54 protein-coding genes, 6 tRNA genes, 1 pseudogene, 2 CRISPR repeat arrays and 1 riboswitch (2 of these 64 only partly in view) are annotated in these 57671 nt (G+C 37.2%); of the genes and pseudogenes, 15 read left to right on the forward strand and 46 right to left on the reverse strand.

Annotation, left to right across the window (positions count from 1 at the left end):
- The 3 genes in view from N4597_RS06020 to N4597_RS06030 are tightly spaced (at most 18 nt apart) and all read right to left on the reverse strand, a layout consistent with a single transcriptional unit that may run on beyond the window.
- Positions 1 to 575, reverse strand: the 5' portion of a protein-coding gene (locus N4597_RS06020) for an ABC transporter permease (RefSeq protein WP_172575902.1). 409 nt of this gene lie to the left of the window's left edge; 575 of the gene's 984 nt are visible here — the first part of the coding sequence; it begins with the start codon at positions 573 to 575; its stop codon lies beyond the left edge, outside the window.
- Positions 576 to 593: 18 nt separating this feature from the next.
- On the reverse strand, positions 594 to 917 hold the full coding sequence (locus N4597_RS06025) for a metal-sulfur cluster assembly factor (protein WP_050612325.1): 324 nt from the start codon (positions 915 to 917) through the stop codon (positions 594 to 596).
- A 9-nt stretch (positions 918 to 926) separates the two neighbouring features.
- Positions 927 to 1670, reverse strand: a complete 744-nt coding sequence (locus N4597_RS06030; RefSeq protein WP_089144176.1) for an alpha/beta fold hydrolase — start codon at positions 1668 to 1670, stop codon at positions 927 to 929.
- Positions 1671 to 1839: 169 nt separating this feature from the next.
- Between N4597_RS06030 and N4597_RS06035 the strand changes: the two genes are divergently transcribed.
- Positions 1840 to 2652 carry a Cof-type HAD-IIB family hydrolase gene (locus N4597_RS06035; protein ID WP_170091301.1) on the forward strand — a complete coding sequence of 271 codons (813 nt, stop codon included), beginning with the start codon at positions 1840 to 1842 and terminating at the stop codon, positions 2650 to 2652.
- A 53-nt stretch (positions 2653 to 2705) separates the two neighbouring features.
- Here the strand turns inward: N4597_RS06035 and galU are convergent, their stop codons facing one another.
- From galU to N4597_RS06065, 6 genes are all read right to left on the reverse strand, one after another.
- The gene (galU, locus tag N4597_RS06040) at positions 2706 to 3578 is read right to left on the reverse strand and encodes a UTP--glucose-1-phosphate uridylyltransferase GalU (protein WP_050612328.1); all 873 of its coding nucleotides are present in this window, start codon (positions 3576 to 3578) and stop codon (positions 2706 to 2708) included.
- A gap of 156 nt (positions 3579 to 3734) precedes the next feature.
- Positions 3735 to 3805: transfer RNA gene (locus N4597_RS06045), tRNA-Trp, on the reverse strand.
- An 11-nt stretch (positions 3806 to 3816) separates the two neighbouring features.
- Positions 3817 to 3889 (reverse strand) — tRNA-Phe (locus N4597_RS06050).
- A gap of 19 nt (positions 3890 to 3908) precedes the next feature.
- Positions 3909 to 3981: transfer RNA gene (locus N4597_RS06055), tRNA-Asp, on the reverse strand.
- A gap of 9 nt (positions 3982 to 3990) precedes the next feature.
- Positions 3991 to 4080, reverse strand: a tRNA-Ser gene (locus N4597_RS06060).
- A 5-nt stretch (positions 4081 to 4085) separates the two neighbouring features.
- Positions 4086 to 4167, reverse strand: a tRNA-Leu gene (locus N4597_RS06065).
- Between the two features lie 86 nt (positions 4168 to 4253).
- Between N4597_RS06065 and N4597_RS06070 the strand changes: the two genes are divergently transcribed.
- Both N4597_RS06070 and N4597_RS06075 read left to right on the forward strand, forming a co-directional pair.
- Complete coding sequence (locus N4597_RS06070) at positions 4254 to 4817, forward strand: NUDIX hydrolase (RefSeq protein WP_260902891.1); 564 nt, start codon at positions 4254 to 4256, stop codon at positions 4815 to 4817.
- A 67-nt stretch (positions 4818 to 4884) separates the two neighbouring features.
- Positions 4885 to 5316: a DUF7679 family protein gene (locus tag N4597_RS06075; RefSeq protein WP_050612330.1), complete on the forward strand. Its 432-nt coding sequence runs from the start codon at positions 4885 to 4887 to the stop codon at positions 5314 to 5316.
- Positions 5317 to 5376: 60 nt separating this feature from the next.
- Here the strand turns inward: N4597_RS06075 and N4597_RS06080 are convergent, their stop codons facing one another.
- Positions 5377 to 8040 (reverse strand): AAA family ATPase, encoded by a 2664-nt coding sequence (locus tag N4597_RS06080; protein ID WP_260902895.1) that lies wholly within the window; start codon positions 8038 to 8040, stop codon positions 5377 to 5379.
- Between the two features lie 154 nt (positions 8041 to 8194).
- Between N4597_RS06080 and N4597_RS06085 the strand changes: the two genes are divergently transcribed.
- The gene (locus tag N4597_RS06085) at positions 8195 to 9673 is read left to right on the forward strand and encodes a nucleotide sugar dehydrogenase (protein WP_172579862.1); all 1479 of its coding nucleotides are present in this window, start codon (positions 8195 to 8197) and stop codon (positions 9671 to 9673) included.
- Between the two features lie 59 nt (positions 9674 to 9732).
- Here N4597_RS06085 and N4597_RS06090 read toward each other — a convergent pair whose 3' ends face one another.
- The 5 genes from N4597_RS06090 to hisS form a co-directional block, all read right to left on the reverse strand.
- Positions 9733 to 10896 (reverse strand): CDP-glycerol glycerophosphotransferase family protein, encoded by a 1164-nt coding sequence (locus tag N4597_RS06090; RefSeq protein ID WP_260902898.1) that lies wholly within the window; start codon positions 10894 to 10896, stop codon positions 9733 to 9735.
- 11 nt (positions 10897 to 10907) lie between these two features.
- Complete coding sequence (locus tag N4597_RS06095) at positions 10908 to 11780, reverse strand: YitT family protein (protein WP_050612333.1); 873 nt, start codon at positions 11778 to 11780, stop codon at positions 10908 to 10910.
- Complete coding sequence (gene msrA / locus N4597_RS06100; protein WP_260902899.1) at positions 11781 to 12305, reverse strand: peptide-methionine (S)-S-oxide reductase MsrA; 525 nt, start codon at positions 12303 to 12305, stop codon at positions 11781 to 11783. It lies immediately after the preceding gene.
- 105 nt (positions 12306 to 12410) lie between these two features.
- Positions 12411 to 14180, reverse strand: a complete 1770-nt coding sequence (aspS, locus tag N4597_RS06105) for an aspartate--tRNA ligase (RefSeq protein WP_094129532.1) — start codon at positions 14178 to 14180, stop codon at positions 12411 to 12413.
- A gap of 3 nt (positions 14181 to 14183) precedes the next feature.
- A complete protein-coding gene (hisS, locus tag N4597_RS06110; protein WP_260902900.1) occupies positions 14184 to 15473 on the reverse strand; it encodes a histidine--tRNA ligase in 1290 nt (429 codons plus the stop codon).
- Positions 15474 to 15924: 451 nt separating this feature from the next.
- Positions 15925 to 16022, forward strand: a riboswitch (purine riboswitch).
- A gap of 43 nt (positions 16023 to 16065) precedes the next feature.
- On the opposite strand from hisS, the gene N4597_RS06115 reads away from it, so the two are divergent.
- The 4 genes from N4597_RS06115 to N4597_RS06130 all read left to right on the forward strand — a co-directional run bounded on the left by N4597_RS06115 (position 16066) and on the right by N4597_RS06130 (position 19412).
- Positions 16066 to 16641, forward strand: a complete 576-nt coding sequence (locus N4597_RS06115) for a xanthine phosphoribosyltransferase (RefSeq protein ID WP_056977599.1) — start codon at positions 16066 to 16068, stop codon at positions 16639 to 16641.
- A gap of 2 nt (positions 16642 to 16643) precedes the next feature.
- Positions 16644 to 17939: a nucleobase:cation symporter-2 family protein gene (locus tag N4597_RS06120; protein WP_156655799.1), complete on the forward strand. Its 1296-nt coding sequence runs from the start codon at positions 16644 to 16646 to the stop codon at positions 17937 to 17939.
- 127 nt (positions 17940 to 18066) lie between these two features.
- The gene (locus N4597_RS06125; protein ID WP_260902908.1) at positions 18067 to 18951 is read left to right on the forward strand and encodes an N-acetylmuramoyl-L-alanine amidase; all 885 of its coding nucleotides are present in this window, start codon (positions 18067 to 18069) and stop codon (positions 18949 to 18951) included.
- A gap of 11 nt (positions 18952 to 18962) precedes the next feature.
- Complete coding sequence (locus N4597_RS06130; protein ID WP_260902909.1) at positions 18963 to 19412, forward strand: hypothetical protein; 450 nt, start codon at positions 18963 to 18965, stop codon at positions 19410 to 19412.
- Between the two features lie 37 nt (positions 19413 to 19449).
- Here N4597_RS06130 and N4597_RS06135 read toward each other — a convergent pair whose 3' ends face one another.
- The 8 genes from N4597_RS06135 to N4597_RS06170 all read right to left on the reverse strand — a co-directional run bounded on the left by N4597_RS06135 (position 19450) and on the right by N4597_RS06170 (position 27569).
- Complete coding sequence (locus N4597_RS06135) at positions 19450 to 20067, reverse strand: HAD-IA family hydrolase (protein WP_260902910.1); 618 nt, start codon at positions 20065 to 20067, stop codon at positions 19450 to 19452.
- Between the two features lie 3 nt (positions 20068 to 20070).
- Positions 20071 to 21015, reverse strand: coding sequence for an alpha/beta hydrolase (locus N4597_RS06140; RefSeq protein WP_050612341.1), 945 nt, complete (start codon positions 21013 to 21015; stop codon positions 20071 to 20073).
- A gap of 12 nt (positions 21016 to 21027) precedes the next feature.
- Positions 21028 to 21465, reverse strand: coding sequence for a D-aminoacyl-tRNA deacylase (gene dtd, locus N4597_RS06145; RefSeq protein WP_260902911.1), 438 nt, complete (start codon positions 21463 to 21465; stop codon positions 21028 to 21030).
- 12 nt (positions 21466 to 21477) lie between these two features.
- Positions 21478 to 23706, reverse strand: coding sequence for a RelA/SpoT family protein (locus N4597_RS06150; RefSeq protein ID WP_094129552.1), 2229 nt, complete (start codon positions 23704 to 23706; stop codon positions 21478 to 21480).
- A gap of 550 nt (positions 23707 to 24256) precedes the next feature.
- Entirely contained in the window at positions 24257 to 24994 is a 738-nt protein-coding gene (locus tag N4597_RS06155) for a 16S rRNA (uracil(1498)-N(3))-methyltransferase (RefSeq protein WP_260902912.1), read from the reverse strand.
- A 2-nt stretch (positions 24995 to 24996) separates the two neighbouring features.
- Positions 24997 to 25881: a 50S ribosomal protein L11 methyltransferase gene (prmA, locus tag N4597_RS06160; RefSeq protein ID WP_260902913.1), complete on the reverse strand. Its 885-nt coding sequence runs from the start codon at positions 25879 to 25881 to the stop codon at positions 24997 to 24999.
- Positions 25882 to 25898: 17 nt separating this feature from the next.
- Positions 25899 to 26378, reverse strand: a complete 480-nt coding sequence (locus tag N4597_RS06165) for a DUF3013 family protein (protein ID WP_172573591.1) — start codon at positions 26376 to 26378, stop codon at positions 25899 to 25901.
- Positions 26379 to 26600: 222 nt separating this feature from the next.
- A complete protein-coding gene (locus tag N4597_RS06170; protein ID WP_260902916.1) occupies positions 26601 to 27569 on the reverse strand; it encodes a DUF3644 domain-containing protein in 969 nt (322 codons plus the stop codon).
- Between the two features lie 196 nt (positions 27570 to 27765).
- Here N4597_RS06170 and N4597_RS06175 point away from each other — a divergent pair, with 196 nt between their 5' ends.
- Positions 27766 to 28725, forward strand: coding sequence for a nucleoside hydrolase (locus tag N4597_RS06175; protein WP_260902917.1), 960 nt, complete (start codon positions 27766 to 27768; stop codon positions 28723 to 28725).
- Positions 28726 to 29219: 494 nt separating this feature from the next.
- Here the strand turns inward: N4597_RS06175 and N4597_RS06180 are convergent, their stop codons facing one another.
- The 7 genes from N4597_RS06180 to N4597_RS06215 all read right to left on the reverse strand — a co-directional run bounded on the left by N4597_RS06180 (position 29220) and on the right by N4597_RS06215 (position 36203).
- Positions 29220 to 29654, reverse strand: a complete 435-nt coding sequence (locus N4597_RS06180) for a DUF6994 family protein (RefSeq protein WP_390892624.1) — start codon at positions 29652 to 29654, stop codon at positions 29220 to 29222.
- 338 nt (positions 29655 to 29992) lie between these two features.
- Positions 29993 to 31390: an RNA-guided endonuclease InsQ/TnpB family protein gene (locus tag N4597_RS06185; RefSeq protein ID WP_260902919.1), complete on the reverse strand. Its 1398-nt coding sequence runs from the start codon at positions 31388 to 31390 to the stop codon at positions 29993 to 29995.
- A gap of 784 nt (positions 31391 to 32174) precedes the next feature.
- Positions 32175 to 32735 carry a hypothetical protein gene (locus N4597_RS06195; RefSeq protein ID WP_260902920.1) on the reverse strand — a complete coding sequence of 187 codons (561 nt, stop codon included), beginning with the start codon at positions 32733 to 32735 and terminating at the stop codon, positions 32175 to 32177.
- Between the two features lie 137 nt (positions 32736 to 32872).
- On the reverse strand, positions 32873 to 33904 hold the full coding sequence (locus N4597_RS06200) for a hypothetical protein (protein WP_260902921.1): 1032 nt from the start codon (positions 33902 to 33904) through the stop codon (positions 32873 to 32875).
- A gap of 144 nt (positions 33905 to 34048) precedes the next feature.
- The gene (locus N4597_RS06205) at positions 34049 to 34261 is read right to left on the reverse strand and encodes a hypothetical protein (protein ID WP_260902922.1); all 213 of its coding nucleotides are present in this window, start codon (positions 34259 to 34261) and stop codon (positions 34049 to 34051) included.
- A 30-nt stretch (positions 34262 to 34291) separates the two neighbouring features.
- Entirely contained in the window at positions 34292 to 34618 is a 327-nt protein-coding gene (gene tmk, locus N4597_RS06210; RefSeq protein ID WP_260902925.1) for a dTMP kinase, read from the reverse strand.
- Positions 34619 to 35336: 718 nt separating this feature from the next.
- A complete protein-coding gene (locus N4597_RS06215; RefSeq protein ID WP_260902928.1) occupies positions 35337 to 36203 on the reverse strand; it encodes a hypothetical protein in 867 nt (288 codons plus the stop codon).
- A gap of 130 nt (positions 36204 to 36333) precedes the next feature.
- Between N4597_RS06215 and N4597_RS06220 the strand changes: the two genes are divergently transcribed.
- Positions 36334 to 37197, forward strand: a complete 864-nt coding sequence (locus N4597_RS06220) for an IS982 family transposase (protein WP_260902930.1) — start codon at positions 36334 to 36336, stop codon at positions 37195 to 37197.
- 415 nt (positions 37198 to 37612) lie between these two features.
- A CRISPR array of direct repeats spans positions 37613 to 38110; the repeat unit is 30 nt; unit sequence ATTTACATTCCTCTTAAGTTAAATAGAATC.
- 441 nt (positions 38111 to 38551) lie between these two features.
- On the opposite strand, the gene N4597_RS06225 is transcribed toward N4597_RS06220, so the two are convergent.
- Both N4597_RS06225 and N4597_RS06230 read right to left on the reverse strand, forming a co-directional pair.
- Positions 38552 to 38638: transfer RNA gene (locus N4597_RS06225), tRNA-Ser, on the reverse strand.
- A gap of 126 nt (positions 38639 to 38764) precedes the next feature.
- The gene (locus N4597_RS06230; RefSeq protein ID WP_089144198.1) at positions 38765 to 39784 is read right to left on the reverse strand and encodes a glycosyltransferase family 2 protein; all 1020 of its coding nucleotides are present in this window, start codon (positions 39782 to 39784) and stop codon (positions 38765 to 38767) included.
- A 162-nt stretch (positions 39785 to 39946) separates the two neighbouring features.
- On the opposite strand from N4597_RS06230, the gene N4597_RS06235 reads away from it, so the two are divergent.
- On the forward strand, positions 39947 to 40450 hold the full coding sequence (locus N4597_RS06235) for a hypothetical protein (protein ID WP_089144199.1): 504 nt from the start codon (positions 39947 to 39949) through the stop codon (positions 40448 to 40450).
- Between the two features lie 906 nt (positions 40451 to 41356).
- Here N4597_RS06235 and N4597_RS06245 read toward each other — a convergent pair.
- The 4 genes from N4597_RS06245 to N4597_RS06260 form a co-directional block, all read right to left on the reverse strand.
- Complete coding sequence (locus tag N4597_RS06245) at positions 41357 to 41524, reverse strand: hypothetical protein (protein WP_260902931.1); 168 nt, start codon at positions 41522 to 41524, stop codon at positions 41357 to 41359.
- 6 nt (positions 41525 to 41530) lie between these two features.
- Positions 41531 to 41785 (reverse strand): hypothetical protein, encoded by a 255-nt coding sequence (locus tag N4597_RS06250; RefSeq protein WP_167588656.1) that lies wholly within the window; start codon positions 41783 to 41785, stop codon positions 41531 to 41533.
- A 344-nt stretch (positions 41786 to 42129) separates the two neighbouring features.
- Positions 42130 to 42306, reverse strand: a complete 177-nt coding sequence (locus tag N4597_RS06255; RefSeq protein ID WP_202022646.1) for a hypothetical protein — start codon at positions 42304 to 42306, stop codon at positions 42130 to 42132.
- Between the two features lie 127 nt (positions 42307 to 42433).
- The gene (locus tag N4597_RS06260) at positions 42434 to 42667 is read right to left on the reverse strand and encodes a hypothetical protein (RefSeq protein WP_260902933.1); all 234 of its coding nucleotides are present in this window, start codon (positions 42665 to 42667) and stop codon (positions 42434 to 42436) included.
- An 868-nt stretch (positions 42668 to 43535) separates the two neighbouring features.
- On the opposite strand from N4597_RS06260, the gene N4597_RS06265 reads away from it, so the two are divergent.
- From N4597_RS06265 to N4597_RS10745, 4 genes and pseudogenes are all read left to right on the forward strand, one after another.
- Positions 43536 to 44450 (forward strand): IS1595 family transposase, encoded by a 915-nt coding sequence (locus tag N4597_RS06265; protein ID WP_260902935.1) that lies wholly within the window; start codon positions 43536 to 43538, stop codon positions 44448 to 44450.
- Positions 44443 to 44850, forward strand: coding sequence for a hypothetical protein (locus N4597_RS06270; RefSeq protein WP_260902938.1), 408 nt, complete (start codon positions 44443 to 44445; stop codon positions 44848 to 44850). Before N4597_RS06265 ends, N4597_RS06270 begins: the two co-directional genes overlap by 8 nt.
- A 190-nt stretch (positions 44851 to 45040) precedes the next feature.
- Positions 45041 to 47554 carry an N-6 DNA methylase gene (locus tag N4597_RS06275; RefSeq protein ID WP_260902940.1) on the forward strand — a complete coding sequence of 838 codons (2514 nt, stop codon included), beginning with the start codon at positions 45041 to 45043 and terminating at the stop codon, positions 47552 to 47554.
- Between the two features lie 126 nt (positions 47555 to 47680).
- A CRISPR array of direct repeats spans positions 47681 to 48381; the repeat unit is 31 nt; unit sequence GGTTTACATTCCTCTTAAGTTAAATAAATTC.
- Between the two features lie 343 nt (positions 48382 to 48724).
- A pseudogene (locus N4597_RS10745) lies at positions 48725 to 48880 on the forward strand (transposase); the annotation flags it as partial.
- A 120-nt stretch (positions 48881 to 49000) separates the two neighbouring features.
- On the opposite strand, the gene N4597_RS06280 reads toward N4597_RS10745, so the two are convergent.
- The 10 genes from N4597_RS06280 to N4597_RS06325 all read right to left on the reverse strand — a co-directional run.
- Positions 49001 to 49201 (reverse strand): hypothetical protein, encoded by a 201-nt coding sequence (locus tag N4597_RS06280; RefSeq protein ID WP_260902942.1) that lies wholly within the window; start codon positions 49199 to 49201, stop codon positions 49001 to 49003.
- 31 nt (positions 49202 to 49232) lie between these two features.
- Positions 49233 to 49697, reverse strand: a complete 465-nt coding sequence (locus N4597_RS06285) for a hypothetical protein (RefSeq protein WP_260902943.1) — start codon at positions 49695 to 49697, stop codon at positions 49233 to 49235.
- 41 nt (positions 49698 to 49738) lie between these two features.
- A complete protein-coding gene (locus tag N4597_RS06290; protein ID WP_056977651.1) occupies positions 49739 to 49936 on the reverse strand; it encodes a hypothetical protein in 198 nt (65 codons plus the stop codon).
- Positions 49937 to 50194: 258 nt separating this feature from the next.
- The gene (locus N4597_RS06295; RefSeq protein WP_260902944.1) at positions 50195 to 50431 is read right to left on the reverse strand and encodes a hypothetical protein; all 237 of its coding nucleotides are present in this window, start codon (positions 50429 to 50431) and stop codon (positions 50195 to 50197) included.
- 356 nt (positions 50432 to 50787) lie between these two features.
- Positions 50788 to 50988 carry a hypothetical protein gene (locus N4597_RS06300; RefSeq protein WP_260902945.1) on the reverse strand — a complete coding sequence of 67 codons (201 nt, stop codon included), beginning with the start codon at positions 50986 to 50988 and terminating at the stop codon, positions 50788 to 50790.
- A gap of 480 nt (positions 50989 to 51468) precedes the next feature.
- Positions 51469 to 52644, reverse strand: coding sequence for a spr1629 family repressor/antitoxin (locus N4597_RS06305; protein ID WP_260902946.1), 1176 nt, complete (start codon positions 52642 to 52644; stop codon positions 51469 to 51471).
- 22 nt (positions 52645 to 52666) lie between these two features.
- Positions 52667 to 52921: a hypothetical protein gene (locus N4597_RS06310; protein WP_260902948.1), complete on the reverse strand. Its 255-nt coding sequence runs from the start codon at positions 52919 to 52921 to the stop codon at positions 52667 to 52669.
- Between the two features lie 31 nt (positions 52922 to 52952).
- A complete protein-coding gene (locus N4597_RS06315) occupies positions 52953 to 53432 on the reverse strand; it encodes a spr1630 family ClpXP-sensitive toxin (protein WP_260902950.1) in 480 nt (159 codons plus the stop codon).
- Between the two features lie 435 nt (positions 53433 to 53867).
- Positions 53868 to 55910: a UvrD-helicase domain-containing protein gene (locus tag N4597_RS06320; protein ID WP_260905238.1), complete on the reverse strand. Its 2043-nt coding sequence runs from the start codon at positions 55908 to 55910 to the stop codon at positions 53868 to 53870.
- On the reverse strand, positions 55885 to 57671 hold the 3' portion of the coding sequence (locus N4597_RS06325; RefSeq protein ID WP_260902951.1) for an AAA family ATPase. It continues 508 nt past the right edge of the window; 1787 of the gene's 2295 nt are visible here — the last part of the coding sequence; its start codon lies off the right edge, out of view; the stop codon is at positions 55885 to 55887. The genes N4597_RS06320 and N4597_RS06325 overlap by 26 nt, the downstream gene beginning before the upstream one ends.

Below are 57671 nucleotides of genomic sequence, written 5' to 3' on the forward strand. Positions count from 1 at the left end.
GTGCGTAAGTCATTTTTAGTGAGGGCTTGCTTAGCATCGACTACTAATTTGTAGTCTGCAGCTTTCATCATCGGGGTTTGCTGTTGGGACTGGGCGATAAAAATCTGCTTATCTAAATCAGACTTATAACTATCACCCATAATTCCAATCACCGGAATGTAAGTCCCGTTTAATTTGATGTAAGCCTGCCCTTGTGGTTTATACAATTTTTTTTGCCAGTCTTTACCAACCACCGCTACGGCTACATCCGACTTAAAATCATCTTCGGAAAAGAAGTTACCCGTAATCATTGGGGGGGTTGCAAATTTCCCCTTCCCATAAAAATAGGTGACCTGTGAATTATCCTTAGCCTGGTAATGTAGCTGTAAATTAGTTAACTTACTTTTAGAAACTGCTTCATTCAGTTGGGCTAGAGACTGACTTGACTTCACTTTTACCTTATAAGCAGCGGCAGATAAATTATGGTTATTTAGCTGAATTACTAAATCCCGCTCTTGAATCTTATAGAAGGTTGCAACCGCTATAAAAGCCAAAAAAGCCACGTAGACAACCACCAATAAATTTTTCTTAACCACTAATCTTTCCTCGCTTAACTAGTGAATTCCCAATGCCATCTTAGCATAGCGAGACATCTTGTCCATTGTCCAAGCAGGCTCCCAAACAAACTTAACCTCAACTTCGGTAATTTCAGGAATCTTTACTAACTGACGTTCAACCATATCCGCTAATAAATCAGTTAGCGGGCAGCCCATTGTTGTCAAAGTCATCTGAATTTCACAGTGACCATCCTCGTCTAGATTAACTTCGTAAACTAAACCTAAGTTAACGATGTCAATTCCTAATTCGGGATCCACTACCTCTTCTAACCCAGCTAAAATATCATCTTTGATTGCTTGGTTGCTTCTCTTTTCAGTCATCAAATCATCTCATTTCTTAAAATATTGGGCAAATTTAGCCGCCATTTCCAAGGTGGTATCATAAGAAACCTTGTGCCCTACACCTTGACTAGTAGTCATAGTGACTTTTTCAGTTGCTTTCTTGCTGACAGCCTGATGGAAGTCTGCCGTCAATTGGTAAGGAACCATTTCATCAGCCGTTCCATGCCAAAAGTGTAACGGCCTACCGGCAAGTTTTTCCGGTTGTAAGGCTAGGTCATAACTAGCAATTTGCTGATACTCTTGTGCTAATAATTCAGCCGGCAACTGATTTGCGCCTGGAATAGCTGCCACTAACTGCTTAGCAAAGGCTAGTGGGTGAGGACAACCTTCTAAGCAGACAGCTGCATCAATTTCTGGATAGGTTGCTAGCAAAGCACAGGTGGTAATTCCACCCATCGATAGGCCACTAACCCCTAATTTATCGTAACCAACCTGGTTATAGGCCGCCACTAGCTTAGGAAACTCAGTCACTGAATGCTGAATAATGTGCCAAAACTCTAACTGATGCTTGCTAGCTGGTTCACTAGCACGGCTACCATGATAGTAAGCATCCGGCAAAACCACCCTAAAGCCTTGCTTAGCTAGTTCATAACCTTGGGTTAATACTTTTTCCTTGCAACCGGTCCAACCATGATAGAAAAATACTAGTGGAACCTTACTTGTTTTTAAGTCAGCTTCTATTAGTTCTAAGACCGGTAAGGTTGCTACCGTTTTTTCAGTAACAGTTATCATTACCTACCACCTCAATTCATAATCTATTTCTATTTTAGTTGATGAAAGCTGGTTTGACAATAATTGCCACTAAGCTTAAGAATAATCCAAACAAAGCATTAACTTTTCTAACAGCCGCTATCTATGGTAAGATAAAACAAGCAATTTAATTTTGAGGATGTTTACTAAAATGAAAAGAAAACTAATCGCAATTGATTTGGACGGAACTACTTTAAACTCCCAATCCCAAATCAGTTCTAAAACCAAGGCCGTTTTAAATAAGGCTGTCAAAGCTGGTCACGTCGTCTCGATTGTTACCGGCCGTCCTAACCGTATCTCTGAACACTTTTACGATGAGCTAGGTTTGAAATCACCCATGATTAACTTTAACGGGGCAGTTGGTCACTTGCCCCACCGAGCTTGGGACAAGGAATATCAATTGACCTTCAACAAAGACATTGCCTTTGAACTTTTAGCAGCTAAAAAGAAGTTAGGTATTAAGTTGTTAGCTGCCGAGGGTAAAAATCTCTCCTTAGCCGACCAACCTAATGACATTATTCCTGACTTCTTTCCCGCTAAGCTTAAGCCCGAAGAGTTCCTAAACAAGAGGAATTTAACTACCGACCCGTCTGCAATGACCATGTTAGTCGACCGCCAAAAATTACCAAACGTTGTGGCAGAACTAGAGCGTTCATTTGGCGATAAAATCAACGTTGGTGTCTGGGGTGGGCCAACACCTATCTTAGAATTAGCTCCTAAGGGTGTTAACAAGGCCTACGGGTTAAAATTTCTCTCCCAAACACTAGCCATTGATCGAAAAGATATCATCGCCTTTGGTGACGAACACAATGATGCTGAAATGATTGACTACGCTGGTTGGGGTGTCGTGATGCAAAACGGTACCGACCAGTTAAAGAAGCTAGCTAATGACATTACCCCCCTTGATAACGACCACGACGGCTTAGCTAGCTACTTAGAAGATTACTTAGACTTAGCCGAATAACATAAGAAAAGCCCCCAACAAGAGTTGTTGGGGGCTTTCTTAACTAGCTGGTTTTATTTTAACTTAGCAGCTAATTCTTTAATATAAGCTGTTAAATCAGCCTTAACTTCTGGGTGAGCTAAACCGAATTCAATTGAGGTCTTCAAGTAGCCAAACTTGTAACCAACGTCATAACGTTGACCCTTAAATTCATGTGCAAATACGCGTTGAATCTTATTTAAGCGATCGATAGCATCAGTTAATTGAATTTCGTTACCGGCACCTGGTTTTTGTGTTTCTAACATATCAAAAATTTCTGGAGTTAATAGGTAACGACCAATAATAGCTAAGTCTGATGGAGCCTTATCTACATCTGGTTTTTCAACAAATTGCTTAACATCGTAAAGACCCGGGTGTGTTTGGGCAGCTGGGTCAATCACACCGTACTTATTAACTTCATCATGAGGAACCTTCATTACCGCTAGAGTTGAAGCGTGAGTTTGTTCATAGCGGTTAATTAGTTGCTTAGTCAATGGAACCTTATCATCCATAATGTCATCACCAAGCATAACTACAAATGGTTCATCTCCCACAAAGTCCTTAGCCATCAAGACGGCGTCACCTAAGCCACGTGGGTGTGATTGGCGGATGAAGTAAAGGTTGATATCAGTAGTTTCTTCCACTAAGCGCAATAATTCGTCCTTACCCTTAGCTTCCAAGTTTTGTTCTAGTTCTGGAACCGAATCAAAGTGGTCTTCAATCGGACGCTTACCTTTACCTGTTACAACCAAGATGTCTTCAATTCCGGACTTCTTGGCTTCTTCAACAATGTATTGGATAGTTGGTTTATCAATAATGGGGAACATTTCCTTAGCCAACGCCTTAGTTGCAGGTAAAAAACGTGTACCTAGACCTGCTGCAGGAATAACAGCTTTTCTTACTTTCATTTTTCAAACTCCCTCGTATATTTAAATAGGATAATACCAATTTATCTTAGCATAAGTTTGGCAATAATTAAATACTCTTTCTAGAATTAAGCCGTAAATCTTAGAAGTTCAATTAAAAAAGGCCAGGTACTAACCTAACCTTTCACCAAGTTATGACAGGGATAGTAGGAATTGAACCCACACCGACGGTTTTGGAGACCGTAGTTCTACCTTTAAACTATATCCCTATATTAATGGATGGCGCGGGACGGAATCGAACCGCCGACACATGGAGCTTCAATCCATTGCTCTACCGACTGAGCTACCGAGCCAGTTATATCTACGATATAACGGTCCATGACGGATTTGAACCGACGATCTTCTCCGTGACAGGGAGACGAGATAACCACTACTCCAATGGACCTTCTAAATAAGGAGGATAAGAGATTCGAACTCTTGCGTGGTTTGACCCACCTGACGGTTTTCAAGACCGTTCCCTTCAGCCAGACTTGGGTAATCCTCCATAAATACGGGTGAAGGGACTTGAACCCCCACGTCATAAGACACTAGAACCTAAATCTAGCGCGTCTGCCAGTTCCGCCACACCCGCATATGTTATGATAACTATTTTAGTTTAGCAAACTCCTTAATAATCGTCAAGCAATTTTTATGTTAAACTAGCTTTGAGGTGAGTTTATGGAGTTATTAAGAGCAATTAAAAACTATCAACCCTTTAATGAACAAGAAGCCCTAGATAAAGAGCTTATTTTACAACAGTTAACTAGCAATGACCAGGTTTTCTTACGTCAAAGTAAATTAGCCCACATTACCGTTTCCGCCTGGATTATTAGCCCCGACTATCAAAAAGTTCTCATGGCTTATCACAACATCTATCAATCCTGGGCCTGGCTGGGTGGGCATGCCGATGGCGAAACTAACTTAAAACACGTCATCCTGAAAGAAATCGCCGAAGAAAGTGGCTTGACGGCGGTCGAGTTTGTGACCCCCTCCCTCTTTTCTTTAGAAGTCTTAACAGTTGACGGACACCAAAAACACGGACACTACGTCTCATCCCACTTACACTTAAACGTTACTTACTTACTGCAGGCAAGCGACGACCTTCCCCTTAGGATTAAAGCTGATGAGAATAGTCAAGTTGCCTGGTTGAAGCTTAGTGAGCTCAAACAAAAAGTCAGCGAACCCTGGTTTTATGACCACATCTACTCAAAATTAATAGCTAAGGTCAAAACCCTTTGCTGATGACTGGGCAAATGCTTGTAAATTTGTTATTCTAGGTAAGACTTTAGATATGGTTGGGGGAATTTTTATGTCACGTTTCAAAAAGAAGTACATCGCAGTTAGGGTTAGCTACCTTAACGGCAAGCAAGTTGAACTGCAATTACCCAAGGACTTGCAAAAGCCCATGTGGCATTATATTCACGAACACCCCCATGATTGGCAGCAGCTACTTTTGGGCGCCCTAATCAATACTCCAGCGGGCAAATATCGTAATCGAAAGGTGCCGTTGATGAAGGTTGGTAAAATTTGCGCCGTCTTTATCAAAAACAAGGCCCTTCCTAACCGTAGTCGGGGCCAGTTTATCACCGCCGATAAGTGGCAGTCCCCCCTCATTAATCCCTGGCAAGCTGCCTTCAAGCAAAACGTTCGTTTTTTACAGCATGATTATCCACCCTTGCATAAATATTTGATTGCCAAAGACTGCTTACTTTGGTGGTTTAAAACTAAATGGCGCCCATGACAAAACCGCTTGAAAGAGCAACTTCATTTAGTCAATCTTTCAAGCGGTTCTTATTTGGCTTTAATTGGTTGCTAAGAGTTTTTCAAGGTCTCCACGTGTAATTAACTCTAAATCACTTGGACCGTCACTTTGGGCTAACCGACTAGCTTGGAGTCTAACTAACCGATCGTTTAAATTCCGTACCCACCGACCGTTACTGTGGTCATTGCTCTTTTGATAACTTTCACTAACTACGTAAGCATAAGCTGCCTGTTCTACCTGATAGTTACGCTTTTTTAGGTCCAGTAGCCCAATTTGCACTAATTCGGCTATGGTGTAGTCTGCAAAGGTAAAGGTGTTGGGAATCCGACTTTCTAACCCTGAATTCATTGCTAAAAATGCCTGCATCTCTTTGGTATAGCCGGCAAAAATAATTACAATATCATCCCGATGGTCTTCCATAAACTTCAAGATTTCGTTGATAGCTTCTAACCCAAAGTCATTACTCCCTCCAGTACTCAAGGTGTAAGCTTCATCAATAAAAAGTACCCCACCTAAAGCCTCTTCCAATTTCTTTCTGGTTTTTATTGCAGTCTGCCCAACGTATCCTGCCACCAAGTCACTCCGAGAAACTTCGATTAGGGTCGGTTTCCTAATCAACCCTTTTTGGTACAATAATTCCCCTAAAATACGGGCAACCGTCGTCTTCCCAGTCCCTGGGTTTCCTAAAAACATTGCGTGCATACTCGTATTAGCCACTGCCAAACCGGCCTGTTTACGCTGTTGGTTAATTACATTGAGGTCAATAAAATTCTTGACCGCCCGTTTTACCTCCGCAATCCCTATCAAACTATTTAGCTCAGCGTAGGCGTCTTTAGTTGTTTGGTTAGTGCCTAGCTGATCAGCTACCGCCTTAATGTCTTTATTAGTAATGGTTTCTAAGTCCGTATCAGCCGTCGCCATCACCCGCTGCGACATCTGTTCGCGCAAGCGGTGGTTGAAGTCTGCCACCGCACTCGCCTGGTTAAAATTAGCCTGCTGACATAAGTGCGCCAATGTTTGGGTATAATAGTCCTCATCAGCCAAACGATACTGCCAGTCAACCAGTAGCTTCTTTCCGATTTCAACTAATTCATTTTGACTATAACCAGTAAAATTCAACTGGTTGGGAAAATGTTTAGTAAAACCTGGAACTGAGTTTAATTTAGTAAGTTCTTTTTTAGGACCAGTTAGGATGATGACTGGTGTTTGCCCTTGCAATAATAAGTCTAATAACTCCGTTTGTCCTAGCAATTGTTGAGCTCCTTCGATTAAAAGGACCCCACCACGCGCATCTTCTAAGTATTCACCTAATCGTTCGTAGCCCCGCTCATCCGTTAATTCTTTGGCTTGGACTTTAATAAAGCGTTGCTCATCTACCAACTTAGCTTGGGCTAACTGTTGGACAAAATAGCGGGCACTAGTAGCCTTGCCACTACTTTTTGGCCCCATGAATAAGGCGTTTAAATTAACTCCCTCAGCGTTTAAGCCCTGTTGTCTTCTGAGCTGATAAAAACGAGCCTTTTGTAAAATCGTTGCTAAACTAGCCTTGACTTCGCTTAAGCCCACTAACTTGTCTTCGGTTTGAAAACGAGTTTCAGCCTCTGCTTGTTTCAAGCCAGTCGCTTGGTGCGCAAAAATTATGTGGCTAGTCGCATCCGCTTTTAATTCAAGTAAACTGGCGTCACCGTCAGCTAGTTCGAGTTTGTCCACCGTCGCCAGCGCCCCATCTTCTAAGCGAACGTTAGGAGAAATTACCTCTTCAAAGAAAGCCTGTTTCAAATAAATCATCGCCTTAGCCCGCAGGTAAAGATTAATCACGTTTTCAGTGTGGGCCTTAAAGTAGATTCCATCAGCGTAAGCCATCGTCAGTTGCTCTAAATCAGCCACCGTCTCAATACTAGTTTCTTGTAAGTAGAGGCGACTTTCTTCCGCGTATAACCGGTAAATCAAATCACGTTCTGAATTCCAAGAAGAATTAGCAACTAGACATAGTGAATTAATTCCATTGACATTTCCCAGGATACTATTAGTGGTTTCTAGGCTGGTATTCTTTACATAAACGGTTGCCGCCTTATCTTGGTTGGTGACGTCATCATCTATTTTGAAGCTACAATTTTTTAGCTTAGCGTGACTGCTTTCTAGATTAAGGGCGTTTTGATTAACCAAGCCAAAACTATCAATCTGAGCTAACTTCAAATCACTGTCCGTATCAGCGAATAATCTCACCTTATCCAAGCTAGTGTTAGTTAGGTCTAGGTGACTATGACTGAGCTTAAGGGTCGACCCGGTGTCAGAGCTAATCGCCTTAAAAATGGAAGCAGTCGCCGTAACATCAGCATCATTAGCCCAAATACTAACTTTAGTCATCGCATCTTGGTAGCCATTATAGATAATTACTTGACTCAGCTTAAGGCTGGCATTGTCCACACTAAGCATTACCCGGTCAATTTCAGCCCGAAAGATTATCCGGCGTAAAGTAACCTGAGCTTGGTTGGTAATAGCAATTGCTCCGTCGATATAACAAGTCAAATCCTTAGTGGGCGTCATCTGCCCTACGATTTCAAGACTTTTATTAATTTGAAAGACGCTACTGCCTAAATCTACCCGCGTATTATCTTCTAGTTCTAATATATCCCCGTCACTTGCCTGTTGGTAAGCGTCCCTAAAATTCCAATCATTAGGGCCAACTATAAACCTTGCCATAAGGTCCACCCCTTCAAAACTTATTTTCCAACCTAATTATAGCAAATTTTATTAAGGGCACTAGTCACAAAAATGTTACTTTCAAGCACATTTAGGGTTATAATTATTAGTGAGAACGCATCCCTTGTACTTTAAGATAACAGAGGTGATTAAAATGCAAACCTTAAACCTATCCAAACTAGCAAGCTTAATCAAAAAAAGACGTCAGGTTCTCGGGTTAACGCAACAGGCTTTAGCCAATCAAACGGGAATTAACCGAACTACTATTAGTAAGTTTGAATCCGGCCGCTTTTTTCCAAGCATCCCCCAACTCGAACAATTAGGGACTGCCTTAAATTTTGAGCTTGCCCCACTTTTCGAAACAGCACCGCCTCCCTCTACTTCCCCTAGCAAATCCTATAACATCACGGTGGTAGGTCTAGGTTACGTTGGCTTATCTTTGGCGGTTCTGTTAGCCCAACACAACCAGGTAACTGCCTTAGACCTAGTCAAGGCTAAGGTTGACTTAGTTAACCAAAGAAAAAGTCCGCTTCAAGACGACTACTTAGCTGACTACCTAGCCAATAAAGACTTGCGATTAGTAGCGACTACGGACCCTACCACCGCCTACGCCAAGGCCGACTTCGTAATCGTTGCCACCCCCACTGATTACGATCCCGTTCAAAATTACTTTGATACTAGTGCGGTTGAAGGGGTCGTTGCGGCTATTTTGGCAAGCAACTCCCACGCCCCGATTGTCATCAAATCAACCGTGCCAGTTGGTTATACGGCTGGACTCAACCACAAGTATCAGACCAACCGCATCCTCTTTAGCCCAGAATTCTTGCGAGAATCAAAGGCCTTATATGATAACCTTTATCCCAGCCGGATTATCGTTTCTAAGTCAGCTGACCCTAAGATTACCCAGGCCAGCCAGCTTTTTGCTAGCCTCCTAAAACAAGGTGCGCTTGCTAGCGATATTCCTACCCTCTTCATGCCTCCAACCGAAGCAGAAGCTGTCAAACTATTCGCCAACACCTACCTGGCCTTGAGGGTGTCTTATTTTAACGAGCTTGATACTTACGCTGAACTTAAAAACCTGGATACGCGGGCGATTATTAAGGGTGTCTGCCTTGACCCTCGCATTGGCAAGCATTACAATAATCCCTCCTTTGGTTACGGCGGATATTGTTTACCCAAGGACACTAAACAACTTTTGGCTAACTACCAAGACGTCCCCGAAGATTTAATCGCGGCAATTGTCAAAGCCAATGCCACTAGAAAGGACTTCATTGCCGACCAAGTTTTAAAACAGGCTGGTTATTACTCCTACACTAGCAGCAATGCCTTTGCAACTGACTCTGAAAAGTCTGTTACCATCGGAGTCTATCGCCTAACCATGAAGACTAATTCCGATAACTTTCGCTCCTCTTCTATCCAGGGAGTTATGAAGCGAATCAAGGCTAAGGGTGCCAAAGTAATCATCTATGAACCAACTTTGGCCGACCAAGCTACCTTTTTTAACAGTCCGCTAGTCAACAACCTTGCAAGCTTTAAAGCCCAAAGTGACGTCATTATTGCCAACCGCTACTCCCTAGAATTAGCCGATGTTAAACAAAAAGTTTATACCCGCGATTTATTCGGTCAAGATTAAAAAAATCACAGTTCAAGTTACACTGATTAAAAACTTGAACTGTGATTTTTCAGTTAATATTATCTTGGATAGTAGTAAGCTAACACTCGCTCAGTAGCTTGACCATCATTTTGGGTATTCCACAACCGATTGAACTCAACTAAATCTTGAGGCTGACATGGCTGAGTTAGAATTTGGCTTAACTCAGCCGCATTTTTAACTAGTGGACCTGGCAGCCAGGAAACAAAGTCCGACTGTAAACCCTCGTAGGCTGCGTAAGCTTCCAAATCGTAACAGTAAAAAATCAGCTGGCCCGCATTAGGCAGTAAGCTATAATCAAAAATCACGGAGGAATAGTCAGTAATCAAACGGGCTGTAATTACTAATACCTCTTCGGTCGAAAATTCATCTAACCACAAGACCTTGGGGTTATGACTATAGCGTTGTTTAAGCTTAACTGCGCTTGCTTTTAAATGGGGATGTAATTTAATCACCAAGACTTGCTTAGGCGCTAAGTTGGCAACCACTTCATCAAAGTCGGGGGGTAAATTAAGAGCCACTTGTCCCGAATTATCCCTTACTTCCCGGTAAGTAGGCGCATATAAGATTACTTCCTTTGTACGTAAATCAGGGTAGGCAGCTAATAAGCGGGCCTTAGTTTCTTTTTGCCAGTCTTGCTTAAATAACCTATCACTGCGGGGGTAACCTAACACCCTCATCTTGGTTGGGCTTACTTGGTAGCTGTTAGCAAAAACCTGGCCCATCTTAGGTGATGCGACCACGTAATCGTCAAATTGATCATAGACCTTACGAAAACGCCGCTGATCACTTGCAGACCGGGTGGCAGTCCGCGGTTCTTCTAAGCCAAAAGTTTTAATCGCCCCGTTGGCGTGCCAGACCTGAATGACTTTGACCTGGTGGTGATCAAGTAAACAGCCACCTAAAAAGGCATAGTAGTTATCACAAAAAAGTTTGCGCGCTGTTAGGATTAAACCCAATTTTTTAAAGGCAAAACCAAAGCCATCTTGAATTAACATGGTTTTGATTCCACTTGCCTCCAGTTGCTTAGCGGCTGCTTGACACTGAGCTTGATAACAGACTAGTAGTTCATCTTTTTTAGCTAGGGCTTTAATAAAAGCCAGGTTATTTCCAAAGCTCATCAAGTAGACCGTGCCGGACTTAGGCTTGTTCACATAAAACAGGCTGACTAACTTAATTAACCATAAGTAGATTGTCTTTTTCATAGACCAACCCCCTAGACAGAAGGTTCTTCAAAGTGCCCCATAATGTGGACATTATCGGCAATACTTACAAAGGCCTTAGGATCAGATTCACGCATAGCTTGGCGTAATTCCGGTAACTCATAGCGTGAAATTACGGTAAAGAGTACGGTCTTTTCAACGTGCATATAAGCCCCTTCGGCTCCGTGGATAATCGTAATCCCGTGATTAATGTGGTTTTGCACGCAGTCAATTACACTCTTAGGTTTAGTCGTAACAATCATCACCTGCATCTTTTGTTGCCGGGTGTAAACCATATCCATCACCTTAGCGTTAACTAATAGTCCCAGGGCGGAATAAAAGGCATAGGGCCAACCGTAAACTATTCCGGCCGCCATAACAATGAAAAAGTTAAAGATAATGTTGATTGTCCCAATACTTTTACCCGTGCGCTTCCGGATAGTTAAACCTAAAATATCCAACCCCCCGGTCGAGATCCCGTTTTTTAGTGCCAAGCCCGTACCAAACCCGTTAATGGCTGCACCAAAGATGGCACAAATAATTGGATCCGTCGTTAGTGTTAGCGGCGTTAGCATCTTAATCATAAAACTTGAAGCAAAAACCGCAATTACTGTAAAAATGGTGAAGCGGTGTCCAATCTGAAACCAAGCTAAAACAAATAAGGGCATGTTTAAAACAAACAATAAGAGCGCCGTCGACAAAGGAAAAGGAGTGTGCTTAGTCAAAGTGGTTATCAACTGGGCTAACCCTGTAATCCCTGAAGAATAAATATGACCTGGCGTCCAAAAAAAATTCATTGCAATCGAAACCAAAATTCCGTAAATAAAGGCAGTCGAGGCCCGCATCACGTAGACATGGCGCTTCCAAAGCTTCTGTAATTCATCCATTTACTTTTCCCAGTGCTCCTTTTTAAATTGATTTCTCAGTCCCTCTTCCGCTTCAAACCGTGCTGGATTCTTCTTATAAAAATCTTGGTGGTATTCTTCCGCTTCATAAAAAGGCTTGGCATCTTCGATTTGAGTTACGATTGGCTCGCTAAATTGACCACTTTCAGCCAGTCTTTGTCTAGATGCCATAGCAATTTTTCTTTGCTCGTCAGAGTTGACAAAGATGACTGGTCGGTAATTATCCCCCCGATCTTGAAATTGCCCCATCGCATCCGTTGGGTCGGTTTGATGCCAATAAATCTCAACTAGGTCCGCATAAGAAATAATGGTAGGGTCAAAGGTAATCTTAACTGCTTCCGTATGCCCCGTTGTATGTGAACAGACTTGTTCATAAGTTGGGTTAGGAACGTGGCCCCCCGTATAACCTGACCTTACCGAAATAATGCCCGGTTGCTCATCGAAGGGTTGAACCATACACCAAAAGCACCCACCAGCAAAGATAGCTGTTTCAACTTGTTGACTCATTAAAATTCCTCCTGTCTAAACGAAAAACTTGAATTTATTATACAATAGATACTTTCAAATTAAAAAGTGTTAACCTACTTTATAGTAGTAAGCTAACACTTTAGTCTATTCTTCGTTCGTTTCTACTTCTAAACTTAATTCTTCTAATTGCTTAGCCGCTACGGTTGATGGTGCGTTAGTTAATGGTTCAGAGGCCTTGGAATTCTTAGGGAAGGCAATTACTTCGCGGATATTATCCTTCTTAGCCAAGAGCATTGCAAACCGGTCTAACCCTAAGGCTAAACCACCGTGTGGTGGGAACCCGTAATCTAGGGCATCCATGAACCAACCAAATTGTTCCTTAGCACTTTCTTCGCTAAAGCCTAAAGCTTTAAACATCTTTTCTTGAACTGACCGTTGGTGAATCCGAATTGAACCCCCACCGAGTTCATAACCGTTTAAGACGATATCATAACTTTGTGCGTGTGCCTTATGAGGGTCGGTTTCTAGCAAGGCAACATCTTCTTCATTAGGCATTGTGAATGGGTGGTGAGCAGCAATGTAGCGCTCGAATTCTTCACTATATTCAAATAGTGGCCAATCGACAACCCACACAAAGGCAAATTCATTAGGGTCAATCAGGTCTTGTTCCTTAGCTATTTCAACCCGCAGGTAACCTAAAGCATCGGCAACCACCTTAGCTTTATCCGCCACAAACAAGAGTAAGTCGCCGGCACTTGCATCGGTAGCCGCCTTAATTTTAGCAACGTGTTCTTCGTCAAAGAACTTAGCAATAGGACCGCTAAAGCCATCTTCTGTAACCTTAACCCAGGCTAAGCCCTTAGCCCCAAAGCGCTTGATATAGTCTTGCTTAGCTTCAATTTGCTTCCGGGAGTACTTATCGGCCCCGCCCTTAACCGCAATAGCCTTGACTTGACCACCATTAGCTAAAGTTTGGTCAAAGACCTTAAAGCCGGCTCCGGCTACCGCTTGACCGAGGTCCTTTAATTCCATTTCAAAACGCAAATCAGGCTTATCGGAACCATAGCGGGCCATAGCTTCGTTCCAGCTAATCCGCTTAATTGGTGTTTTGATTTCGAGGCCTAAGGCTGCTTTCATAACCGCTTTTAACAAGCCTTCTGTCAATTCTTGGATTTCTTCTGCGGTCATAAAGGACATTTCCAAGTCGATTTGGGTAAACTCTGGTTGCCGGTCCCCACGCAAGTCTTCATCCCTAAAACAACGCGCAATTTGATAGTAGCGGTCAAAGCCAGCTCCCATCAATAACTGTTTAAAGAGTTGTGGTGACTGTGGTAAGGCATAAAAATGCCCTGGGTAAACCCGGGAAGGAACCAAGTAATCGCGGGCCCCTTCAGGAGTAGACCGTGTCAAATAAGGTGTTTCAATGTCAACGAAGTGATTTTCATCCAAGTAACGGTGAACCGCTTGGGTAATCTTACTTCTAATCATCAAGGCTTTTTGCATTTCAGGCCGCCGTAAGTCCAGGTAACGGTACTTAAGTCTTAATTCGTCCGAAACGTTGATATCATCTTGAATATAAAATGGGGTAGTCTTAGCCTGGTTTAAAACCTTAACCTGATGAACCTCGACTTCGATTTCCCCCGTTTTCATGTTAGGGTTAACGGCCCCGTCTTTACGGGCCCGCACAAAACCTTGCACCTCTAAGACGTATTCAGTCCGGAGGGTTTCGGCCACTTCAAGACTAGCTTGGTCAAACTCTTGACTAAATACTAATTGAACGATTCCTTCTCGATCCCGTAAATCAATAAAAATTAAGTTCCCTAGGTCACGTCGTTTTTGAACCCAACCCTTTAATGTTACTTCTTGGTCTAGGTATTTTTTATCTACTAACCCACAATAAGTTGTTCGTTTCATTATCTATTCCTCACTTACTTTTGCTTGCGCTAACTTAGCAAAATCAGCATAGATTTCTGCTAAGCTAACCTTACTTTCACTTTGGGCTTGCATATCCTTTAAGTTAGCAGTGCCTGATTCAAGTTCGCTTTCACCGATTGTAATCGTAAAACGAGCATGTAACTTGCTAGCAGTCTTAAATTGGCCCTTAGGCTTTCTATTTAAGTAGTCGCGTTCGGCACTAAAGCCTTGCTTTCTTAAGCTTTGAACCAATTTTAGGCTTTCGGCATTAGTTGCTTGCCCAATTCCCACTACGTAAACATCTAAGTTATCTTCTAAGTCTAAGTCCTGGTCGGCTAAAATTAATAAGAGTCGTTCAACCCCTAAACCAAAACCAATCCCAGGTGTTTCCGGACCGCCTAGTTGTTCTACCAAGCCATTGTAGCGACCCCCGGCACAAACAGTTGTCCACTTACCACCAAATGCCTTCGCATCACTCATGATTTCAAAGATAGTGTGGTTATAATAATCCAAGCCCCGTACCATGTTAGTATCAATTTCATAGTTGATGCCTAATTGGTCTAAGAGGTCTCTTACTACCTGGAAGTGTTCCTTGGCTTCGGCTGTTAAGTAGTCTAAGATTTTCGGTGCATTAGCCACAATTGCCTGGTCGCCTTCATCCTTACTATCCAAAATCCGTAGCGGATTTTTAGTTAACCGTTCCTTGGAATCATCCGACAATTGGTCCTTAAATGGCGTTAGGTAGTCGATTAAAGCTTGCCGGTAAGCTGCCCTAGAATCAGCATCGCCTAAGGTATTTAAGGCTAGCTTCAAACTAGTCAACCCGAAGCTTTCTAGCAATTCGACTGCCATTGCCATTACTTCAACGTCTAAGGTTGGATTATCTACTCCAAATGCCTCTACCCCAATTTGGTGGAATTCACGTAATCGCCCGGATTGAGGCCGTTCATACCGAAACATTGGTCCCATATAATAGGTTTTTACAGGCTTAGTAACTTCGGGGCCATAAAGCTTATTTTCAACAAAGGCCCGCACCACCCCAGCTGTTCCTTCTGGACGTAAGGTAATGTGGCGGTCCCCTTTATCGTAGAAATCATACATTTCCTTAGTAACGATATCGGATGTTTCTCCAGAGGTTCTAGAAAAGACCTCAAAACTTTCGAAGATTGGGGTTCTCACTTCTTGATAACGATATTTTCTAAAGAGTGCGCGCGCAGTTTGCTCAACGTATTGCCACTTAGCGCTTTGGTCTGGCATAATATCTGCCGTACCTTTAGGACGTTGGTATCTCATTGATTAACTTCCTTCCATTAAAATTTTCTCTTAGCCAAAAAAAGACGCCCCTGTCACAGACAAGGGCGCATGAGCACGGTACCACCTTTATTTATCACTTAAGAGGTAACGGCTCACCCGGTATGTTTCTCATACACCTTAAAAAGTGTCTTTCGCTAACACCTAGGTAGACTTTGCAGCTCCCATCTACTCTCTGAACTAGGTTTACTAGCTACTCTTCTTTTCTCAAACGGCTAATATTATACCTCATAGAATAGCACGAAATTAGCTAACGGGCAAGCTTAGACTAGCTTTGTAAGCCCTTAAGTTAAGAATTCATTTTGTCCTCACTAATCCGTTTAATAATAATTAGATAAATCCGAACGAAAACGAATTCAAAATGTGAATTTCATTAATTTATTCATTCAAAACCGAATGTTCGCTTGTTAAATCTTACTGCTTATGCTATTATCACAGTAAAGATAAGATTACTTATATAATTGTGGAATATGGCCACCAGTTTCTACCTAGAACCGTAAATTCTAGACTATAAGTAAGCGTCGGCATTAGGTCTACCTTACTTAGGTAGGCCTTTTTTTAGAGGGAGGAAATCATGAAGTTATTAGAAGATCGTATTAAAGAAGACGGAATTGTCCTTGAAGGCAACGTCTTAAAAGTCAATTCCTTTTTAAACCACCAAATTGACCCAGATTTGATGGCTGCTATCGGTCAAGAATTCGCTAAGTTATTCAAGGACCAAGGCATCACCCGCATCCTAACCGTGGAATCATCTGGGATTGCCCCAGCAATCATGGTGGGCTATGCCTTACACGTTCCAGTTGTTTTTGCCCGCAAGAAGAAAAGCTCTACTCTAAACGAAGCCGTATATAGTGCGGAGGTCTTTTCTTACACTAAGAATGTCTTAAACACCATCTCAGTTGATCAAAAGTTCTTAACTGCTTCTGACAAAGTGCTCATCATCGACGACTTTTTGGCTAATGGTCAAGCGGTCCTTGGCTTAATTGAAATCTGTCGCCAAGCTAAAGCAGATATTGTCGGGGCAGGAATTGTGGTTGAAAAGTCCTTCCAAAAGGGGGCGGACTTAATTAAAAAAGCTGGGGTCCACCTCGAATCACTAGCGCGGATTGAAGCGTTTGTTGATGGTCAAGTTAAGTTTGTGGAGGAATAATGATGACAACTAAAACAACTAATCCTAACCAAGCTAAAGCCGCTATTTTAGGCTTGCAACACCTATTAGCCATGTACTCTGGCGCGGTGGCCGTTCCCTTACTAATTGGGAGCGCCTTAAACTTTAACGCCCAAGAAATGACCTACTTAGTTTCGATTGATATTTTCATGTGTGGATTAGCTACCCTCTTTCAATTACTGCGTAACCGCTACTTTGGGATTGGGTTACCCGTTGTTTTGGGCTGTGCTATTCAAGCCGTTGAGCCTTTAAAGATGATTGGAAAACAGTTTAGTATCGGCACAATGTATGGGGCCATTATCGTGGCAGGGATTTTTGTCTTCTTAATTGGGGGTCAGTTTTCTAAAATCAAGCGCCTCTTTCCGCCAGTGGTTACCGGGACTTTAATTACCGTTATCGGCTTAACCTTGATTCCAATTTCGCTTCAAAATATTGGGGGCGGGGATGTGACGGCCAAAAACTTTGGCGCCCTGCAAAATATCGGGGTCGGTTTCTTTACAGTCGTAGTGATTTTAATCCTGTCCGTTTGGGGCAAGGGCTTTATTAAGTCAATCGCCGTTTTGATTGGTTTAATTTTAGGTAGTTTGTTAGCCGCTTGCCTAGGGATGGTGTCGTTAGCACCAGTTAGCCAGGCTGCTTGGTTCCACGTTCCCCAACCATTTTACTTTGGCATGCCTCAATTTGAATGGTCCTCTTCTTTAACAATGATTATTATCGCCCTAGTCTCAATGGTTGAATCCACCGGAGTTTTCTTCGCCCTAGGTTCGGTCTTGAAAAAAGATGTGACTGCGACCGACCTTAAGTTAGGTTACCGGGCAGAAGGTTTGGCCGTTATTTTAGGGGGCATCTTCAATACCTTCCCTTATACCACCTTCTCCCAAAACGTCGGGCTCCTTGAGTTATCTGGAATCAAAACTAAGCGGCCTATCTACTGGTCAGCTGGGTTATTGATGTTATTGGGACTATTACCTAAAATCGGTGCGCTAGCAACTATCATCCCCACCCCCGTCTTGGGTGGCGCAATGTTAGTAATGTTTTCTATGATTGGGGTCCAAGGGATTAGAATGCTGGCTCAAATCGATTTCAGCGATGAACGTAATATTTTGATTGTCGCCACTGCCTTGGGGCTTGGCCTCGGGGTTTCATCTTACCCAACCATTTTCCAATTCCTTCCCAAAACAGTTCAACTTTTCTTAGGAAATGGCATCGTGGTTGCCAGCATCTCTTCTGTGGCCCTAAATCTCATTTTTAAGGGAAAAGACGGGCTAGATCAAGCCTAACGTTACTACAAGAAACCAGGTTCTAGTGTGAGCCTGGTTTTTTGTTTAAATTCTCTAGCCTAAACTGACTTTAAGTCTAAAGTAGGGTATAATTAAGCGTGTATTTTATTTGTAAGGAAGGATTTAGATGGCAGAATCAAGACGAGCACGCCTTAAAAAGCAGGCGGGATTTGAACACCACCAGTTAGTTTTACTAGCAATCATTCTGATTTTAGGGCTGAGCTTGGTCTATAAAACTATTAGCTACTTTAAGCAGGTGGTTGTCGAAACTAATACCGTTGCCCTTACTAAGGGGCCCGGACTTGAATATCAAAAGCTAGCTAGCCTAACCAAGGGCAGTAGGCTTAAAGTGTTAGACCATAAGTACCACTGGTACCAGGTTAAGACTAGCACTGGGCAAATCGGTTGGGTCCCTGATTGGGTTTTAGCAAACAAGTACCGCCTAAAGCCGCAAAGCCTTAGTGAAGCTACGATTGTCTTGGATGCAGGCCATGGTGGGAGTGATTCTGGAGCCCTATCCAACAGCGACAAAAAAGAAAAGGACTACACCTTAAAGTACATTAAACAACTGGCCTCTAAGTTAAAAGAACAAGGTGCTAAGGTCTACTTTACCCGCGATAGCGATAAATTTGTCAGCCTTAAGGCCCGGCCAGCGCTAGCAGAGAAACTGCATGCGGATGCCTTTATCAGTATCCACTTTGACTCTTCCCCTAATCCTAACGAGGCTTCAGGAATTACCAGCTACTATTACCACAAGGCCTCTTCCAAGCCATTAGCTTACTACATCAGCAGCCACTTAGACAATTTAGGCTTAGATAACCGGGGGACAGAGTTTGGCGATTTCTTGGTCATCCGTGATAATACCATTCCCGCCGTCCTGTTGGAACTAGGTTACATTAACACCAGCCAAGATTTTGCCTTAATTACCACTGCTAATTACCAAGACAGCGCTACTGATGGAATCGTGATGGGACTTAAAGCCTATTTTAACGCCAAGGCTAACAATAACTAAGGGAGGTTTTTATGACTAATAAACGTTTATTAAGTTGGGCTTTAAGCCTCATCTTGTTAGTTGCAATTGGTGGCTTAGCCTTCAGTCTTTACCATAAGAGCCGCCCCCAAACCACCTACTTGACCCCACCTAAAATCAGTTTAGCTCAAATTAAACAGCAAGCTGATTTAGTGGTCGAAGCTAAGATTCTCAAACAAAAAAGCGACCAACTTAAGCTTAAAGGGGTAACTTACACGGCCTATCAGGTCAAAGTCACTAAGGTCTCTCAAGGCTTACTAAGCCAAACTCAGCTCACTATCTATAAAGCTGGGTTTCGCGACCCTAAAAGCGGTAATTACGTCTTATATCGTGGTGATAGCTTGCCTTTGGTTAACCACCGCTACCGCTTTTACTTAACAAAAGTTAAGGGGCATTATTTAGCTAATAGCCCTAAGGCAATGACTAACTTAAAGGAAAACTAAAAAAGATGGCAACCATTATTCCTGGTTGCCATCTTTTTTAGGCAAGAATTGCTGACAGGTTAGTCACCCTTAAATCAGGCTCACAATCCTCAATTAGGTCATCGGGGTCAAATAAAATCCCTGCCATCCCTGCATTATGCCCTGCTTCAATATCTAAAGTCCGGTCTCCTACCATGGCTGCTCTAGCCGGATTTACTTGATACTTCTCACAGAGGTACTTAAGCGAAGCTGGATTGGGTTTACGTGCGAAGTTATCAGCCCCGCTAACCCCGCCAGTAAAATATTGTTTTAAGTTTGCTTTTGCTAGTAACTGCCACGCTTCATCGTTACGATGCGTCAACAAGAAATTTTGTCCGCCCGCAGCAACGATGGCTGCCAAGACTTCCTTAGCCCCGTTGAAGGGTTGCAAACTTTGCAAATGTGCGCGCTCATAACTTTTATAGTCGGCATAGGCCTTTTTTAAGTCAACTTGAGGCCACTGCTTTCCTAAACTTTTAAAGGCTTCTCCGCGTGACTTTTGCCGCATCAGTTGATAAGCTAAGTCTTTACTTACCTCTACTTGCTGGCGCTTAAAACCGTAAACTAAGGCGGACGCCATTACGGCGTAGCTGTCAAACAGCGTCCCGTCAAAATCCCAAAAATACGTCTGGTACATTTCCTACCTCCGATAAGCTAGCCAGTCAGTGGCAATATTCATTGCCAACCGACAAGCATTCGTTTTGTCTAAGATATGCAGGCTGACAAAGTCATGAATGATGCCCTGGAAGCGGATTTGACTGACATCAACCCCTGCATCCCGCATCTTTCGTGCCAAAGCTTCGGCCTCGTCGCGGGTAACATCTGCTTCGGCCGTCATGATTAAGGTTTCCGGCAATTTGGCTAACTGCTCAAAACTCGCCTGCAAGGGGGCTAGCAATAAATCTTTTAAGTCCAGGTCACCACGATAGGACTCTAAGGCCCACTTCATCTGTTCCCTGGTTAAATAGTAGCCCCCCGCAAAGCTAACATACGAACTAGTATCGAAGTTGGTGTTGGTCACCGGATAAAATAGTAACAATTTATAAATCGGTAAGTTACTAGCCTTAGCTCTTAAGGCTACGTTTAAAGCCAATGTTCCCCCTACGTCATCACCCGCAACCAAGACCCGCTTTAAATCCAAGGGGTACTTAAGGGCCAAAGAAGCTAGGCTATCAAAGACCGCCTGGGCTTGTAATAACTGTGTCGGGGCTTTGGCTTCAAATAAGTTACTGTATTCTACAAATAAAAGACACACCCGGGCTCGGGCCGTCAGCTCCCGACATAACTTATCGTAAGTTTTAGCATCCCCGGTAATAAACTGCCCCCCATGTAAATATAATAGGGGCGGAACCTGTTCTGCTTCCTGCAAATCAACGGGCAAAAAGACCCTAACTACTACCTGCCCGACTTCGTCTGACACCCAAATTGTCTCGGTCATCTTTTTTACCGGGTGCAGGTAAATCGGTTGGGCCTGTTCAAAGGCCAAGCGCTCCTTGATAACGTGCAAACCAATGGTCGTTGGAACAAATTGCCCCGTTTTTTCACACAAAGTCCGCGCAGCTTTTTCTAGTGATAATAAGGCCACACAATCACTCCCCTAGGCTTCGTAAATAATTGTTACCGGCCCATCGTTTAAGAGCGAGACCTGCATATCGGCACCAAAAACGCCGGTTGCAACCTTAGGTCCATAACTAGCTAACGCCTGGTTAAACTTCTCATAGTTTAATTGGGCTAACTTTGGATCCTGTGCCTCAGTGAAGCTAGGCCGGTTGCCCTTTTTAACCTGGGCATATAAAGTGAACTGGGAAACCGATAAAATTTCCCCACCAATATCTAGCAGACTAAGGTTTAACTTATCAGCTTCGTCGCTGAAAATACGGACGTTAACAATTTTTCGGGCCAAGTAGTCAATCTCAGCCTGCCCGTCCCCATCGGTAAAACCAACCAGCAACAAAAGGCCCTGCTTAATTTGCCCGTTAACTTGCCCAGCAATTTCAACTTTTGCTTCCTTAACTCGTTGTAAAACTACGCGCATACTCTTTCCCCTCTAATGAATTGTTCGTTTAACTGTGTAAACATCCGGAATTCGCTTGATAGCGTCCATCACCCGTTCAAGGTGTTCTAAATCCTTGATGCCCACCGTGGCGGTGATGATGGCCATCTTGTTATGATCGACCCGACCGTTAATTGACGACATGTTCTTGGTATTGTTACTGATGGTCATGATGATATCGTTTAGTAAGCCAGAACGGTTATAACCGGCCACTTCCAAGTCAGCGTCATAGAATTTCCGGTTATCAGGAATTACGTTCCAAGTAACACTAATCAAGCGGTTAGCTTCATCATCACTCTTAATGTTAGGACAATCTACTCGGTGTACGGAAACCCCCCGGCCCTTAGTGATGTAACCAACGATTTCATCGCCAGGAATTGGGCTGCAACAGTGGCTAAGCCGGACTAACATGTTGTCGATACCTTCAATTAGGACCCCTTCTTCGGCCTTCTTCTTTTCAGTTTGCTTAGTTTGCTTGTCTTTTTGCTCTAATTCCTGGTGGTCTTCTAAGATAGCCCGCTCTGCTTCCTTCTTACGGGCAGCTTCGGCCTTTTCACGAATTTCTTCGGTTAAGATGTTAACTACCCCGGTTGGCTGGATTTCCCCAAAGCCAATCGCAGCGTATAAATCATCGGCCGTGGTCAAATGTCGCCGTTCATAAGCCCGCTTTAAGTTATCATTGGTTAACACTTCACTTGGTTTAAAGCCTGCTTCTTCCAAGGCAGAGTGCAAAATGTCGCGACCTTGAACGATATTTTCTTCCCGGTCGCGTAATTTAAAGAAGCGTTTGATTTTATTGCGCGCCTTATTAGTATGGACTAAGTCCAACCAGTCACGACTTGGTCCGGCTGAATTTTGGGAGGTCATTATTTCGACAATATCCCCATTTTTTACCTGATAATCTAGGGGTACAATCTTCCCGTTGACCTTTGCACCTGAGGTGTGGTTACCAATTTCGGTATGGATAGTGTAAGCCATATCTAACGGCCCAGCCCCCTTAGGAAGCTCAAAGACATCCCCCTTCGGGGTAAAGACGTAAACCCGGTCACCAAATAAGTCGCCCTTAACGCTTTCCATAAAGTCGCTGGCATCGGTGGCTTCCTTTTGAAATTCGATGATTTCTTTAAAGAGGTTTAACTTATCCCCCGTCGTTGTCTGGTTAACGCCTTGTGTCTTACCTTCCTTATAGGCCCAGTGAGCAGCAATCCCATATTCAGCTACCCGGTGCATCTCTTCGGTCCGAATTTGCACTTCAAAAGGCCGCCCGTTTGGTCCAATCACAGTTGTATGGAGTGATTGGTACATATTAGCCTTAGGCATCGCAATGTAGTCCTTAAATCGACCTGGCATTGGCGTCCACCGGGTATGGATAGCCCCTAAGACGGCATAACAGTCCTTGATTGACTTAGTAATTACCCGCACCGCTAATAAGTCATAGATTTCGCTAAATTGCTTATGCAAATCCTTCATCTTGTGGTAGATTGAATAGATATGCTTAGGCCGCCCGTAGATATCACAATCAATCTTCAAATCCTTGATGGCGTCTTTAATTTCTACAATTACTTCATCAATGTAACGCACCCGTTCTTCACGCCGGGAATTCATCAAATGGGCAATCCGGTAGTATTGTTGGGGATTGAGGTAACGTAAGGACGTATCCTCTAATTCCCACTTAATCGTGCTAATCCCTAAGCGTTCAGCTAAGGGAGCATAGATTTCGAGGGTTTCATTTGCAATCCGCCGTTGTTTATCGGGCCGTAGGTGACTTAAAGTCCGCATATTATGCAAGCGGTCGGCCAATTTAACGATGATAACCCGTAAATCCTTGGACATGGCCAAGAGTAGCTTGCGGTGATTTTCAGCTAGTTGTTCTTGGTGGGACTTATACTGGATTTTAGATAACTTTGTTACCCCGTCAACGATTACTTCAACATCGTGGCCGAATAATTCGCCTAAATCCCCCAGGGTTACCTTGGTATCTTCAACGACGTCGTGTAAAAAGCCCGCACTGACCGTTTCAGGATCCATCTTTAACTCGGCCAAGATACCTGCAACCTGGATGGGATGGATAATGTATGGTTCTCCTGATTTTCTTCTTTGTTCCTTATGAACATAGGTTGCAAAATCACAAGCCTTTTGCACAATCGCCACATGTTTTTCATTCATATATTGCCGACAAATATTGATTACATCTTCGGCTGTCCAAATAACTTCTTTTTCCATATCATCACCCCATAAAACTTTACGTTAGCTTAATTCCAAAGCTAGGCTTATTTTTTAGTTATCCCAAATGCCAAAATTGTCAGCACCAAATAAATATACCCAAAATAACGGACATAACTATCAAAAAAGAGCCCATAAGTTAATAAAAACATTAGCGGGAAAAACAAGGTAAAGAAAATGCTATGGTCCAACTTACCGATAATTAAGCCTACTACCACGGCGAAAATAGCGTCAAAGCCAAATAAAATAAACCCAATTTCCGTAATGTCAGTTGCATTTAGTGTCTCGTAAATGATAGGGACTATAAAACAAAAGGTAGCCGCAAAACAGAGGTACCATAAGGATCTAAGCGATAGTAATTGTCTTAAGTGTTTCTGCATAAAATTAATAACCCTTCTTAAATTAAAATCTTATTACCTATTTTACTCTATCTGCTCTTAGGCGGTCAATCATTACAAGGCTTAAGATAGTTTGAAAATTAATCTTTCTTAGGCTTTAGTAACTAAAAATACTCCCAAGCTTATTTAAGTTTGGAAGTAATTACCTAATCTTATTCTAATTCTAAAGCATATGAAAGGCTTGCTAGCAGGTAAAGGGGGGCCGTTTCTGCCCGTAAAATTCGTGGCCCTAAGCCTCCAAGAACAAACCCGGCCTGCTTGGCTAGGGTTACTTCAGCCGGGGAAATTCCCCCTTCAGGTCCGAAAACAGCTAAAAGCGGTTGGGCCTTAGTTCTTAATTCCCGAGTTAGCTTGACCAACGCCTTGGTCTCCCCTTGCTTGGCAGCTTCTTCGTAGGCTAAAAACTTAGCCCCCTCAAAAGTTGTCAGTTCCTTTAAACTCTCAACGTATCTAACGGTCGGAATCTTAGTCCGGTGTGATTGTTCGGCTGCTCCCTGGGCAATCTTTTGCAAGCGGTCGACCTTCTTTTTAGCTTTTTTTTGATCCCACTTAGCTACGGAGTAATCTCCTTTAAAGAAGATAAACTCATTTGCCCCCAGCTCAGTTCCCTTTTGGACAATCCATTCCGCCTTATCCCCCTTGGATAAGCCGCAAGCGATACTGATTGCCAAGGGTAATTCCACTTGGCTGTCCAATTTACTTATAACTTTAGCCTTAGCCTCTTTATTGGCAAGCTCACTAAGTTCCATCAAGTAGACGGTTTGCTTAGCGTCGACCAATTCAAATTGACTGCCGACCTTCATCCTCAAAACCACCACCGCATGGTGGTAGGTAGTGGCGTCTAACTCGTACTCAGTTTTGATTTCTTGATTAGTAAAGTAACGTTGCATCCTTATTCACCCTTCCGCGGTTTTTGGGCCACTAAACCGTACCAGTCACCTAATTTAAAACTTGCTTCTAGTTCAAACCCCGCTGTGGTTAAGGCTTGTACCACCTTAGCTTTTTGCTCGCTAATAATCCCGGATAAGATAACCTTGCCCCCCTCGTTTAGGTTAGCGTAGGCTTGGGGCATTAAGGGGAGTAAGAATTCCGGTAAAATGTTGGCCAAAATCAAATCAACCTGCTGCTCAATTCCATCTAAGAGGTTGTTAACTCTTAGTTCAATCGGTAGAGCCTGCGGATTTAATTCTAGGTTAGTCTTAGCAGAGGCAATGGCTTCTTCGTCAATATCCGTGGCTAGCACTGACTTGGCCCCTAGTATTTTGGCTACGATAGCCAAGACCCCAGAACCAGTCCCCACATCAATCACGGTTTCACCCCCGCGCATCACCGTTTCCATTGCCGTAATGGTTAACCTGGTCGTCGGATGGGTCCCCGTTCCAAAGGCCTTGCCCGGGTTAAGGTAGACCAGTTTTTCTAAGTCATCACCAGCTTGATAATCTTCCCAGGCAGGAACCACCGTTAAGTAGCGGCTTAGGCGGGTAGGGTGGTAGTATTTCTCCCAGGCGGTCTGCCAGCTGGCATCATCCACTTGGGCTAAAGAAACGGTTGCTTGTCCGGGATTTAGCCCGAAGGTAGTTAGGGCCTTAATCTTACTTTCTAATTCTAAGGCTAACTCCTGCAAATTTTGCTCAGCCGGAAAATAGGTGACCAACTCAACGGCTTGCTCGTCAGTTTCAATTTCCTGCAAGCCCCCGGCCCCATTTTCCATCAAAAGATTGGCGACCGCTTCTTTGGCCTCCATACTCGTCTTAACTAGTAGTTGTGTCCACTCCATCTTCTCAATTCCTTTACTTAAAATTTAGGGTAGGCTAAGTTACCACTAAGGTTTTGTTTAGCTACCCATTTAGCTAGTTGCTCTTCATCAAACTTTAATTCAAAGATTGTTTCAGACTCTTCGTTTAAAAAGTCCAACAAATCGGCCTGCCCGTTATCTACTACCTCTTGTAGATAAGCTAAAAAGCCGGCTGCCTGCTGCTTAGTCCAACCCGCTTTGCCAGCAAACGGTAGGCAAGCCAAGTAATCGGCGGTATCAAATTCAGCCGGCTTTTGCTGATCGTATAGTAAAATGGCATCCACAAAACTGATGATTTCTTGATCAGAGTCTACCCCGCTAGCATCAATGATTTCTTGCCCGGCTAGATTTTGGGCATAAAAAGTCAGCTCTAAGGTAAAAGTTCGCTCCGCCTTTTGCCAGCTGAGGTCTAAATCACCATCAAAGTCTAATTTGGCTAGGCCAGCCTGTAAGTAAGTTAATAGATTTTCTTTTGCCACCTGAAAGTCCCCCTTGTAGTATTAATAATAATCTTGAATCACCCTTCTCAATAACAACTCAACAATTATACTAAGAATATTTATCCCACTAGCTAACCATTGACAAAAGCTATTACTATGGTGATAATATTAAGTGAAGATAACTTGTGAAGGATTAACGCTGGGTCCCAAAATGGGGTAGATGCCATGTGCATTGAGAATTCCTATGTGCCTGGGGTTATCTTATTTTTTTGCCTTTTTTAGACTTTCAACAAAGTGTTGCGGATCTTTTTTTATCTCATTAACAATAGTTTCAATTAACTGTTGAGAATAAGTGTAGCTTGATTGATTACCAACTACGTGCTTATAAGCAAATTTAGAATTATTTTTTACGTCGTAAAAATCAATAAATAAAGAGAGCACAAATTGATTGAATCCAGCTTCATAATTCAAGGTGATATTTTTCTTTTTTAACCTTTCGTTAACCGCTGTTATAACATTGCTATAAGAGTATTTATGAGTGTTAGACGGATCTTTTAAATCCTTGATAATAGCGACATTATTATTTGAATTTTTATCAACTTTTACAGTAAAATCAGCTTTGTCCCTATTTTTAGTAATATAAAGCTTTTGAGCAATATTGATAGCGAATTTATCTGAATTATATTCAGTATTTAAAACGTCAATTTCATTTGCTTGTCTAATAAACTTCTGAGCAATTTCAGCAGGGTATTTTAATTTGATTTCTTCGTTCGTTAAAGGTTCATAATTAGCATGTATAGTTAGAAAATTTTGAGGAATATATTTTGTGATATCTCTACCATGAAATTTAGATAATTCGTTAGTAAAGTTAATAACACAAGCTTGAAATAGCGGAGCATATTTAAATTCATAATCTTCTGTTATAAAATGCGTACTGATATTTCTTAATTCAATTATTTTTTCTAGATTTAACCGAATTCGCGTATTTTTATCAGGATATATTAGCTGTGTAGCTTTCTCTAGACTAATAGTTCTACCTGGCTTATCCTTAAAATAAATACTTATGCCTCGATTCAACAACTCAGCCTTTAACATTAATTCCCATGCATTACAAATAAAGAAACTAAATCCCTCAACCCTATAGCGAATAGTAGGCTTATTATAAATTTCTAACCCCATAATAAAAGCTTCGACACATTTATCAACCAAGCGTTTCGATAAATTTTCCACAAAGTCATCTCCAAAATGTTTATTACTTATCTTACCCTATTTTGCTAGGCGCAAGCAATTTTTTCGCTAAATCTTTATTTTTATTGCAAAAACCACTTACAAACTTCGGATTTTTTGATAGACTTAAGTTAGTAAATATATCCACGTGTTATTTACTTAAAAAAGTTAGTACATAGTATGTAAAGGGGTCTTTTTTATGGCTGAATACAAAATGATTTTAGATTTAGATACCGGGATTGACGATGCCTTAGCCATCGCTTACGCACTCGCTACTCCTGAAAGTGATTTAATTGGGATTGTGAGCTCCTATGGTAACGTCCTAGTTGAGCGTGCTTGTCAAAATAGTTTGGATTTACTAGAACTTCTAGGTCATCCCGAAGTACCTGTTTTTAAAGGCTTAAGTCACTCTTCAACCACTGATAGTTTTTCTGTGATGCCAATTAGTGCCCAAATTCACGGTAAAAATGGGGTTGGTGAAGTCGAAGTTCCTAAGGCTAAGCGCCAAGTCGAAACCCAAAGCGGGGTTGACTTCTTTATCGAAGCTGCTCACAAGTACCAAGATAAGTTAATTATCGTCCCAACTGGTCCGCTAACCAACCTAGCAGCCGCTATTCAAAAAGACCCAACCATTGTTGACTTAATCGGTAACGTCACCTTGATGGGGGGAGCCTTAACTGTTCCTGGTAACGTCACCCCAGTAACTGAGGCTAACATCAACCAAGACCCAGAAGCTGCTGACCTTGTCTTTAGAAGCAATTTAAACCTGACTATGGTTGGATTAGATGTTACCACCCGAACATTGTTAACCAATAAGGAAACAGCTAGTTGGCGCGACCTTGGCACCCTTGCCGGCCAAAAGTACGCCGACATCGTCGACTACTACATCGATGCTTACAAAGTAACTAGCCCCCACCTCGGCGGTTGTGCTTTGCACGATCCCCTTGCAGTTGCGGTTGCAGTTGACCCATCCCTAGTTGATTTATTAAAATTAAACATGAAGGTCGACACAAAAGCCCCATTTGCCGGACGGACAATTGGGGATGAAACCCGCATCAACGACCCTGCCTTACACACTAAGGCAGCAGTTAATGTTGATAAAGACCGGTTCTTAGACCTCTTCATGACTAAGTTAACCGCCCTCTTCAAGGCAAATTAATTAGAAAGAAGGAACAAAGCTTGGCATATCTTGGAATAATCCTCTTTTGTTTTTGGTTGTTAATCATCAGCCATAAACTAACCGCTGGCCCTAAAAACCGCAGCTTTTCTTATGCCCGCGCATTTTTAGGCCTCAGACTTTGGTACCAAAATCCCCGGATACTCCTTTTATTGATAGCTTTAGCTTGCCTAATTTTCTTTAGTCCCCTAAAACTAGTCTACTTAGTTTTTGCTCTCGCCGCCTATTTGACCGCCTTTTTATGCGGACGTAACTTTTGGAACCGGATTGGTCCCGCTTGGCCCGGCTTGATCTTAACTCTTAGTAGCTTTACTCTGGCAGTAATAACAACCGTTATTTACTTCCACATGTAATAATAGCGGCTCAACCATACTTACCTGTGGTTGGGCCGCTATTTTTCAGCTTTTACTTTGATTGAAATGGCGGTGGTATTATTTATGACTTTCAGCTTCTAAAGTATGCTTGCTTAAGACGCACTAGCAATTAGAGTGGCCTAATCCTTCTGATTGGTTAATGGCCATGAACTTTTCACTAGCTTTCTTTACATTCTCATAGTATTGATTCGACCATTGCCATCTAGTATCCGAATGATAATCACTTAAAATTGTGCCTGCTCCTCTTTCTAAATCATTTATTTCATAGGATTCATTGACAAAACTTCCTTTTATACCATACCAGTCAACTAGTTCTTCAAACGTGCTAAACGTCTGTAAGAATTTAGCTGTCTTTACTTTTTTTAAAGCCGATCTTAATTTACATTGTTTTTCCCTTGTATAGTAGTATTTCAAATCGAGCAAGGTACAGTCAATTCGATCACCAAATACAGTCGCACGCGTCATGTTGACTCCATTTCTTTCGCAGGGAAAATAGAAAATTGGATGTTTACGGTAAGTTTCGTACTCCTTAATCATCCTAGTAGTAAATCCGTATTTACTATAAATCCGGCTAAAAGAAAGCAATGCATCGGCTGTGCATACAACCTCGCCTCTTTTCCTAAATGCCTTTCCATCGGGTTGAACTACCTACGATTAAAATCGCAGGAATCGCGTCACGCGATTACATTACGTGTACATTAAAAAACGATACACGCTCCGAACCTAGTTATAATGACTGGAAATACCGCCATTATGCTAAATATATAATATTCACTAATTATCGCACCCGTTTTGACTCGCTCAGGGTGATACGCATAATTTTGTGCTATTAGTTCGGTAGGATTTGGTTCCGTTTCCTAAAAAACTTCGTTTTTTTAAATTATTTCCACCAAGTTACCTGCTTTTAATTTAGGATAATCTCTTAATTTTACATGTTTTTCTGGGTGTAAGCCCCACTCTTTAATGTTTAAGGCTGCGTTATAATCCCTATCTACTTCTTTACCAGTATATGCTGAAACATATATGCGTTTACCGTCTTTATTAGTCGCTCTTAATTCGTGCTTTTCCTCATATTCAGTTCCATATTCTACTTGGCTAGTTTTATATGGATCCACTTTAATAAGGGTCTTATTTTGTTTATTTACCAATGATTCAACAATCTTCGCTAATTCATAAGGTTTGATTAAAGCTAAGCGCTTATTCTTACCTGTGTTTTGCGCTTTATTCAGTGACAAACTACGTTTTCTCATCTCAAAAGCATCTATTTTTTCGATGATGATAGTATCGAACTCGTCTACTAATTCGTGAACTAACTTTCTGTATGTTTCAGTTAAAATATTAGCTCTTTTGGCACTTAATTTTGCTTGTTTACGTTGATATTTTTGCCATAAAACAGTTTTACCACGCTTGTTGTATTCCCTATCTCTTAAAGATTTAAATTTATCTTTTGCTACTTCTAATTCATTAGCTTTTTTCACAATATCCTTAGGTATTGCGATGGTTTTATTTTCAGAAGTTCTAAATACTTCATTGTTAAACATGTTCCAATCTGCGCCAACAACTTTATTTTGAGAACTACGTTTCTTTTCACGAGTAAAGGTTATTTGTAGTCTAAATGTATTATCTGGTAATCTTTTAACCTTAGTTAAAGCTATCTCTTCAAAATTAAGATGCTTTAAATTCTCAAATACCATTATTTCTCCAAAATCGGCTACATTTAAATGGTGTGATGAAACCAATCTTGTATTGCCATTAGGCAATTTTTGTGAAGTAATTGTCCTAAATGAGTTATTATTCCGTAAAAAATTCATTGAACCTTTGCGATACCATGAACGATGTTTAGGATTTTTATGTTTCCCATTTTTATCTTTAGTAATATTCATTCTGAGATTATATTTTTCCACAGCTGACATTTGCCCTGCTTGTTCTAACCTCTTACGATATTGAGAAAAATTAGTGAAGATTGTTTTCAAAAACTCATCGGCCGCGTGCGAAGATAATCCTAGTTTCTTAACATTCCAACGTTTTAAGTCGTATTTTTCTTTAATAAACATTGCCTTAATTTTATTATTAAGGTAGTTTATTCCTTTCCCAAAAGGCAACGGTCTGCCAATATGTTTATGGCCATAAGTCTTATACAAGTAATTCAATGCAAATTGGTATAACTCATTTTGTGTTTTGATTGCCTTTTCATACAATTCTATTTGTTGATAGCTTAAAGAAATATGATATTGTCTTGTGTATCCGAATTTATTACGCTTCTTTGTAACCATTTATGTAACCTCCTTTCAAGAAATATTGAATCGCAATATACAGAAGCTATGAAAAGGCAACTTAAAGGCTGTTATGGTAAAAATAAGTTAGTTTAGCGGGCTTGACCCCTAATTAAAATCAGAGGTTTGCGCCCGTTTTATAATCAAATTCCAATACTCCTTTTAAGTTTATAATCATAGTGCTAATTTAACTGACTAACTCTTGTAGAAACATCATGTTACTATATTCCTATTCTATCCTGATAATCGTTATTCTGTTACTTCGATTACAATACTAGAAAAACTACAGCAGCAGTCCTGAGACTGAGTTCAAAATGATAATACACTTCGCCCAAATAACACTATCTTTGCATAACTGGACATTAATTAATCTTGCGTCCTTCAGCATAAGCTTTTTTTGCTTCTTCGAGTGTCATATGATTAGGTCCACCATCATGATTTATAATTCCTGTATTTTACCATCTACAATTATCACAAATATCATAATCCATAACCTTTTCACCACATACAGGACAATGTAGCCATGTATAACCATCAACTACCCATGTCTTTTTTTAATTCTCCATATATAATACTCAACTTCTTCAATCATTATATTCCTCTTAAGTTAAATAGAATCTAAGCTATTGTTTCTGACAAGAACCGCCTTGTTAGATTTACATTCCTCTTAAGTTAAATAGAATCTTCTCTACCAATATTTATGGTTTTGCAAATATCTAGGCATTCTCCATCTTCAGTCCATCGGGACCAAACTCCTATTTTCCCATTAAGATTACTGAATTCCTCAAATATATTTTTCCCAATGATGTTTTTGCCAACTGCCAAATGTTCCTATGTTACTATTAATATAGGATATATTCAATTTTCCAGAATTTTTAATCCTATCTAAACTTTCTATAAGCATCTTCTTAAATCTTTCCAAATTTGGATTGTAATTACAGTTTGGACAAGTTTCACCTGGGTTGGTTAACTTTTTCCCACATTTTTTGCAATGATAAATAAAAACATTAAGTCTCTTTTTCCTTTGCATGCTACAAGCTAGGCTACATGTTGTTGTTCCATTATTTTTAATGCTTTTGCATGCCCGATATACATGGTCCAATTTTATAAACCATTCCAAACATTCTTCGCATTTGAAATAGAAAAAACTTAGCTTTTTATACTTAATTTCCAGATATTTAGCTTCTCCTCCCTTCCCAACATATTTATCCATTTGTAACACACCTGGAAATTTTAAAATATCATTCATATTAAGTATGTGATTCGGAAGTTCATTTTCTATCTTCTCCCCTACATTTAGTACAAATACATATTTTATCCTTAAAATGATTGATAAATCTATCATTGCATCCCTCACATATTACCATAGTTTATCACATCTTTTTATATTCATTAAATTACGCATTATATAATATTATATCTTATAAATCTTATAAATACTATAAATAAATAAAGCGGATTTCCCGCTTTAATAATATTATATTAATTAAAAATGAAACCTCCAGTGTCTCCAAGATTTGTTTCTACTTGAACAGAATTCCCATTTTGTGTCATTTTCCCGACATAACCCATATGAGAAGGATCTTTCCCAGCATAATCATTCCAAGTTACTGTATTTGAATTTGTGCTTGGCGCATGATATTGTTGGCTTGGTTGCTGACTTGGTACATGATATGTTTGTTGACTACCACTATTGTATGTTTGAGTTGATCCACTATTTCCACCATTATTTGCATTATAACCATTATAACTTTGCGTCTGATTGCTTGTTGTATTAGAGTTACCAGCAGTTTGACTATTTGATGTTGATGTATTGTTATTTGGAGATGGTTGAACTGATGAATTATTCTCCGAATTATTATCTGAAGAACTTTGTGTAACATCTGAAGAAGAATTTGCAGCAGAAGATGATGCCGCCTCTGCTTCCTTCTTGGCTTTATCTTGATCCGCTTTCTTTTTCATCTCATTCAATTTTTCATTATACTGTTTTAATAATGCATCAATATCTTTACCAAACCTCCTAATATCATCTGATGAATATACAACGCCTTTGTTCTGCTTCATAAATAATTTTTCATTATTTAAAGCATCTGCTTTTGATTGTAAGTTCTTTTGATTAATTTTCTTTAATTGGTCCTTTGTCAATGTATTATTTTTAATTCTACGACTTGTACGATCAGTAAAATATTGACGTCCAGATGAAATAGACGTTGCATAATAGTCAGATACTTTACTACTTTGTTCCTTCTTCTTACTATATTCTTTAAAATCTTGTTCTAATTTCTTTAAATCATCAATTCGTTTCTGATCATCCTTCTGAGACTTCATAGCATTTGTTTCTTTACGTACTAATGCTAGTTCAGAATTGATTTGATCCGCACGCACTTGTTTGTTGTGGTTGTATAAAATACCCCCACCAATAACACCGAATAATACTACTGAGGAACCAATTCCTAATGCTGCCTTTTTAATATTATTATTTTCTTTAATGTTTTCAAATCTTGAACCTTTCATAATAATCTCTCCCTTTTGTTAATTGTTTGTGATTATTTATTTTATATTTAATTTTCATTAAAATGAAATTTTCTTTTATATATATTATTAAAAGATATTTATTCTATAGATGAAAAATAATTTTTATTGTTTCTTTATTCTTTATTACAAAGATGTTAAATCTAAAATTTTATTTACTAACTCTTCTTCACCTATATTTGTAACATCTAACGGAATGACATCTTTATGGGAATCTAAATACATATTCATATTATTAATTAGATGATTAAATTCTAATTCAGATTTTGGATCTAAACTATTTACTTCTTTAGCTTTTTGTTTTCTATTAACATATTCTTCATATGTTGTATAGAGCATAAATTCATAATCTGGTTTAATACATTCCGACTAAATTTCTAATTCTTTAATCTTACTAAAACCCAAATCTCCTTGATAAATATAACTACTACCTACATATCTGTCACATACAACATCATATCCATCATTTAACATCTTTTGTATTGTTTTTAAGTGTTCTTTTCTATCTGCAAACATTAATAAAGCTTCCGTTTCTAATGAAATATCATTATGGTTTTCAAATACCAACTTTCTTATTTTTTGACCAAATTCAGTTCCGCCAGGTTCAAAAGTCTTATAAAATTGTCGAACCTTTTCCAAATTATGAATTAAGGTTGATTTTCCACAACCATCTAACCCATCTATTACAATAAACATATTAAGACTTCCTTTTCTTTATTAATTTTTTGTTCTTTTTCTTTATTATTCCTGTTATTATTATATATTAATATAATAATATATTTACGTATTCTTATAATTAAATAATAAAATAATATTTTAAAGTATTGTCTTGATTTATACTTCCTTTTTTATTTAGAAATTAGTGAGAGTTCCTATAACCACATGATTTACACCTTGCGAATGCACTACCTATTTCTAATCCACAATTTTGACAGTGATGAACTGAATTTTTATAGAGATTTTTAAGTCTACATTTATTGGAACAAAATACTACACCACTATTCCTTACAATTTCATAAGTATGATTTACTGAAATTTTTAATTTTATAAACCACTTATTGCATTCATCACATTTAAAGTATGAAAATTTTATTCTTTTGTATTTAATTTTTAAATATCTGTCTTTTCCATCATTATCCACATATTTTTCAATTTGTGTTACTCCTGAAAATTGCAAAATATCATTTATATTTAACCTATTATTAGGAAGCTTATTTTCAATATTTTGTCTACATTCATAGCAAATGTCTACATTATCTTTATATTTAATGCAGTAATATTTATTGCATATGCTACATATCATGAGGATTTATATCCCCTCCTAATTTATATATTATATAATAATTTTAAGAAAAGACAGCAAAATTTCTTCTGCTGTCTAAAATTAAAAATATATTTTGTTTGGAATAATTTATTATATTGATTGACGGATTGTATCATCATCAATTTCTAATGCTTTGTAAACTAATTTCATTTGATCAGGTTCTGGACTCCAATATTTAGCGTCAAACTTTGCCGCTAGTTGAGATTCCAGTATAAGAGCTTCCTCTTCTGTTTTGCATATGGAGTTTAATTTGAAAACAATTTTACCATTGGCATATTCGAGTTGATTTTTATATTTTCTTTTCCATCCAATATCAAGCTGTTGGTCAGGGTTCTCTACAAGACTAATGAACGATCTAAATGACGACAACATTTCTTTACCAATATTTTTCGTTTTGCAAACATCTAGACATTCTCCATCTTCAGTCCATCTGGACCAAACTCCTATTTTTCCATTAAGATTGCTAAATTCCTCAAATATATTTTTCTCAATGATGTTTTTGCCAACTATTTTATCAAATGTTTTTATGTCCTTATTAACATAGGGTATATTCAATTTCCCAGAATTTTCTATAAGCATCTTTTTGTAATGAACAACACGAATTTTAGCAAGATGTTTATTCGCGCAAGATCTGCTACATGTTACTGAACCATTATTTTTAATATTTTCATATACTTTAGATATATGATTTAATTTTATAAACCATTTTGAACATTCATCGCATTTAAAGTAATAGAAACTTAATTTTTTATACTTAATTTCAAGGGATCTTATATTTTCACTATTTCTTGGATATGTATCTATTTGCAACACACCTGGAAATTTTAGAATATCATCTATATCAGATATATCATCAGGAAGTTCATTCATAATATTTTCTCTGCATTTAGTACAGATTTCTATTCTATCCTTATAACCATTTCTGAATTTATTTGTGCATATCTCACATATTGCCATAGTTTATCACATCCTTTTATATTCATTAAATTATATATTATATACTCGTGGTGCTAGTTAGAATAAAACTGAAAAAAAGCTCAAATGGACTATACTGTAAGTGAAAGTAAAAATACAGGAGGTAGTCCAAATGAGTCACTTACAGTATACCGCTAAGTCTCATCACTTACAATGGAGTATGCCACAAATAACCAAATTTTGCCGTACACTTTATCGCAATTATTGTCCAGATTCTATCAAATATAGACGAAACATAAAATTGGCTAAAGTTTTCGACGAATCAATACTTGTTTTACTAGTCATACAAGCCGAACTAGGGATCACTTCACAACGACATTTTTATAAAATATGCCGTCTTATCTCTTGTGGTACGTTACTGGAAAGAAGTCGCTTTAACCGCCGTGCAAGACAACTAATATGGATATTTCAGCTTATTCGTCAAGCTATGAATGGTCAAATCCCTTCTGAAACCGTTGTTATTATGGATAGTTTTCCTTTACCACTTTGTCAGACGATTCGTAATCACAGAACAAAAATTTTCAAAGAAATAGCAGATATTGGCTATAACGCTTCTAAGAATATGTGGTTTTATGGCTTTAAAGTTCATATGCTAGTGACATTATCTGGATATATCATCAATTATGTCGTCACGCCTGCTTCAGTCCATGATATTAAAGCTGTTCAAGAACTATTAGAAGGCTGTAAACATTCAGTCATTCTTGCTGATTTAGGCTGTCTAAGCAAAGAATTAAAGGAAGAACTGGCAAAACGAGGTTATAAATTATGGACACCAGTTCGTCGTAATATGAAGGGGGCCAAGCAATGGAATGACTCTAAAATTGCTGCTTTGAGAAGAACAATTGAAACCAGATTTTCAAAGTTATGTAGGAAATTTAATGTTGAGCACACACTTTCTAGAGATTTAACTGGATTTCAATTAAGAATTGAACAAATAGTGTTATCGTATAATTTAGACTATTTTGAGATTAACTAGCACCACAGGTATATTATATAATAATTTTAAGAAAAGATAGCAAAATTTCTTCTACTATCTAAAATTAAAAATATATTTTGTTTATTTGAAATAATTTATCATATTGATTGATAAATTATATCATTATCAATCCCCAATGCTTTGTCAACTAATTTCATTTGACCAGGTTCCGGATTCCAATATTTCGCATTAAACTTTATAGCTAATTGACATTCTAATATAAGAGCTTCCTCTTCTGTTTTACATATGGCATTCAATTGAAAGACCATCTTTCCTTTGGTGTATTCTTGCTTTTTATATTTTCTCTTCCATCCAATATCAAGCTGTTGGTCAGGATACTCTATAAGACTAACGAATGATCTAAAGGATGATAGCATTTCTCTACCAATATTTATGGTTTTGCAAATATCTAGGCATTTACATTCCTCTTAAGTTAAATAGAATCGAGTAAAAAGTAAATACACCTTATCTTTTCTGAAGCTCATTTACATTCCTCTTAAGTTAAATAGAATCAGTAGCAGGGTGCAAGCGAGTGTATACGAGCGAATGACATTTACATTCCTCTTAAGTTAAATAGAATCAGGAACAGCCTGCTGTTTCCTCTGCCACCCGGGCGACATTTACATTCCTCTTAAGTTAAATAGAATCTTAAATGCAGCAATTAAGCAGAGCTTAGAGTTATAATTTACATTCCTCTTAAGTTAAATAGAATCCACGGTCATAAGTTACATGTTCATGCTGTCGTTAACTATTTACATTCCTCTTAAGTTAAATAGAATCGCTAGCGTCCCCCCTTACAAGATGTTTCCGTACACAATTTACATTCCTCTTAAGTTAAATAGAATCGGGTTAAAACGTCTTAAAATGGCTTATATGAGCTTACATTTACATTCCTCTTAAGTTAAATAGAATCACTACCCTTTAAAATCTCTGTACTATCAACTAGTTTCCACATGCATTCTGTCTATCACTACTTTTGTCCCCATATCTACATAATACTTTTTCCTGTAAACTCTTTCAAGCCCAGTGATTTCAACTTTTCCATCATCTGTCGATGTCCCCTTCATTTTGTTCTATCTACGATCGACAGATGTATACTTAAAGTTTTTTTAACATTACAAGTTATACCTATCTCACTTGCATATTTTTAAAAACAAAAAGAGAGTATAAAAAAATACCGTATATAGATATATACGATACTCACCAGGGCAAGTTATTATATTCTCTTAGCATACCCGGCATACTTCCGGCATACCTTTTCCTAAAAAATCGTTACATTACCAAACGTTTATAAAACATAAAGCTTGATATAGCAACGTTTAGAACGTCCCAAAACATTATAAAACCCTATCTAAGGAGAGTACAGGATTTGAACCTGCGCGCCGGTGTTACCGGTTCGCCGGATTTCGAGTCCGGTGCATTACCACTCTGCCAACTCTCCATAACAGTATAAATTATATCAAATTTAAACAGAAATTCAATCTTTTTTTAGTGGTTAGGATAAGATAAATTAGCAGATGTTTAAAAATAACCCCCTATCCCAAATCGAGATAGGAGGCTACACGCATTAATTAAAGCCATACATTTTTCGCGCAAGTTTGTAAACACCCAACGCCGTTTTTCTGCCTAGTTTCCATGGTAAATTAACCCCGGTTCCAAACAAGCCCCAGCGTAATTCCCGGTAAAGGTGAGCATCTTTGCGTTTAATATAATTCCACAAAGCAGTCTTCTTACGCAAGCTCTCCTTACTACCATCCTTTAGCAATAAGATAGAAGAAACAGTGGTAATGATTTCTAGATAGCGGAACATGTAATTAGCTAGCGCCGGGTCAAGCTGGGCTTCATTTTTGGCGTAGAAATTAATCATTAACCGGTTAACCTTTAGCTGCTGATCAATACGCCCAATCATTACTTGTTCGTTAACAGACTGATCGTCACGACCGATGAAGTAATGGTAGAAATTAACATCTAGGTAATAGATATTCTTTACATACCGTAAAGGCTCGAAGACATAGAGGTTGTCGACATAAAAGGTATGGTGAGGTAGCTCTAATTGGGCTTGCCCTACCACAACATCGCGCCGATAAATTACCGAGTGCATCAGCAAGTATTTACCCAACGGAAAATGAACTTCATCCCAAGAAAAGACCCGGTCGGTCGGTAAAAAGCTACTATATTCCATAGCCTTTTTATGCTTAACTCCTTGCTTATCGTAGATGAAATTGCTGATTAACATATCAACTGCATCTTTTTTAAGACTTTCCTTTTCTAAAAAGTCCAAAATTTCTCGCAAGGCATTTTCATCAACCCAGTCATCACTATCAACTACTTTCACAAAAAAACCAGTGGCAGCGTGTAACCCAGTCGTAACTGCTTTACCGTGGCCACCATTTTCTTGGTGTAGTGCCCGCACAATTTCTGGGTAACGTTGCTCATAATCGTCCGCAATCTGGGCGGTGTTATCCTTAGAACCATCATCCACCAACAATATTTCCAGCCGTTCGCCCCCAGTTAACAGGGTTTCAATGGCATGCTCCATGTAATCTTGAGCATTATAACAAGGAATGATGACACTTAATATTTTCATAAAAAACAATCCTAACTTTTACATAGTCCTTTTTATTTTAGCATTTTTTACCAAAACAATGAATGTTTATTCTGAAAATTCTTTTCGCAAGCATTGAACCGCCCTTTTAGCTACAACTGTGTTATACTTAGTTAATAAATGTTTAGGAAGGGACTTGATTAGATGAGCTTATATCAATTATACGCTGGCTGCTTTTTTTTCGTAGAAGAAGTTGATAAGACCTCTTTTCAATACCTACTCTACCTCCGCCTTCCTTATTATTTGGCTGACAGAGTCGGGTTGGACCCAGCAGATGAAAACCTGCTTCCCGCCCTTAACTACTCATTTGATTACCAGCTAAATTCAACGCACGACCGCTTCACCCAGCTACTAGCACATATCCACTTGAATCACCAAGATTTCACCTTGGACTTATTAAAAATGCCTGAACTGTGCTTCATTACCAAGCACCGCTGCAAGGAAGTTAAGGTGACAGACGAGAATAGTGAATATTTTGGCCAAGTGATGCAAGAAGCTTTACCTGACCCCGAAGCCGTCTACCTAGATCCAAATGAAATTGCCTATAAGCTGACCCCCGAGGATATGCCCTTAGTTGAGTGGACCCTCAATTTCGAGCCCCTCGACACCTATGAAGAATTGATTAATTACTATCACAACGATAACTAGCTTAAACTAAACCAGCCTATGATTGAAACGTGAGCATTCAATCATAGGCTGGTTATATTTATAGCAGTATTCTCAAGTAGAGGCACCTAATATCTTTACATTCCTCTTAAGTTAAATAGATTCCCCTAGTTGGGGTTACATCAAAGCTATCCTGGACGGCATTTACATTCCTCTTAAGTTAAATAGATCCCTAAACCCCGAGTAACGATTGCGAGCGTGAACGGCTTTACATTCCTCTTAAGTTAAATAGATCCTCTGTACTACCAACTAGTTTTCACATACATTCTGTCTATCACCAAATTCCATCCTCAACTATATATTACTTTTTTTCCTAAATCCTTTCAAGACCTATAATATCAACCTTTTTATAGTCTGTCGATACCAGTACTATTTCACCTTATCTTAGGTCGACAGATGCCAGCACTCTATAACAAAATGTAACTAGTAAAAAATGTACTTCACCACAACACTCCATATGCAAACAATTTTGCAGCTAAAATTTCTTACGAGAAAAAGTTCAGTAAACTAAGAAGCATGATGACGCTTATCCTAAAAGCATTAAGAATATCGATAATAATCACTTAATCCAAACCTTAAATACCCTACTTAATAACAGATAAAAATTTGGTCCACGTTTTGAATATAGCTAATCCTAAATTTGCTAAATACTCAAATAGCCCTATTGAAGGAATCAAACGTAAAATCAAGTTACTTAGACGCCTTAGTTTCGTCATGCCTAATTTCACCAACATGAAGAAAAACATTATTCTGTTGTTGAACTTCAAGCCAAAGAAAAAGAATCCTAAGAAAAACGCATTGATTTCTTAGAGTCCTTTAAAAATATTGCACCCAAGGTTTTGAATAGAGCCAAAATAAGCAGTTTTACGACATGTTCAGGTCGAAATATTATAATTTAGTCGCATTCACTTCACGCGCTAACTTCTTTACTAAATTCATGTTAGCAAACTCTGGCTTTATCAAAATATCTATATTGAGTGTTATGTGCATTTTAGAATCCTCGGCATTATCAGCGTATTCTACGTCTTTTATATACACTATAATCTTATCATCCATGCATCCTTATGCTCTATCCCAAATTGCTTCAAGCTCAATAGCCTCTAATGACGGATTTCCGTAGGGAGCGGTAGCACTACTCCCAATAGCCATTAAAATTTTGTTATCAATCATATCTGTTTGTGAATCCGTCACTGTTAATTCAATATCAGGTTCACGACTGGATACATATTGTTCACAGATAGCAAAAATATCAGGAAAATGTTGCCGTATAAAATCATAATCGACTTTACTAAAATATAGATAACCAACCTCTGGCATTTTTGTTCCCACCTTTTTTACTTCTAAGTCCAAGTACTTAAAAATAGTAATTACTTTGATTAAAGAACCTTTTGCTTTGCCTGCACCTGTTTTCCCAATCGCTAAACCTTCTACGATTCTCCAGCCAAGTCACTATTCCTTATGGCGTTAATATCATCCAATAGTATATTTATTGATTATTATCATCCCTGTTAAGTTAAATAGAATCACTACACTCTCCAAACCTTGTACTATCAACTAGCACATATATTTTGGCTATCATCTACATTCATTCTACGAAAAAATCTATTATTTCCACTTTTAAAATAAATATGATTGCCGATATACTTTTTATTGTGAATGCTTTACTTTAAATAATTCTCTCTCATATAATCATCAAATTCTTTTAAACTTTTACGCAATTCAGGGTCATTTTTCTCTCTCTCTGCAATTTTTCTTCTTAATTTCTTCTCCTCTTCAGGGGACAAGCAATCTGTATCATCAACATCCATCCATGTTGGTCTTTGATTATTTTCGCACATAGTTAAATACCTCCTCATCATAAAGTCTATCTGTTGCCTTTAGAACTGACTCTCACTTTTGTATAATCTACATTCGTTTGTCTTCTCCTTCAAAACAAGAAGCACCCATAATATTTGGAATGCTATATTAGTATATTGCATTTGTTACTAACGGTAATACTTCTTCTAAAGGCATATCATCTATTTTCATATCTAGAACTTCATTCATTGTCATAAATAACGGGACATCTGGTTTAAGACTACAAAAAATCATCCATTTATCTGACTTTGCGTCAGGCTCAATAAAGTAGTTTATTCCTTTGTAGTCAAATGAAACTTCCATAGCCATATCCATTGCTTCTCTTAAGTCGCTAATTGTCATATTCTTGCCACCTTTTCACAAGTTCCAATTCTTCATCAATTAACGGAATATTTGAATCTTTACTTCTTTTTTATATTCATACCATTTTTGCTTTTATATAGTTCGTTTATACTTATGGGAAACTACTTTATGATGTTTTTGATTACCATAATTGGTTAAATCGAAGTCAACAAGTACGTATCCTCCATTATTACATAAACGGTACTGTACTACTTTGCCTTCAACATATCTTGCCTGTACAGACTTAGAGCAGGTTTTTGTTTTTTCTGGAATTTTTTAGTTAGGCTGATACTTGACTAGTGTTGTATCTAGATACTTAACGATATAACTAACATCCACAATTAGGATGAACAGGAATTATAGGAAAATCTTTAACCTTATCCCCCCCTTACCCCAGCTATTGTCTTAATTACCTATTTAAGGCACAATCATGACAATTACTTAGTCCTTTATACTACTTGCAGAAATCATAGTCATTACGTTTCAAACTATGTCATTGTATTGTAATCTTAGTTTGAACTCATGCTACTTCTATTCTAGTAATTCGTTGAGTTGAATAAGTTACATACCTCTTAAGTTAAATAGATTCTTAAAAATCCCTTAAAAAGAACATAAGTTTATATAACTTTACATTCCTATTAAGTTAAATAGATTCTCTTACATCATATGCGTTCTTAATCGAGTATCTCCATTTACATTCCTATTAAATTAAGGGAACTATATACCAGTTTACACAAAGGCTAAACAATCGTTGACAGGACGGTTGTTTTCTTCTTTCAATATTTTAATTCTATTTTTACACTAAAATATAGATTTTAAACTAATTGAATTATAGTATGATTATCAAATACGAAAGGAGTTGTAGTCCATGTTAAAAGAATTTAAATCACTTTTTGATATTCAACAAGCATTTCCAGATGAACAGTCTTGCATTAATCATTTAGAAGAATTGCGTTGGGCAGGTTTAGTTACTAGCCCTTTTGACCCTACTTCTAAAGTATATAAGTGTACTAAAAATCGTTACCGTTGTAAGAACACAGGTAAGTATTTTAATGTTAAAACAGGAACTTTATTTGACAATACCAAGGTTAAATTGCAAAAATGGTTTATTGCAATTTGGCTTGTTACCGGTCATAAAAAAGGCATTTCATCCGCTCAATTAGGACGTGATATTGGTGTAACACAAAAGACAGCTTGGTTCATGCTACAACGTATCCGTAAATGCTTTAACATTGAAAATGATAATCATTTAAACGGAGATGTTGAAGTTGATGAAGCATACATTGGTGGTAAAAACAGTAATCGTCATGCTGATAAGAAAGTAAAAAACAGCCAAGGTAGGTCTGTTAAGGATAAGACTGCTGTTGTTGGTATGGTAGAACGTGATGGTAAAGCTAACATTATTCAAGTAGAAGATATTAAAACTAAGACTTTAACCGATTTAGTAACAACATACATTACTCAACAAGCCAATGTTCACACCGATGAATATATCGGTTATAATCATATTGGTACTATGTACAACCACCAAATCGTACATCATGCTTTAGGCGAGTTTGCTAATGATGATGTAACTACTAATCGTGTTGAAAGTCTATGGGCAATTATTAAGCGTGGTGTCATGGGTATTTATCATTTTTGGTCTAAGAAACACTTACCATTTTACTTAGATGAATTTGTATTCAGATTTAATACTCGTAATGTATCAGAAAGTTATCGTTTTAATTACCTATTAGCAAATATGACAGTTAGGACTACATACAAGGAGTTAGTTTATGGATAAGCAACTATATATTAACGAATTAAAGCGTGTTTTCCTGACTGATGATAACTTAAAATCTACTATTACTCCTAATAATCAAGATATGTATTTTACATTTCAGCAACGTACATTTGAATTATGGGGACTAAATGCTAATGACTTGAGCGAGATTAGACGGAAGTATGACTTTGTTATAAAATCTGTACAAGCATACTTAACTGGTGATGATAAACAACTATTAGAAGTCAATACCCTATTAGAAGTATCTAGTACCAAGAAACAATTTAATGAGTTATACACAAAAAAATACGGTGTAGTCATTGAAAAAATAGACAGCTATGCTAAAAAATCAAAAGAACTATCGTCATTTGATAATAAGTTAGTAACTGCCTTAAATTACAACTGGAAGGAAGATGAATAGTATGAGAATAGTCAAGTCAAGTCAAGTCAAGTCAAGTCAAGTCAAGTCAAGTCAAGTCAAGTCAAGTCAAGTCAAGTCAAGTTGATTATGTAAATAGTCAATGTTTCTTTGTCAAGGCTTTTTTTAATAGTTCGCTATCTTTTTTTGATGGTGAGCTATTTTTAGTGCCATCACGAAAGGTGGTGGCATAATGCAACGTGTTAACATGATTAATACTGTCGGTAGAACATACTTACGCTCTAACCTAGAATCCGCCGATGAGTGGAGTTATGCTAGATACGTGGGAGGACAAAATAAATTACTAAAATTATTAGGTAAAGAAAAGAAGCCTGAACCCTTTAACTTTAAATTGGACATAAGATTTACTGATAATGACGACCCAAACAAAAGTAACTACTCTATTTTAATAGAGACAAAACATATAGCAACAGAAAAAGATGTGGAACAGCTCAAAGCGTATGTAGATGAGGAACATGCTATATTTCCAAGGCATAGAGTAATTGCAATATTAGCTAACATTGATAATGATGAAATACGTGTTTGGAAAGACACGGTAGATGATATAGGTCTTCTCAAGGATGAAAAAACACTTGAAAATTTTGAATATTATAAAAATCTATTCTCATTAAAAAAACAAAATGACAGGGAAACTGTTATGAAAAACACCTATGCTCTTAATGAAACATTGTTAAAGCTTGGTATAGAAGAAAAAAATAGGAGTCAGTTTGTAGGGACATGCTTGCTCTTTATAAAAGATAAAATTTCTGATTTTTCTAATGATAATTATATAAATCAAGATGTTGTTAATGAATTTAAAAAATATATTGAAAAACTAAAACCGATAGAAATTCGTGCTGGTATCGAAGGTACTTTGGATGGGTTACTCAATAATTCGAAGAATAAAGAAAAGAAAATTGAGTTACTGAAAAAGAAAGTGCTTGAGGAACAACATATAAAGGAATTAACATCAACTCAATGGAGTAATATTTTAGGTACTATTTCTGGAGACATATATCGTTATATTGATATAAATTCGTCAGAAGGTCAAGATATTCTTAATTTGTTCTTTATTACTTTCAATAAATATGCTGGTAAGAGTGATAAAAATCAAGCCTTCACTCCAGACCATATAACTGATTTCATGGTAAAATTAACAGAGGTTAATAAAGATTCAGTAGTATTAGATGCAACTTGTGGCTCGGGTTCTTTCTTAGTACAAGCCATGGTTAAAGAATTTACGGATGCCAAAAGAGTAAATTCTAGTGAAGAGATTAGAAAGAGTATCAAAGAAATTAAAAATAATCATATATATGGAATTGAAAAGGAAGAAATTGCATATGGACTTGCAACGACCAATATGTTGATTCATGGAGATGGTAATTCTAACATTGAATTAGGTAATTGCTTTGATGAAAGTATGCAACAATTTATCAAAAATGCTAAGCCATCTGTGGTATTAATGAATCCGCCATATAATGCTATACCTAATACAATTCCTGACATATATAAAAATAGGTGGAGTGACACAGCAAAAAAAGGAAAAACAGACCCTACAAAAGGTTTAGTATTTGTGAAATATATTTCAGATATTGCCAAAAGTGAAAAGTGGACTAATACTAAATTGGCTGTACTCCTTCCTCTCCAAACTGCAATAGGAACTAAAAATTCACCAATTCCTACTCTAAAGAACGAAATTCTTAAAGATTCCACTTTAGAAGCTGTATTCACTTTGCCTAAAGATACGTTTTACCCTGGAGCAAATGTTCAACCTTGTTGCATGGTTTTTACATTAAATAAGCCTCATCTCATTAATGGAAAACCTAGAAAAAAAACATTTTTTGGATATTGTAGAGAAGACGGATTTAAGAAAAAAAGAAACGCTGGACGAATAGAACAATTTAAAAATGGCACAAGTTTGTGGAAAGAATATGAGCAAGAATGGCTCAGACTTTATAATAATAAAGAAACTGTAACAGGAAAATCTATTCTAGAGTATGTAGATGGCGATAAAGAATGGTTAGCTGAAGCATATATGGATACGAGCTATGCAGATTTAAAACAATCTTCTTTTGAAAAAAATATAAAAGAACTTTTGTCTTTCAACGTTAAGTATAGTACTTTTGATTTTTCAAAAAAAAATCAAAATTTAAAAATTCCTGTTTTAAAGTCTAAAACTTGGAAAAAATTTAAAATATGTAATCTCTTTAATCTTGAATCGGCAAACGGCACCACAACTGATTCTCTTGTAGAGGGAGGGGATACAGTGTATATAGCTGCAAAAAAGGAAAATAATGGTGTTAAAATGCTTGTAGAGAGAGATGAAGACTTTATTACAAAAGGAAATTGTATTGTATTCATTACTTTGGGCGAAGGCAGTGCAGGGTTTTCTTTATACCAGCCTATTGATTTTATAGGAATGAGCGGTAAAATCTTGGTAGGACGTCTGAAAAACTTTAATCTGAATAAGTATATCGGAATATTTCTTGTTACGATTCTTGACAAGGAACGTTTTAGATACGCATTCGGTAGAAGTTGGGCGGGCGACAGACTTAAGAATACCGAAATTATGCTTCCTGTTTTAACTGATAGGGACGGAAAACCTATTACGGATTCATTGAACGGTGACCCTGATAATGGGTTCGTTCCAGACTGGCAGTTTATGGAAAATTATATTAAATCATTACCTAATGGCGACTTGATATAAAAAATACCGAGAACTTAGAATTTTTGTTCTCGGTATTTTTTGTATGTTCTTTGTGTAAACTGGTATATAGTTCCCTAAATTAAATAGATTCACAGTATCGTTATTGGACTCAATGAAATAGAGGTCTATTTACATTCCTCTTAAGTTAAATAAATTCGTGTCCCTAAAATGTTAGTAACTAACCCCTGGTTGATTTTAGTTTACATTCCTCTTAAGTTAAATAAATTCTTTTATTACTTCGTTGGTGAGGTGCAGAACGGTCCCGAGTTTACATTCCTCTTAAGTTAAATAAATTCCTACATCAGATTGCACTGACCCGAACGGATAAAGCACTGGTTTACATTCCTCTTAAGTTAAATAAATTCCCCCTTGAATCCAATCAGCGAACCAGGGCAATTTAGTTTACATTCCTCTTAAGTTAAATAAATTCCAAGCTAGATAGTAAGTCGGTAAGGATTAAAGGTAGTTTACATTCCTCTTAAGTTAAATAAATTCATTGAACGTCCTTTCGTTGTCAGAAAAGACCGTGCGGTTTACATTCCTCTTAAGTTAAATAAATTCTTAATGATATAATAGGTTTAACAAGTTATAAAAAAGGGTTTACATTCCTCTTAAGTTAAATAAATTCACTTATATGACGGCTGTCCTCTTAATTCAAAATTTGGTTTACATTCCTCTTAAGTTAAATAAATTCGAAATTCAATCTGCTGCAATCAAAGCTGCTAAGAAAGGTTTACATTCCTCTTAAGTTAAATAAATTCCAAAGACTGCTTAATAGCATTATCTAAGTTATAGCTGTTTACATTCCTCTTAAGTTAAATAAATTCACTGCACTCCCAAACCCCCGTACTACCAACTAGTTTTCACATACATTCTGTCTATCACTAAATTTCACTCTCAATTACATATTACTTTTTTCCATAAATTCTTTCAAGTCCCTTAATATCAACCTTTTTGTTATCTGTCGATACTAGTACTGTTTCACCTTATCTTAGGTCGACAGATACTAGCGCTCTATAACAAAATATCACTAGTAAAAATGCACTTCACCACAACAATTTTGCAGCTAAATTTTCTTATGGGAAAAAGTCCAGTGAACCAAGAAACGTGATGAGGCTTACCCTAAAAACGTTAAAAACATCGATAATAATCACTTAATTCAAACCTTAAATACCCTACTTAACAACGGATAAAAAACTAGCCTATGTTTTGAATGCCGCTAATCCTAAATTTGCTAAATACTCAAATGGCCCTATTGAAGGAATCGACCGTAAAATCAAGCTACTCAGACGCCTTAGTTTCAGCATGTCTAATTTCACCAATATGAAGAAACGCATCATTCTTTGGTTGAATTTCAAGCCAAAGAAAAAGAATTATAAGAAAATTGCACTGATTTCTTATAATTCTTTGAAAATGATGCACACAAAGTTTTGGGTAGAGCCATTTCTACAATCTAAATATCCATTTAAATATACCACCAACAAAAGTAAAAAAACCAATGATAAAGAAAGCATAAACAAGTATCTCGTCAATGGATGGCCAGCCTAGCGCTCCCCAAATCATTCCTAAAATTAAACCAACCAAAGCACCAACTGCCATCCATAACAAAGTTATGCCGTCGCCTTTTTTCCATTTATACAGTTTCATCCACTTCACCTCCATTGATGTTATTGTTTTATCACCTAAAGAACTTTCCTATAATTATGAAGGGAAGAACAAGAAGTATGATGCCTCCAAATAAAAACATATATACAAGGTTTTTGAAAGCATGAAATAACTTAATAAATAGTTCGACTACTGTAATATCATATATACCACAAATCAAAGCGATAATAACACCAATCGCAACTGTAATTCCACAAATAACTGCATAAAAAATATGTTTTCCATTTATATAGTTTAACTCCACACTCTCGCCAACGCTAATTTTATCTACTTTTTTCCTTCGCAATTTAAATATTCGATTAACTACCACACCAATAAAGTAAGAAAAACAATAAATAATCAAAAAAGATGACCATACTCGTTTTATTAAATCCAAACCAAAAACTGAGGAAAACCAAATTAGTATAGCACCAAGTAAAATACCAACTAAAACAACTAACCAGTCATCTTTTGTTACTTTGTGTCTCTTAAATTTCATTTTCCCCACCTCCATCGGCGCTATGCGTTTATTTTCACTATCTATAGTTTGAAGATTCCAGCAATAAGTGAAATAAGACCACAGATAAATAGAAATACAAAAAAATAGACAACGGCATCATTATATGCATTATATATAGCATCCCCAACGTTAGGGAAAAACAAATATAATACAATAACAATAATCACCGGGGTTGCCATTTTTATACCATCGCCCTTTTTAGGCTTATACAATTTCATCTTTCCCACCTCCATTGGTGTGATCAGTTTTTTTCTGTATTTATTATACCACCTTCAAGGAATTTTCCCTTCGCGGAAATTTCGTCATAAACGATGATTTTATACTACCCTTCCTAGTAGTTATGCCTCCCGAACTTTTCCTAAAGCCTACTTGGAATTTACTAGTTTTCATACCCTTTTCTATATCTACTTTAAAGAGAACGTATCAGTGCTTACCATCATCCATGCTTTTCCCTCCAAAATATAAAAGTACTCACCTTATTTTTTGAATACTTGAGCTTTATAAAACTTAACAATTTGGCCTACACTGATTTTATCAGTTTTGTCTACTACAAACGTATTTCTATCTGAAATAGGAACTCCAATAATAGTACACGTTATATCATTGATTTTAGCTTGATCACCAATCCATATTTCTTCTGGTAATTCTTTGTTAGTAATTAAAACAGTTCTTTTAGGAGCTGAAAATTTATTAATAATTTTTATCTCATCCATTTTTCACTTTCTCCTTCCAAGATTGTAAGTTAGCTTCAATTTCTAGAATTTCTTCTTCATTTATATTTCTCCTAAGTTAAATAGAATCTACCTTAAATACGTTTTCGATACACCCATAATCTCTGTCAGAAATCGTGAATGCTCGTCAACATTCACAATCTAATCTTTCTTAATTTTCTTCTAACTTATTAGATACCGTTTTTTTACTGAAGATACTAAAGACTAATAACTTTTCACAGACCTGCATCCAATACGTTACCATATGGACTCTTTATCCCATACTTCACTGTGATGTCCATCTTTTCATCCTTAACAGTAGATATCAAAAAAGAGCCTTTGCAGACTCACTCTCGTTCTTACAATCTAAATATCCATTTAAAGATACCGCCAATAAAGGTAATAAAGCCAACAATAAAGAAAACCGGAATGATTATATCATCAATTGAAGTAACACCTAAAATCGAGAGTGGCAATGCAATAACGCCACCAATTAAAATAGCTACTAAACACCCTAATAGCTGTTTTCCATCGCCTTTTTTCCATTTATACAATTTCATCTTTCCCACTTCCATTGGCGCTATACGTCTATATCTACGCTAATTATACCACCTTCAAGGAGTTTTCCCTTCGCGGAAATTTCGTCACAAACAATGTTTTTATACTACTCTTCCTAGTAGTTACGCCTTCCGAACTTTCCCTAAAGCTTACTTGGAATTAACTAGTTTTCACACCCGTTCTGCCTAGCAACCGTTTTCACTCTCAACTATATATGCTTTTTTCCGTCAATTCTTTCCAAAACAGTAGTTTCAACCTTTTGTTTCCTATCGAAATTAGCACTATTTTACCTTCAACCAACAGACATAATTACATCACCAGTAAAAAATTTAGAATGAAAAGGGACAACTATCTCTAGCTGCCCCTTCTTTCAATAACCTATGTTGTAACTATCATTATTTTCCTAGCCTAAAGCTACTACCATCCATTCAAGTAATCAATCAATTTTTGAAGATATGGATAAGTTTTTTATCTCTCTATACTCAATTGCGAAAAGCTGCCATATCTATGACTTTAGCATTACTATAATAATCTTTCTTCACTTCTAAATATTGATCAAAAAAATCATTGTCTAAGCTAAATAATTTAATAAGAAATTTAGGTAGTAGATTAGATTGACTCAACATTTCATCTAAGTTTACTACTTTCTTATCAAGCACAAATTTTAGAAGCGAACGAACCTTTCCCGGCCTTATCGGTGGAAGTTCATTATCTAATGGCTCAATTTGCCTATAACCTTTTTTGGTTAATTGTCCCCAAAAATATCGATTCTCCTGATAAGTTATCAGTTTCAATCCATAAGCCCTCATCTCCAAAGCAGCAATTGAAACCAAGTACTTTCTTTTTAACTCAATATAGTAATCCGGATTAGATTTCCTTTTTAAGGCTAAAAAATCATTAGTAAACTCTGTTTCTGGTAAAAGAAAGATAGACGCAAATAAATCTGCTTCCTTTTCAATAACTTTTAATTCAGTAGCTACTAAAATATCCATGTCTATATTAGCATGTAATAGTAAGTGTCCTAATTCATGAGCTAAATCAAAATTTCTTCTAACAGCAGACTTTTTGAACGTCCCCAAAATTATATACAAGCGACCATCATTTGTAACTGTACTATAGGCATCAATCTGTGCGCCTAAATTCTTTTCAAGAATATAAATCCCACTACGCTCGAGGATATACATCAAATTTTTATTATCATTTAGAGCTAATTTTCTTCTCGCAAATGTAGCAATTACTTTAATTAACTCATTTCTTTCCAAGTTACTTTCTTTAAGCATTCGCAGGCATTCTTTTCTGATAGCTATTATAGATTCTTGAGGCAACAACAGATTTTGTTCAAAGTAGTTGATATAATAGTCAACGTAGTTCAAAAAAGTTAGTTCCAGCTTGGTCTTTTTTCTTGACTCCCTATCCTTCGTCCTATATGCAATCCTTTCCTCACTAACCTTATCAATAAGATTGCTGGGTGAAAAAAAGTACTTTGTTTCTACATTAAATAAACCACGCAATTGATTCAATATTTCAATTCGAGGTAACATAAGCCCATTTTCATATTGCCATACTGCTTGTTCAGTTATATTCAATTTGTCTGCTAGTTCTTTGCGAGAGAGACCGTTCAATTTCCTAAGGCTACTTAGTTCCTCCCCATAAAACATGAAAATCATCCTAACTTTTTACTTAATTTGCTTCTTTTGTATCAGTTTGTTTCTCGCTAGCAACCTCATATCCAAATGTTTGATTTTCATCGTAAATACCATCCGGAAGTTTATCAGTCTTAGCAACTTCAAGTTCTTCATCACTAATTGAATAGGTGCTATTCTCTATTAAAGGTGTTAAATCCGCAACTTCAATTAAAGTCATTTCCGCTTGATTTGGTATTGTCAAAGCGATTTTACTAATCATTTTAGATTGAGAATCAAATTCATATGTCACAATATAAAACCGATCGTAACTTACAGCATTTTCAATGCGTTATCTCTTTATTCTCTCTTCCGAATCCTGGAAGTTCTAGTTGAACAACTTTTTCAGATGGGACTGTTTTCAAAACAGTCCTGTCAATAAACGAATTATTTATACCAGCATATTCACGTAAATAGCTATTCGTTTTAGCGCCATCCGTTTGCCCATTGAAAGCCTTCTTAATTCCCCGACTATTTTTCACGATTATCAAGTACTTCTCACCACTAGTATCTTCCAAAATAAATTGAAGATATTCCCAAGCATATCCAGCTTTCTCCACCGAGCTTTTAACTTGCCTATATTTTTCAAATTCTTTGTATACACTAGAATCAATATGATTACCTTTTGTCCAGGCATACGCTGCGCTAACCCTTAAAGCATTATAAGCTTGTCTTCTTGCCTCAAGATAATCTTTATACCCATTCAAAATACCATCTACAATTGCTTGACATAATTCGCTTGGTAAGGAAATATTGCTATCCATCCGCTCCACCTCATATTTTCTTTATGTAATTAATTATACTTCTTTCTTTAAAAAAAGAAAGTATTTTACTCTGTTTTTTTAAAGTAAATTATTAACCGAAAGTATAAAAGTATTCCATAACAAAATAGCAGTAACAGTCAATTAATAAAAAGATTCTCAAACTCACAATCAGAATGTGAATTTACATTCATACAAATTTTTGTCCATCAAAACTCTGTATGTATCGCTTTTTTTTAATTTTACGAAACTAGCGCTTTTCCTCTTAGAATTCCTTTTTGTTAACTTTGGATTCAAAGAACTTGGTCCACAACTTATTTTTTAATTCTGATAAAAAATGGAAAAACTCCAGATGCCAAAACCGTTTACACCTGGAGTTGTGTGGAGATTCAGAAGTTCTTTAACCTTAAATTAAAACTATTCCTCTTTCGAGCTAATTTAATTAGTTATTTCCTCAATTTCTCCAAATATATGCTCTATCGTATTCTTTATATCACCATCTATACCATTAGTAATATAGATTACATGAAGGTTTGTAATAGCTCTAGAACAAGCTACGTACAGCAAATTTCTTGCTTCTTTATAATACTTTGCGTCATTCTCATCCATATTATTAATATTTTTCCAATAGTATTTAAAATAATGGCTAAAATAGTTTTTTCGTTTAGCAAATTTATCACTAATAATTACAACCACATTCTTAAATTGTAGTCCCTTAGCTCCATGTAAAGTATAGTATGCCATCTCATCATTATTATCTTCTCTATATACATAATCATACCAGTTTTCAAATTGCTTAAACGAGAGTTCAAAAAATTCTTCAACACTTATATTCTGCGTGCTTTCTTCAGTATCATTTAAATTTAAATATCTATACGCTGAATTAATTATGTAATTCATTGTGTTGCCATCAGTAGAAAAGATAGCCTTTATAAATTCCTCCCCGCTAAGAATTCCTTTTATGGATTGTACACTCATTATCAACTCTTTTAACGTACATTCACGATTTATTTTGGCAATCTGATTCAAAAATATTTTTACATCTTTATATGTTACCCTTGGCTTTTTATCTAGGAAAGATAACAAATCTCCAACGACTGTATCGGAATTGTTAGCTTTTTTTATAAAATCTACCAATGCTAAAAGTTCCCGTAGAAACCATCCCATCTTTTTTAGATTATTAATATTCCCTAAAAATTCTGTATTTAAATCTTGAAAACGTTGTCCTTGAAATCTTTTATATTTTCTTAAACTACTGTATAATTTTTCAAACTCTCTATACTCAGCAATTTCCTCATTTTTCATAGTTAAGCAAGCACTATCACCTTCAACTTCTAAATTCTGTATAAAAGATTTAAAATTAAAACCGGATTGAACATAATAAAACTTACAACTACCACCAGAAAAATTGTCATAGATACTTTTTTGTTTAAGATTATCATTACGTATCTTATTAACTACATCAATAATCTCCTCAGTAGAACGTCGATTGTATTCTTTCTGTATATTAACTAATGATTTATCAGAAATTTCTCCTACCCCTTGGTCATATATTTTTTGCGCTTTATCGCCAAAAAAGCCTATCAAAAAATCATTCTCATTTCTGCACTTCTTATATTCCAACACCGACATAAGAGTAGCTACTACCTTAGGACTAGTATCTTGATATTCATCAATCAATATGTATGGATATGTATCACTTAGCAATTTCTTGAGTAAGTTACTCTTAATAATAATTTCCTCAGCATATTCCAATAACGTATCATGACTGATTTTGAAATCTTCTAACCTATCCCTATTTCTATTTTGTAAGTAGCTAATCTTAATTGCATTCTTGTGATTTTCAATTTTATTTAAGGCTTCGTTATACTTTGTTAGTTTAATGGTACTATTCACGTATTTTTTGAAATTACCAACATTCGACAATAAAGTTTCATCGTCGCCAACAAATGGCTTAAGTCTTTTTCTAAAGTCACTTGCTTTTAAAGTATAATATTCATAAAAGGCTTTTAAAAAGGGTTCTTCTTTAATTTTTGAATCAAACTCTTCTTTTTTATTGCTTATTTCGAACTTTTTAGTCAGTTCACTTATTTCATTATTTAACGATATTACTTCTTTTTCTAATTTTTCTTTATGAACAAGATTTAAAAGTAATTGTTGATTGGCAATAAAATCCCACAAAAAATCATGAATAGTAGTCACTATAACCTCAGAATTTCTCCCAATTCGGTTAATTATTTCATTCTTAGCTTCATTTGTGTACGTAATACATAGAATTTTTTGTGTCTTCCTTTTTATTTTTCCAAAATAATTTTCTAAAATATACGTTATTGTTTCTTGAAGTGCATAGGTCTTTCCAGCACCTGCTCCAGCATCAAAACAAAAACTTTTATAATTATCGATGCAATTATAAATTTCTTGCTGTACTTCTTGTTCCTGGTTGAACTTCTCACTATTACCTACCATGCTCAACTTTTTCATCTCCAAAGTATTCTTCTATTTCTTTTAACCCTTCCTCTATATATCTAGGTATCAACAGGCTATCCTTGCCGCTACTCATTAACATTTTTATTAAGTTTGTAGCAAATATGCGCTTTTTATCTGATAATTTTACTTGATAGTAATACGAATAATCTGCCCTTTTATCTTCAATATTATTGAGTTTAATGCAATCTGTTCTGGGAAGCGTTTGTTCTAATAAACATTCTAATTTACTTTCATATTTTTCAACACAATTAGTTAAAATTAAGGCTTCTTCAAAACTTGTGGCGTAAGAGCCTAATATTTTTCCTTGCGAATAGACAGATATTTCTCTCATTGTTACTTTTAAAAATTCAGAATTATTTTTTAATAATTCAAAAATTTTACTATTAATATCTTCAATATCTTCTTTTTTAAATTCAGCAACAAACTCTTTTAGTGTCTGATTAGTTGTCAAACAACAGTCTTTGCCAGAATACTTTTCTGTTACATTTTTTATATTCATAGAATTTGGATCATTTTTTTTTACATCTTTTTCACTTTTATTTCTTTTTAAATCTAAATCGGTGTAGATAATTGTTTTTACACCTAATGTTTCTAATAAATTAGATAATTTATGTGCGTATGCTCCATCAATAGAGAAAACCTTGATATGATGTGTCTGTAGTAATTCTCGCTCACTTATTAAATATTTGATATACATTTCCTCTGTTGGACCTTCAACAAAAATGACAGCATCTGCAAAGAATATATCCGTTAACTCTAAACTTATATATTTCTTTATATAATTCATCTCATTTGTGTCCTCTTCTAACAAAGAATCCAACAAATTCGTAATATTTCTATCATTATTAATATACTTACTATTCATATAAACAATATTATCAAGTGTATTACCTGAGTGAATTTTACCATTTAAAATATGCGTAGAGTGTGTAGAGATAACCATTTGGAAAGTTTTCTTGTCAACTTTTCCGAGTAATTTAGTAATAGCTTTAGATATATTTTTTATAAATAGTTCTTGCATTTGTGGATGCATAAAGGTTTCAGGTTCTTCGATACACAAAATATTTATCGCCCCATGAATATCCTCACCATCATACAAATTTATATAATCAACGATGTTAGCAATAATCACCATTAAATTCGTATAACCCATCCCAAACTGATCTTCAGGTATATAATTTCCATCTTCAATGTACTCATAAACAATGTTATCTTCAAATATTTTTTCAAACGTAATGTTAGGATGTAAATTCATTTCTAAATTCTTGGTCGATTCGACTGTTTTTATAGAATTTTGTAAAATACTTTTTATATTATTATCTGTTGCTTCCAATAACTTATAATTAGTTTCAATTATGAATTTCTTAAAATCTTCAATCCCATTATTCTTAATGTAGGTATTGACAATTTTATTATATGCCCTTGATAAGGTATCTTTATTTTTTACTGAATTTGCTTCAATCGTTTTAACTTTTATTAAAGGAGCAAGTGTAAAATCTTGTACGGGAGCATCTGAATTTAAAGAATAGAAGTTTAAGACAAAATAATCTTTAGAAATAATTTCTAAAAATTTCCTATATAAGTACTGATAACGATATCTTATTTTTAGATTATCATCTTTTGATATTTGACTATCTTCCTTATCCTCTATTTCTTTCCTAGTGCTTACTTCTCCATTCATAGAAATATCGTCTCTTATCCCAGTATTCATTAATTTAGAAATATCTGCTTTATCATCTTCCAAATCTTTTAATG

The organism is Ligilactobacillus agilis (genome assembly GCF_025311475.1).
In the GTDB taxonomy this organism is placed as follows: domain Bacteria; phylum Bacillota; class Bacilli; order Lactobacillales; family Lactobacillaceae; genus Ligilactobacillus; species Ligilactobacillus agilis.

Excerpts from the sequence above, each read along its gene's own strand:
- N4597_RS06025 (WP_050612325.1), bottom strand. The coding sequence starts at position 917 with ATGACTGAAAAGAGAAGCAACCAAGCAATCAAAGATGATATTTTAGCT.
- N4597_RS06030 (WP_089144176.1), bottom strand. The coding sequence starts at position 1,670 with ATGATAACTGTTACTGAAAAAACGGTAGCAACCTTACCGGTCTTAGAA.
- N4597_RS06035 (WP_170091301.1), top strand. The coding sequence starts at position 1,840 with ATGAAAAGAAAACTAATCGCAATTGATTTGGACGGAACTACTTTAAAC.
- galU (WP_050612328.1), bottom strand. The coding sequence starts at position 3,578 with ATGAAAGTAAGAAAAGCTGTTATTCCTGCAGCAGGTCTAGGTACACGT.
- N4597_RS06070 (WP_260902891.1), top strand. The coding sequence starts at position 4,254 with ATGGAGTTATTAAGAGCAATTAAAAACTATCAACCCTTTAATGAACAA.
- N4597_RS06075 (WP_050612330.1), top strand. The coding sequence starts at position 4,885 with ATGTCACGTTTCAAAAAGAAGTACATCGCAGTTAGGGTTAGCTACCTT.
- N4597_RS06080 (WP_260902895.1), bottom strand. The coding sequence starts at position 8,040 with ATGGCAAGGTTTATAGTTGGCCCTAATGATTGGAATTTTAGGGACGCT.
- N4597_RS06085 (WP_172579862.1), top strand. The coding sequence starts at position 8,195 with ATGCAAACCTTAAACCTATCCAAACTAGCAAGCTTAATCAAAAAAAGA.
- N4597_RS06090 (WP_260902898.1), bottom strand. The coding sequence starts at position 10,896 with ATGAAAAAGACAATCTACTTATGGTTAATTAAGTTAGTCAGCCTGTTT.
- N4597_RS06095 (WP_050612333.1), bottom strand. The coding sequence starts at position 11,780 with ATGGATGAATTACAGAAGCTTTGGAAGCGCCATGTCTACGTGATGCGG.
- msrA (WP_260902899.1), bottom strand. The coding sequence starts at position 12,305 with ATGAGTCAACAAGTTGAAACAGCTATCTTTGCTGGTGGGTGCTTTTGG.
- aspS (WP_094129532.1), bottom strand. The coding sequence starts at position 14,180 with ATGAAACGAACAACTTATTGTGGGTTAGTAGATAAAAAATACCTAGAC.
- hisS (WP_260902900.1), bottom strand. The coding sequence starts at position 15,473 with ATGAGATACCAACGTCCTAAAGGTACGGCAGATATTATGCCAGACCAA.
- N4597_RS06115 (WP_056977599.1), top strand. The coding sequence starts at position 16,066 with ATGAAGTTATTAGAAGATCGTATTAAAGAAGACGGAATTGTCCTTGAA.
- N4597_RS06120 (WP_156655799.1), top strand. The coding sequence starts at position 16,644 with ATGACAACTAAAACAACTAATCCTAACCAAGCTAAAGCCGCTATTTTA.
- N4597_RS06125 (WP_260902908.1), top strand. The coding sequence starts at position 18,067 with ATGGCAGAATCAAGACGAGCACGCCTTAAAAAGCAGGCGGGATTTGAA.
- N4597_RS06130 (WP_260902909.1), top strand. The coding sequence starts at position 18,963 with ATGACTAATAAACGTTTATTAAGTTGGGCTTTAAGCCTCATCTTGTTA.
- N4597_RS06135 (WP_260902910.1), bottom strand. The coding sequence starts at position 20,067 with ATGTACCAGACGTATTTTTGGGATTTTGACGGGACGCTGTTTGACAGC.
- dtd (WP_260902911.1), bottom strand. The coding sequence starts at position 21,465 with ATGCGCGTAGTTTTACAACGAGTTAAGGAAGCAAAAGTTGAAATTGCT.
- N4597_RS06150 (WP_094129552.1), bottom strand. The coding sequence starts at position 23,706 with ATGGAAAAAGAAGTTATTTGGACAGCCGAAGATGTAATCAATATTTGT.
- N4597_RS06155 (WP_260902912.1), bottom strand. The coding sequence starts at position 24,994 with ATGCAACGTTACTTTACTAATCAAGAAATCAAAACTGAGTACGAGTTA.
- prmA (WP_260902913.1), bottom strand. The coding sequence starts at position 25,881 with ATGGAGTGGACACAACTACTAGTTAAGACGAGTATGGAGGCCAAAGAA.
- N4597_RS06175 (WP_260902917.1), top strand. The coding sequence starts at position 27,766 with ATGGCTGAATACAAAATGATTTTAGATTTAGATACCGGGATTGACGAT.
- N4597_RS06180 (WP_390892624.1), bottom strand. The coding sequence starts at position 29,654 with ATGATTAAGGAGTACGAAACTTACCGTAAACATCCAATTTTCTATTTT.
- N4597_RS06185 (WP_260902919.1), bottom strand. The coding sequence starts at position 31,390 with ATGGTTACAAAGAAGCGTAATAAATTCGGATACACAAGACAATATCAT.
- N4597_RS06195 (WP_260902920.1), bottom strand. The coding sequence starts at position 32,735 with ATGATAGATTTATCAATCATTTTAAGGATAAAATATGTATTTGTACTA.
- N4597_RS06200 (WP_260902921.1), bottom strand. The coding sequence starts at position 33,904 with ATGAAAGGTTCAAGATTTGAAAACATTAAAGAAAATAATAATATTAAA.
- N4597_RS06205 (WP_260902922.1), bottom strand. The coding sequence starts at position 34,261 with ATGCTCTATACAACATATGAAGAATATGTTAATAGAAAACAAAAAGCT.
- tmk (WP_260902925.1), bottom strand. The coding sequence starts at position 34,618 with ATGTTTATTGTAATAGATGGGTTAGATGGTTGTGGAAAATCAACCTTA.
- N4597_RS06215 (WP_260902928.1), bottom strand. The coding sequence starts at position 36,203 with ATGGCAATATGTGAGATATGCACAAATAAATTCAGAAATGGTTATAAG.
- N4597_RS06220 (WP_260902930.1), top strand. The coding sequence starts at position 36,334 with ATGAGTCACTTACAGTATACCGCTAAGTCTCATCACTTACAATGGAGT.
- N4597_RS06230 (WP_089144198.1), bottom strand. The coding sequence starts at position 39,784 with ATGAAAATATTAAGTGTCATCATTCCTTGTTATAATGCTCAAGATTAC.
- N4597_RS06235 (WP_089144199.1), top strand. The coding sequence starts at position 39,947 with ATGAGCTTATATCAATTATACGCTGGCTGCTTTTTTTTCGTAGAAGAA.
- N4597_RS06245 (WP_260902931.1), bottom strand. The coding sequence starts at position 41,524 with ATGGATGATAAGATTATAGTGTATATAAAAGACGTAGAATACGCTGAT.
- N4597_RS06250 (WP_167588656.1), bottom strand. The coding sequence starts at position 41,785 with ATGCCAGAGGTTGGTTATCTATATTTTAGTAAAGTCGATTATGATTTT.
- N4597_RS06255 (WP_202022646.1), bottom strand. The coding sequence starts at position 42,306 with ATGTGCGAAAATAATCAAAGACCAACATGGATGGATGTTGATGATACA.
- N4597_RS06260 (WP_260902933.1), bottom strand. The coding sequence starts at position 42,667 with ATGACAATTAGCGACTTAAGAGAAGCAATGGATATGGCTATGGAAGTT.
- N4597_RS06265 (WP_260902935.1), top strand. The coding sequence starts at position 43,536 with ATGTTAAAAGAATTTAAATCACTTTTTGATATTCAACAAGCATTTCCA.
- N4597_RS06270 (WP_260902938.1), top strand. The coding sequence starts at position 44,443 with ATGGATAAGCAACTATATATTAACGAATTAAAGCGTGTTTTCCTGACT.
- N4597_RS06275 (WP_260902940.1), top strand. The coding sequence starts at position 45,041 with ATGCAACGTGTTAACATGATTAATACTGTCGGTAGAACATACTTACGC.
- N4597_RS06280 (WP_260902942.1), bottom strand. The coding sequence starts at position 49,201 with ATGAAACTGTATAAATGGAAAAAAGGCGACGGCATAACTTTGTTATGG.
- N4597_RS06285 (WP_260902943.1), bottom strand. The coding sequence starts at position 49,697 with ATGAAATTTAAGAGACACAAAGTAACAAAAGATGACTGGTTAGTTGTT.
- N4597_RS06290 (WP_056977651.1), bottom strand. The coding sequence starts at position 49,936 with ATGAAATTGTATAAGCCTAAAAAGGGCGATGGTATAAAAATGGCAACC.
- N4597_RS06295 (WP_260902944.1), bottom strand. The coding sequence starts at position 50,431 with ATGGATGAGATAAAAATTATTAATAAATTTTCAGCTCCTAAAAGAACT.
- N4597_RS06300 (WP_260902945.1), bottom strand. The coding sequence starts at position 50,988 with ATGAAATTGTATAAATGGAAAAAAGGCGATGGAAAACAGCTATTAGGG.
- N4597_RS06305 (WP_260902946.1), bottom strand. The coding sequence starts at position 52,644 with ATGTTTTATGGGGAGGAACTAAGTAGCCTTAGGAAATTGAACGGTCTC.
- N4597_RS06315 (WP_260902950.1), bottom strand. The coding sequence starts at position 53,432 with ATGGATAGCAATATTTCCTTACCAAGCGAATTATGTCAAGCAATTGTA.
- N4597_RS06320 (WP_260905238.1), bottom strand. The coding sequence starts at position 55,910 with ATGAAAAAGTTGAGCATGGTAGGTAATAGTGAGAAGTTCAACCAGGAA.